General features: G+C 65.0%; 52 protein-coding genes and 3 rRNA genes (1 of these 55 running past the window's edge). 36 read left to right on the top strand and 19 right to left on the bottom strand.

Annotation, left to right across the window (positions count from 1 at the left end):
- From ASD15_RS08100 to rrf (ASD15_RS08110), 3 genes are all read left to right on the top strand, one after another.
- Window positions 1-94: ribosomal RNA gene (locus ASD15_RS08100) — 23S ribosomal RNA — on the top strand; the annotation flags it as partial.
- 137 nt (window positions 95-231) lie between these two features.
- A 5S ribosomal RNA gene (gene rrf / locus ASD15_RS08105) occupies window positions 232-322 on the top strand.
- An 11-nt stretch (window positions 323-333) separates the two neighbouring features.
- Window positions 334-446 (top strand): 5S ribosomal RNA (rrf, locus tag ASD15_RS08110).
- Window positions 447-496: 50 nt separating this feature from the next.
- Here rrf (ASD15_RS08110) and ASD15_RS08115 read toward each other — a convergent pair.
- The 4 genes from ASD15_RS08115 to ASD15_RS08130 all read right to left on the bottom strand — a co-directional run bounded on the left by ASD15_RS08115 (window position 497) and on the right by ASD15_RS08130 (window position 3,390).
- Window positions 497-844 (bottom strand): DUF1840 domain-containing protein, encoded by a 348-nt coding sequence (locus ASD15_RS08115; protein ID WP_057154338.1) that lies wholly within the window; start codon window positions 842-844, stop codon window positions 497-499.
- A 61-nt stretch (window positions 845-905) separates the two neighbouring features.
- Window positions 906-1,460, bottom strand: coding sequence for a hypothetical protein (locus tag ASD15_RS08120; RefSeq protein ID WP_057154339.1), 555 nt, complete (start codon window positions 1,458-1,460; stop codon window positions 906-908).
- Window positions 1,461-1,501: 41 nt separating this feature from the next.
- Complete coding sequence (locus ASD15_RS08125; protein ID WP_057154340.1) at window positions 1,502-3,037, bottom strand: YifB family Mg chelatase-like AAA ATPase; 1,536 nt, start codon at window positions 3,035-3,037, stop codon at window positions 1,502-1,504.
- 107 nt (window positions 3,038-3,144) lie between these two features.
- Window positions 3,145-3,390, bottom strand: a complete 246-nt coding sequence (locus ASD15_RS08130; protein WP_057154341.1) for an accessory factor UbiK family protein — start codon at window positions 3,388-3,390, stop codon at window positions 3,145-3,147.
- Between the two features lie 241 nt (window positions 3,391-3,631).
- On the opposite strand from ASD15_RS08130, the gene ASD15_RS08135 reads away from it, so the two are divergent.
- The 12 genes from ASD15_RS08135 to ASD15_RS08190 all read left to right on the top strand — a co-directional run bounded on the left by ASD15_RS08135 (window position 3,632) and on the right by ASD15_RS08190 (window position 15,003).
- Entirely contained in the window at window positions 3,632-4,390 is a 759-nt protein-coding gene (locus tag ASD15_RS08135) for a TorF family putative porin (protein WP_057154342.1), read from the top strand.
- A 12-nt stretch (window positions 4,391-4,402) separates the two neighbouring features.
- Window positions 4,403-4,741, top strand: coding sequence for a P-II family nitrogen regulator (locus ASD15_RS08140; protein ID WP_056398174.1), 339 nt, complete (start codon window positions 4,403-4,405; stop codon window positions 4,739-4,741).
- A gap of 20 nt (window positions 4,742-4,761) precedes the next feature.
- Window positions 4,762-6,315, top strand: a complete 1,554-nt coding sequence (locus ASD15_RS08145; protein WP_057154343.1) for an ammonium transporter — start codon at window positions 4,762-4,764, stop codon at window positions 6,313-6,315.
- 148 nt (window positions 6,316-6,463) lie between these two features.
- Window positions 6,464-7,765: a glutamate--cysteine ligase gene (gene gshA, locus ASD15_RS08150; RefSeq protein ID WP_057154344.1), complete on the top strand. Its 1,302-nt coding sequence runs from the start codon at window positions 6,464-6,466 to the stop codon at window positions 7,763-7,765.
- Window positions 7,766-7,846: 81 nt separating this feature from the next.
- Window positions 7,847-8,800 carry a glutathione synthase gene (gene gshB / locus ASD15_RS08155; protein WP_057154345.1) on the top strand — a complete coding sequence of 318 codons (954 nt, stop codon included), beginning with the start codon at window positions 7,847-7,849 and terminating at the stop codon, window positions 8,798-8,800.
- A gap of 10 nt (window positions 8,801-8,810) precedes the next feature.
- Window positions 8,811-9,212, top strand: a complete 402-nt coding sequence (locus ASD15_RS08160; protein WP_057154346.1) for a PTS sugar transporter subunit IIA — start codon at window positions 8,811-8,813, stop codon at window positions 9,210-9,212.
- 25 nt (window positions 9,213-9,237) lie between these two features.
- Window positions 9,238-9,507, top strand: a complete 270-nt coding sequence (locus tag ASD15_RS08165) for an HPr family phosphocarrier protein (protein WP_057154347.1) — start codon at window positions 9,238-9,240, stop codon at window positions 9,505-9,507.
- 45 nt (window positions 9,508-9,552) lie between these two features.
- Window positions 9,553-11,298 carry a phosphoenolpyruvate--protein phosphotransferase gene (ptsP, locus tag ASD15_RS08170; RefSeq protein ID WP_057154348.1) on the top strand — a complete coding sequence of 582 codons (1,746 nt, stop codon included), beginning with the start codon at window positions 9,553-9,555 and terminating at the stop codon, window positions 11,296-11,298.
- Window positions 11,299-11,434: 136 nt separating this feature from the next.
- A complete protein-coding gene (locus ASD15_RS08175; protein WP_057154349.1) occupies window positions 11,435-12,532 on the top strand; it encodes a homoserine O-acetyltransferase in 1,098 nt (365 codons plus the stop codon).
- Window positions 12,529-13,140: a methionine biosynthesis protein MetW gene (metW, locus tag ASD15_RS08180; RefSeq protein ID WP_057154350.1), complete on the top strand. Its 612-nt coding sequence runs from the start codon at window positions 12,529-12,531 to the stop codon at window positions 13,138-13,140. Before ASD15_RS08175 ends, metW begins: the two co-directional genes overlap by 4 nt.
- 62 nt (window positions 13,141-13,202) lie before the next feature.
- On the top strand, window positions 13,203-14,075 hold the full coding sequence (locus ASD15_RS08185; protein WP_057154351.1) for a M48 family metallopeptidase: 873 nt from the start codon (window positions 13,203-13,205) through the stop codon (window positions 14,073-14,075).
- Window position 14,076: 1 nt separating this feature from the next.
- Window positions 14,077-15,003, top strand: a complete 927-nt coding sequence (locus ASD15_RS08190; protein WP_057154352.1) for a pseudouridine synthase — start codon at window positions 14,077-14,079, stop codon at window positions 15,001-15,003.
- An 18-nt stretch (window positions 15,004-15,021) separates the two neighbouring features.
- On the opposite strand, the gene ASD15_RS08195 is transcribed toward ASD15_RS08190, so the two are convergent.
- Window positions 15,022-17,817 (bottom strand): Ig-like domain-containing protein, encoded by a 2,796-nt coding sequence (locus ASD15_RS08195; protein WP_057154353.1) that lies wholly within the window; start codon window positions 17,815-17,817, stop codon window positions 15,022-15,024.
- 92 nt (window positions 17,818-17,909) lie between these two features.
- On the bottom strand, window positions 17,910-18,683 hold the full coding sequence (locus ASD15_RS08200; RefSeq protein ID WP_057154354.1) for an exodeoxyribonuclease III: 774 nt from the start codon (window positions 18,681-18,683) through the stop codon (window positions 17,910-17,912).
- 47 nt (window positions 18,684-18,730) lie between these two features.
- Here ASD15_RS08200 and pyrE point away from each other — a divergent pair, with 47 nt between their 5' ends.
- The 3 genes from pyrE to ASD15_RS08215 all read left to right on the top strand — a co-directional run bounded on the left by pyrE (window position 18,731) and on the right by ASD15_RS08215 (window position 20,724).
- Window positions 18,731-19,396 carry an orotate phosphoribosyltransferase gene (gene pyrE / locus ASD15_RS08205; protein ID WP_057154355.1) on the top strand — a complete coding sequence of 222 codons (666 nt, stop codon included), beginning with the start codon at window positions 18,731-18,733 and terminating at the stop codon, window positions 19,394-19,396.
- Window positions 19,397-19,481: 85 nt separating this feature from the next.
- Entirely contained in the window at window positions 19,482-19,853 is a 372-nt protein-coding gene (locus ASD15_RS08210; protein WP_057154356.1) for a hypothetical protein, read from the top strand.
- 13 nt (window positions 19,854-19,866) lie between these two features.
- The gene (locus tag ASD15_RS08215) at window positions 19,867-20,724 is read left to right on the top strand and encodes an alpha/beta fold hydrolase (RefSeq protein WP_057154357.1); all 858 of its coding nucleotides are present in this window, start codon (window positions 19,867-19,869) and stop codon (window positions 20,722-20,724) included.
- Between the two features lie 172 nt (window positions 20,725-20,896).
- Here ASD15_RS08215 and gatB read toward each other — a convergent pair whose 3' ends face one another.
- Genes gatB through gatC form a run of 3 tightly spaced genes read right to left on the bottom strand, consistent with a single transcriptional unit; the run spans window position 20,897 to window position 24,178 of the window.
- Window positions 20,897-22,357 (bottom strand): Asp-tRNA(Asn)/Glu-tRNA(Gln) amidotransferase subunit GatB, encoded by a 1,461-nt coding sequence (gene gatB, locus ASD15_RS08220; RefSeq protein ID WP_057154358.1) that lies wholly within the window; start codon window positions 22,355-22,357, stop codon window positions 20,897-20,899.
- A 24-nt stretch (window positions 22,358-22,381) separates the two neighbouring features.
- Window positions 22,382-23,863, bottom strand: a complete 1,482-nt coding sequence (gatA, locus tag ASD15_RS08225; protein WP_057154359.1) for an Asp-tRNA(Asn)/Glu-tRNA(Gln) amidotransferase subunit GatA — start codon at window positions 23,861-23,863, stop codon at window positions 22,382-22,384.
- A 12-nt stretch (window positions 23,864-23,875) separates the two neighbouring features.
- Window positions 23,876-24,178, bottom strand: coding sequence for an Asp-tRNA(Asn)/Glu-tRNA(Gln) amidotransferase subunit GatC (gatC, locus tag ASD15_RS08230; RefSeq protein WP_057154360.1), 303 nt, complete (start codon window positions 24,176-24,178; stop codon window positions 23,876-23,878).
- A gap of 275 nt (window positions 24,179-24,453) precedes the next feature.
- On the opposite strand from gatC, the gene ASD15_RS08235 reads away from it, so the two are divergent.
- The 6 genes from ASD15_RS08235 (at window position 24,454) to ASD15_RS08260 (ending at window position 31,853) form a co-directional block, all read left to right on the top strand.
- Window positions 24,454-25,497: a rod shape-determining protein gene (locus ASD15_RS08235; RefSeq protein WP_056398240.1), complete on the top strand. Its 1,044-nt coding sequence runs from the start codon at window positions 24,454-24,456 to the stop codon at window positions 25,495-25,497.
- A 126-nt stretch (window positions 25,498-25,623) separates the two neighbouring features.
- Window positions 25,624-26,676: a rod shape-determining protein MreC gene (gene mreC / locus ASD15_RS08240; RefSeq protein ID WP_082551679.1), complete on the top strand. Its 1,053-nt coding sequence runs from the start codon at window positions 25,624-25,626 to the stop codon at window positions 26,674-26,676.
- Window positions 26,673-27,185, top strand: coding sequence for a rod shape-determining protein MreD (gene mreD, locus ASD15_RS08245; protein ID WP_057154362.1), 513 nt, complete (start codon window positions 26,673-26,675; stop codon window positions 27,183-27,185). Before mreC ends, mreD begins: the two co-directional genes overlap by 4 nt.
- Window positions 27,186-27,204: 19 nt before the next feature.
- Complete coding sequence (gene mrdA / locus ASD15_RS08250) at window positions 27,205-29,487, top strand: penicillin-binding protein 2 (protein ID WP_082551680.1); 2,283 nt, start codon at window positions 27,205-27,207, stop codon at window positions 29,485-29,487.
- Window positions 29,488-29,496: 9 nt separating this feature from the next.
- Window positions 29,497-30,612 (top strand): rod shape-determining protein RodA, encoded by a 1,116-nt coding sequence (rodA, locus tag ASD15_RS08255; protein WP_057154363.1) that lies wholly within the window; start codon window positions 29,497-29,499, stop codon window positions 30,610-30,612.
- The gene (locus ASD15_RS08260; protein ID WP_229418113.1) at window positions 30,609-31,853 is read left to right on the top strand and encodes a septal ring lytic transglycosylase RlpA family protein; all 1,245 of its coding nucleotides are present in this window, start codon (window positions 30,609-30,611) and stop codon (window positions 31,851-31,853) included. Before rodA ends, ASD15_RS08260 begins: the two co-directional genes overlap by 4 nt.
- Window positions 31,854-31,859: 6 nt before the next feature.
- Here the strand turns inward: ASD15_RS08260 and ASD15_RS08265 are convergent, their stop codons facing one another.
- From ASD15_RS08265 to argS, 7 genes are read right to left on the bottom strand one after another with little or no spacing between them, the layout of a single operon-like run.
- Window positions 31,860-32,546 (bottom strand): SPOR domain-containing protein, encoded by a 687-nt coding sequence (locus ASD15_RS08265; protein ID WP_057154364.1) that lies wholly within the window; start codon window positions 32,544-32,546, stop codon window positions 31,860-31,862.
- Between the two features lie 18 nt (window positions 32,547-32,564).
- Window positions 32,565-33,449 carry a type III pantothenate kinase gene (locus ASD15_RS08270; protein ID WP_057154365.1) on the bottom strand — a complete coding sequence of 295 codons (885 nt, stop codon included), beginning with the start codon at window positions 33,447-33,449 and terminating at the stop codon, window positions 32,565-32,567.
- Window positions 33,446-34,231, bottom strand: coding sequence for a biotin--[acetyl-CoA-carboxylase] ligase (locus ASD15_RS08275; protein WP_057154366.1), 786 nt, complete (start codon window positions 34,229-34,231; stop codon window positions 33,446-33,448). Before ASD15_RS08275 ends, ASD15_RS08270 begins: the two co-directional genes overlap by 4 nt.
- Window positions 34,228-35,016: an SDR family oxidoreductase gene (locus ASD15_RS08280; RefSeq protein ID WP_057154367.1), complete on the bottom strand. Its 789-nt coding sequence runs from the start codon at window positions 35,014-35,016 to the stop codon at window positions 34,228-34,230. Before ASD15_RS08280 ends, ASD15_RS08275 begins: the two co-directional genes overlap by 4 nt.
- A 13-nt stretch (window positions 35,017-35,029) precedes the next feature.
- Window positions 35,030-35,701, bottom strand: coding sequence for a thiol:disulfide interchange protein DsbA/DsbL (locus tag ASD15_RS08285; protein WP_057154368.1), 672 nt, complete (start codon window positions 35,699-35,701; stop codon window positions 35,030-35,032).
- Between the two features lie 21 nt (window positions 35,702-35,722).
- Window positions 35,723-36,427, bottom strand: coding sequence for an SPOR domain-containing protein (locus ASD15_RS08290; RefSeq protein ID WP_057154369.1), 705 nt, complete (start codon window positions 36,425-36,427; stop codon window positions 35,723-35,725).
- A 21-nt stretch (window positions 36,428-36,448) separates the two neighbouring features.
- Window positions 36,449-38,158 carry an arginine--tRNA ligase gene (gene argS / locus ASD15_RS08295; RefSeq protein ID WP_057154370.1) on the bottom strand — a complete coding sequence of 570 codons (1,710 nt, stop codon included), beginning with the start codon at window positions 38,156-38,158 and terminating at the stop codon, window positions 36,449-36,451.
- Window positions 38,159-38,613: 455 nt separating this feature from the next.
- On the opposite strand from argS, the gene rsmB reads away from it, so the two are divergent.
- The 10 genes from rsmB (at window position 38,614) to ASD15_RS08345 (ending at window position 49,351) form a co-directional block, all read left to right on the top strand.
- Window positions 38,614-40,272, top strand: a complete 1,659-nt coding sequence (gene rsmB / locus ASD15_RS08300; protein WP_082551681.1) for a 16S rRNA (cytosine(967)-C(5))-methyltransferase RsmB — start codon at window positions 38,614-38,616, stop codon at window positions 40,270-40,272.
- Between the two features lie 91 nt (window positions 40,273-40,363).
- A complete protein-coding gene (locus ASD15_RS08305; protein WP_229418114.1) occupies window positions 40,364-40,891 on the top strand; it encodes a DUF4390 domain-containing protein in 528 nt (175 codons plus the stop codon).
- 1 nt (window position 40,892) lies between these two features.
- A complete protein-coding gene (locus tag ASD15_RS08310) occupies window positions 40,893-43,196 on the top strand; it encodes an ATP-binding protein (RefSeq protein ID WP_057154372.1) in 2,304 nt (767 codons plus the stop codon).
- 82 nt (window positions 43,197-43,278) lie between these two features.
- On the top strand, window positions 43,279-43,998 hold the full coding sequence (locus ASD15_RS08315) for a response regulator (protein ID WP_057154373.1): 720 nt from the start codon (window positions 43,279-43,281) through the stop codon (window positions 43,996-43,998).
- Window positions 43,998-44,402 (top strand): hypothetical protein, encoded by a 405-nt coding sequence (locus ASD15_RS08320; protein WP_057154374.1) that lies wholly within the window; start codon window positions 43,998-44,000, stop codon window positions 44,400-44,402. Before ASD15_RS08315 ends, ASD15_RS08320 begins: the two co-directional genes overlap by 1 nt.
- A gap of 84 nt (window positions 44,403-44,486) precedes the next feature.
- Entirely contained in the window at window positions 44,487-44,744 is a 258-nt protein-coding gene (locus ASD15_RS08325; protein WP_056398284.1) for a DUF3567 domain-containing protein, read from the top strand.
- A 49-nt stretch (window positions 44,745-44,793) separates the two neighbouring features.
- The gene (locus ASD15_RS08330) at window positions 44,794-45,618 is read left to right on the top strand and encodes a class II glutamine amidotransferase (RefSeq protein WP_082551682.1); all 825 of its coding nucleotides are present in this window, start codon (window positions 44,794-44,796) and stop codon (window positions 45,616-45,618) included.
- A 59-nt stretch (window positions 45,619-45,677) separates the two neighbouring features.
- On the top strand, window positions 45,678-46,958 hold the full coding sequence (locus ASD15_RS08335; RefSeq protein WP_057154376.1) for an EAL and HDOD domain-containing protein: 1,281 nt from the start codon (window positions 45,678-45,680) through the stop codon (window positions 46,956-46,958).
- A 90-nt stretch (window positions 46,959-47,048) separates the two neighbouring features.
- Complete coding sequence (locus ASD15_RS33520; RefSeq protein WP_057154377.1) at window positions 47,049-48,065, top strand: ABC transporter ATP-binding protein; 1,017 nt, start codon at window positions 47,049-47,051, stop codon at window positions 48,063-48,065.
- Between the two features lie 2 nt (window positions 48,066-48,067).
- Window positions 48,068-49,351 carry an ABC transporter permease gene (locus tag ASD15_RS08345; RefSeq protein ID WP_057154378.1) on the top strand — a complete coding sequence of 428 codons (1,284 nt, stop codon included), beginning with the start codon at window positions 48,068-48,070 and terminating at the stop codon, window positions 49,349-49,351.
- A gap of 50 nt (window positions 49,352-49,401) precedes the next feature.
- On the opposite strand, the gene ASD15_RS08350 is transcribed toward ASD15_RS08345, so the two are convergent.
- Together ASD15_RS08350 and metH are read right to left on the bottom strand one after the other, a co-directional pair.
- A complete protein-coding gene (locus ASD15_RS08350) occupies window positions 49,402-49,788 on the bottom strand; it encodes an SPW repeat protein (protein ID WP_057154379.1) in 387 nt (128 codons plus the stop codon).
- Window positions 49,789-49,856: 68 nt separating this feature from the next.
- Window positions 49,857-53,654 (bottom strand): methionine synthase, encoded by a 3,798-nt coding sequence (metH, locus tag ASD15_RS08355; RefSeq protein WP_057154380.1) that lies wholly within the window; start codon window positions 53,652-53,654, stop codon window positions 49,857-49,859.
- A gap of 127 nt (window positions 53,655-53,781) precedes the next feature.
- Between metH and ASD15_RS08360 the strand changes: the two genes are divergently transcribed.
- Window positions 53,782-54,600 carry a glycosyltransferase gene (locus tag ASD15_RS08360; RefSeq protein WP_057154381.1) on the top strand — a complete coding sequence of 273 codons (819 nt, stop codon included), beginning with the start codon at window positions 53,782-53,784 and terminating at the stop codon, window positions 54,598-54,600.
- Window positions 54,601-54,735: 135 nt separating this feature from the next.
- On the top strand, window positions 54,736-55,158 hold the full coding sequence (locus tag ASD15_RS08365; RefSeq protein WP_057154382.1) for a 4-oxalocrotonate tautomerase: 423 nt from the start codon (window positions 54,736-54,738) through the stop codon (window positions 55,156-55,158).
- Window positions 55,159-55,264: 106 nt separating this feature from the next.
- On the opposite strand, the gene ASD15_RS08370 is transcribed toward ASD15_RS08365, so the two are convergent.
- On the bottom strand, window positions 55,265-55,709 hold the end of the coding sequence (locus ASD15_RS08370; protein ID WP_307188271.1) for a LysR family transcriptional regulator. It continues 488 nt past the right edge of the window; 445 of the gene's 933 nt are visible here — the last part of the coding sequence; its start codon lies off the right edge, out of view — the gene reads right to left on this strand; the stop codon is at window positions 55,265-55,267.

The following is a 55,709-nucleotide window of genomic DNA, read 5'->3' on the forward strand; positions in this document are numbered from 1 at the left end:
GGGTCGTTCGAGACCAGGACGTTGATAGGCTGGGTGTGGAAGTGCAGTAATGCATTAAGCTAACCAGTACTAATTGCCCGTAAGGCTTGTCCCTATAACATTGATAAGTTRTAGGCGAGAAGTGCGCATGTTGTGCGTAGTTGATACGCAATCGCTACATAATAAATCTGAATTCTTCCAAGTTTTAAAGCTGTTGCARCGCCAGAGCGCTGCAAAGCTTACAAGTCAAAGCCTGATGACCATAGCAAATCGGTCCCACCCCTTCCCATCCCGAACAGGACCGTGAAACGATTTTGCGCCGATGATAGTGCTGCAACCAGNTACAAGTCAAAGCCTGATGACCATAGCAAATCGGTCCCACCCCTTCCCATCCCGAACAGGACCGTGAAACGATTTTGCGCCGATGATAGTGCTGCAACCAGTGTGAAAGTAGGTTATCGTCAGGCTAGTTATATGAAAAAGCCCCGCCAGTGATCTGGTGGGGCTTTTTTGCTTTTCAGACGCCCCAAACGATGTCGTGGCCGTCTGTCACGGCCGCGCGCAACATTTCCAGCAGGGGATAGACGCGGGCCGCGAAGCCAATATGCTGCTTTTCCTGCAAGGCAGTGTCGTCTTCGAGCGCGGCGGTGGAATGGGTCTTGTCCTCGTGGTGCTCGATGTCCTGGTCCGGATGAAGCTTGCTGAGCTCCACTTCGTGCTCCAGCGCCGCCAGGGCGCCGGCCGCCTCGGCCGCCGTGATCACGCCTCGCGTGGGACTCTTGTTCAGCAGCTCAAGGATGCGTTCGGCATGCTCTTTGTACATCATGACCGCTGGAGAGGATTTGGATTTAAACGTGATCAACATGGCGTTTCCCCCACTCTTGTTGTGCGTGTTCAAACGATAACACGACTTCCATTCTTGCACATCAGTTCAGCTTGAACGAACGCATGAACGTATCGATCTCGTCGTTCACCATGTGCTTGTCCTTGCCTATCACGACCAGCTGATAGACCCGTTTGTCCCTGGCAATAAACCGTCCCACCAGGCGTAGCGCTTCGCCATTGCGCGCGCCTTTGGCTTCCACGTCGATGGACTGCTGCTGCTGGCTCACGCCGCCGCTGGACGCGGCCGCGCTGGCCTGCTTTTCCGCCGTGACGGTGCCGCCGATATTGGCCACCATCGTGTTTTTCATCGCAGTGATGGCGGCCTGGGCCTGGGCGGCATCGGCCATTTCGGCGGCCCCCACGGCAAAGGTGACGCCATCGACTTCGGCGGCGGCCATCTGCATCTTTACGGTTTCACCCCCCAGGCTGATGCTGCGCGTGTGCGTGGCCGGCTTGCCGGGGAATAGCACGGCGTAGGGCGCTTCCGCGCTGCGGAAGTCGCGCCAGTCGAACTTGGGGCTGCAGCCGCTCACTGCGGCGGCGGCAAGGGCGGCGCCGATGGCGGTACGGAACAGCGTGGTAATTTTAGTATGCATGATGTGATGGTAGCAGGCAGCAAGCGCCGGCGCTATCGCTGCTACAAATCGAGCAGGGCGCGGCGGAACTGGACCGCCTGGCTCACGTGCGGCTCGGCGATGGCAGCTGACTGCTGCAAGTCGGCAACGGTGCGCGCCACCCGCAAGATCCGGTGATAGGCCCGCGCGGACCAATGGAATTTCAGCATGCTCGCCCGCAGCACGGCTTTGCCTGCCCGGTCCAGCTTGCAATGCCGCTCAATCTCTCGCGTGCCCATCAGCTGGTTGCTCTTGCCCTGGCGCGCCTGCTGGATGGCCCAGGCCTGCTGCACGCGCGCCGCGATGGCGGACGAGCTTTCGCCGTCCGACGGCGCTTCCAGCTCTTCGGGCGAGAGCGGATTGACCGAGATCAGCAAATCCATCCGGTCCAGCAAGGGGCCGGAAATGCGGCCCTGGTAGCGCAGGATGGCGTCGGGCGGGCAGCGGCATTTGCCGCTGGCGTGACCATGGTAGCCGCAGGGGCAGCCGTTCATGGCCGCCAGCAGCTGGAAGCGGGCCGGAAAGTCTGCGCGGTGCGCGGCCCGCGAAATGGTGACCTTGCCGGATTCCATGGGCTCGCGCAGCACTTCCAGCACGCGCCGGTCGAATTCCGGCAGCTCGTCCAGGAATAGCACTCCCTGGTGCGCCATGGAGATTTCGCCCGGATGCGGTACGCTGCCGCCGCCCACCAAGGCGACGCCGGAAGACGTGTGATGCGGCGAACGAAACGGCCGCGCCTTCCAGGCGGCAGCGTTGAACTGCCCGCTGAGCGACTGTACGGCGGCAGCTTCCAGCGCTTCCTCGTCCGTCATGGCGGGCAGCAGGCCGGGGAAGCGCGCGGCGAGCATGCTCTTGCCGGTACCTGGCGGGCCCACCAGCAGGACGCTGTGGCGGCCAGCGGCGGCGACCTCGAGCGCCAGCTTGACCGTGGCCTGTCCTTTCACGTCCGAAAAATCCGGATAGTCCGGCGCCAGCGGGAGCGCTGCGGGCTGGTGGCGCAGCAGCGCTCCCGGAGCGGCTTCATCACTCCTGCAGGCGAAGTGGGCGCACACCTGCGTCAGCGACGTGGCGGGGTAGATCAGCGCGTCCCGCACCAGCGCCGCTTCGTCGGCATTGGCCTGCGGCAGGATGAAGGCGCGCCGGGCTTTGCCGGCGCCATGTGTGGCGCGGTGCATGGCATATGTCATGGCCAGCGCGCCGCGGATCGGCCGCAGTTCGCCGGACAGCGACAGCTCGCCGGCAAATTCATAGTCGCGCAAGGGGGAGGTGGGGATCTGGCCGGAGGCAGCCAGGATGCCAAGGGCAATCGGCAGGTCGAAACGGCCAGATTCCTTGGGCAGGTCGGCGGGCGCCAGGTTGACGGTGATGCGCTGGGCCGGCATCTCGTAACCGGCGTTCTGGATCGCCGCGCGCACCCGGTCACGTGCTTCTTTCACTTCCGTTTCCGGCAGCCCCACCATGGCGAAGGCCGGCAGGCCATTGGCCAGGTGCACTTCAACGCTAACTTCGGGCGCTTCCATGCCCGCCAGTGCGCGGCTTCTCAGAACGGCAAGGCTCATGGCGTCCCTCCTGCGGCAAAGCGCGATTGTCCATCTTAGCGCGCCGGCAGCAGGGCGTTTTGACGCCGCTCAAGCTGGCAGTGCCGGCGTCGGCACTGCCGGCAGGCCTATTTTGGTGCAGCGGCTTTCGCTTCCAGTTCGGCCAGGCGCGCTTCCAGGGCGTCCAGCTTGGCGCGGGTCTTGGCCAGCACCTGCGCCTGGATGTCGAACTCTTCGCGGGTAACCAGGTCCAGTTTGGCGAAACCCTGGGTCATCATCGATTTCACGTTTTTCTCGATGTCCTTGGCCGGCGAATTCTCGATTGCCTGGTTGATCTTGCCTTGCAAGTCGTTGAAGAAGTTATTCATGTCCATGGTATTTCCTAGGTTTTATGCCGGCCCGCACCATTTCGGTGCGATGCCTGCTAATTAAGCATTAATATGGTGCGGGATTGTGGCCGCGCCATGCCGCCATACCGGTAATTGCTGCTAACTATCTTGCAAGTTTGCAAGAAGTCAGCTGGCACGCATTCTGCTAAAGAAGTATTGAACGCTTAGGCTTAGCCTGGATTTTAAACCGCAACCGCTACAAAAGTTCAAACTAAAGGATATCGCCATGAAATACATGACCAAGCACCTGACTCTTGCAGCAGCAATCACACTCGCGATGGCTAGCCTGGGAGCTGGTGTGGCCCGCGCGGAAGACGCGCCAGCGGCGAAACCGGATAACGAAGTGTCGTTCAACGCGGCGCTGACCACCGACTACCGCTATCGCGGCATCTCGCAGACCCGCCTCAAGCCGGCATTGCAGGGCGGCGCCGACTGGGTGCACAATCCGAGCGGTTTCTACGCTGGTACCTGGCTGTCGACCATCAAGTGGATCGACGACGCAGGCGGCGACGCCAAGGTCGAGTGGGATGTATACGGCGGCAAGCGCGGTGATCTGGGCGGCGGTTTCAGCTACGACGTGGGCGGCCTGTACTACTTCTACCCGTCCAACGACCTGCATCCGAGCGCCAATACCTTCGAACTGTACGGCGCAGTCAGCTATGGTCCGGCCACGCTGAAGTATTCGCACTCGACCACCAACCTGTTCGGCTTTGCCGACAGCAAGAACAGCGGCTACTTCGACGCCTCGGTGAATCAGGAAATCCAGGACGGCTACATCCTGAACCTGCACGTGGGCCGCCAGAACGTCAAGAACAACAGCGCCGCCAGCTACACCGACTGGAAAGTGGGCGTAACCAAGGATTACGGCGTGGTCACCGTGTCGCTGGCCGCTGTCAAAGGCACCACCTCGGCTTATACCTCTCCGCAAAATGGCAAGGACCTGGCCAAACTGGGTGCCGTGCTGACCGTTTCCAAAATTTTCTAAGCGAGGCCTCCGATGAAACTGATTACCGCCATTATCAAGCCCTTCAAGCTGGATGAGGTCCGTGAGGCCTTGTCGGCGATTAACGTGCAGGGCATTACCGTGACCGAGGTCAAGGGCTTCGGGCGCCAGAAGGGCCATACCGAACTGTACCGTGGCGCCGAGTACGTGGTCGACTTCCTGCCCAAGACCAAGATCGAAGCGGCGGTGGATGATGCCGTGGTTGAACAGGCCATCGAAGCGATCGAGGGCGCGGCCCGCACCGGCAAGATCGGCGACGGCAAGATTTTTGTCTACAACCTGGAACAGGTTGTCCGCATCCGTACCGGCGAAACCGGCAACGACGCTCTCTAAGTCCAAGGGGAACTTTTAAAATGAAGAAAACCATAACAAAACTGCTGGCCGGGGCCGCTGTCCTGTTTGCCTTTAGCGCGGCCCTGCCGGGCTACGCGCAAGACGCCAAGCCAGCCGAGGCGCCAGCCGCCAGCGCGCCTGCCGCCGCCACCGCCGCTCCTGCCGACGCCGCTGCCGCGCCAGCCGCCGCGCCTGCTGCCGCCACGGCCGCCGCCGCGCCGGCCGAAGCGCCCGCCGCCCCAGCACCGGTGGCGAACAAGGGCGACACCGCCTGGATGTTCGTCGCCACGCTGCTGGTGATCCTGATGACCATTCCGGGCCTGGCCTTGTTCTACGGCGGTCTGGTGCGTTCGAAAAACATGCTGTCGGTCCTGCTGCAGGTGTTCATGGTGTTTGCCCTGGTCATCGTACTGTGGTGCATCTACGGCTACTCGCTGGCGTTCACCGAAGGCGGCGCTTTCTACGGCAAGTTCGACCGCCTGTTCCTGAACGGCATCTGGGATCCGGTCAAGGGCGCCTTCAGCGTCGCGGCCACCTTCAGCAAGGGCGTGGTGATTCCGGAGTTCATCTTCGTGGCCTTCCAGGGCACCTTCGCCGCCATCACCTGCGGCCTGATCGTCGGCGCCTTCGCCGAGCGCGTCAAGTTCAGCGCCGTGCTGGCCTTCATCGTGCTGTGGTTCACCTTCGCCTACCTGCCGGTAGCCCACATGGTCTGGTTCTGGACCGGTCCGGACGCCATCAAGGACGCCGCCACCGCCGCTTCCGAGGGCGCGAAAGCCGGCTTCATCTTCCAGAAAGGCGCGCTGGACTTCGCCGGCGGCACCGTAGTGCACATCAACGCCGCCGTGGCTGGCCTGGTTGGCGCCATCATGATCGGCAAGCGCGTCGGCTACGGCCGTGAATCCATGGCGCCGCATTCGCTGACCATGACCATGATTGGCGCGTCGCTGCTGTGGGTGGGCTGGTTCGGCTTCAACGCCGGCTCGGCACTGGAAGCGGGCGACATCGCCGCGCTGGCCTTCATCAACACCCTGCTGGCAACCGCTTGCGCCACCGTGTCGTGGGTCTTCGGCGAGTGGATCGCCAAGGGCAAGCCATCGATGCTGGGCGCGGCATCGGGCGCAGTGGCCGGCCTGGTGGCCATCACCCCGGCGGCCGGCTTTGTCGGCCCGATGGGGGCACTGGTGATCGGCCTGCTGGCCGGCATCGTCTGCCTGTGGGGCGTGAACGGCCTGAAACGCCTGATCGGCGCCGACGACTCGCTGGACGTGTTCGGCGTGCACGGCGTGGGCGGTATCCTGGGTGCGGTCCTGACCGGCGTGTTCGCTGCGCCGTCGCTGGGCGGCCAGGGCATCTTCGACTACGTGGCCAACAAAGCCTCGGCCGACTACTCGATCAGCGGCCAGGTGATTACCCAGCTGACCGCAGTCGGCATCACCATCGCCTGGTCGGCCATCGTGTCCGTCATCGCCTACAAGCTGGTGGACATCGCCATCGGCCTGCGCGTGCCGGAAGAGGAAGAGCGCGAAGGCCTGGACATCACCAGCCACGGCGAATCGGCTTACCACGCTTAATCGCTGTTTTTTCCGCAAAAATGCTGCAAAAGGCGCCCTTCGGGGCGCCTTTTTGCATTTTACGGCCTTTAAATTGGCGTTTTCGCCCCGATTTGGTGAGCTCGCACGGTAAGATTAGACAGTTTCCCCAGTTGTTAAGGATGTAGCCATGGTTCCCCACCTCGTCACGGCCCTGACCGGACCGCTGCTCGACCTCGAAGAAAAAATCCTGGCCGCCACGCCGGCCATTGAGCGCTGGTTCCGCCTCGAGTGGCAGGAGCATACGCCGCCGTTCTATTGCTCGGTGGACCTGCGCAACGCGGGCTACAAGCTGGCCCCGGTCGACACCAACCTGTTCCCGGGCGGCTTCAACCACCTGGCCAGCGAAATGCTGCCGCTGTCGGTGCAGGCCGCCATGGCCGCGATCGACAAGTACTGCCCGGACGCGCGCAACCTGCTGCTGATCCCGGAAGTGCACGACCGCCACCCGACCTACCTGGACAACGTGGCGCGCCTGATGCAGATCTTCCGCCAGACCGGCCTGCACGTGCGCCTGGGCTCGCTGAATCCCGAGATCACCCAGCCGACCCCGTTGGCGCTACCTGACGGCAACATGCTGGTGATCGAGCCGCTGGTGCGCTCGGCCAACGGGCGCCGCCTGGGCCTGAAGGATTTCGACCCCTGCACCATCCTGGTGAACAACGACCTGTCGGCCGGCATCCCGGACATCTTGCAGAACATCCACGAGCAGAGCCTGCTGCCGCCACTGCACGCCGGCTGGGCGCTGCGCCGCAAGAGCAACCATTTCACCGCCTACGACGAGGTGGTCAAGAAGTTCGGCAAGCTGATCGGAGTCGATCCGTGGATGCTCAACCCCTTCCACGCCAAGTGCGGCGAGGTGGATTTCCACAGCGGCGAGGGCCTGGACTGCCTGGCCACCAACGTCGACGCGGTGCTGGCCAAGATCCGCAAGAAATACAAGGAATACGGCATCAAGGACCAGAAGCCGTTCGTCATCATCAAGCCGGACGCGGGCACCTACGGCAAGGGCATCATCTCGATCCGCGACGCGGCCGAGCTGAAGGACCTGTCGGCGGCGCAGCGCGACAAGATGGCCGTCATCAAGGACGGGCGCGTGGTGTCGGACCTGAACATCCAGGAGGGGGTGCCGACCTTCGAGAGCATCAAGGACGCGGTGGCCGAGCCTGTGGTCTACATGATAGACCGCTACGTGGTGGGCGGTTACTACCGCGTGCACGCCGAGCGCGGCGTGGACCAGAACCTGAACGCGCCCGGTTCGCAGTACGTGCCGCTGGCGTTCGCGCAGCAGCACGCGGTGCCGGACCTGCGGGCCAAGCCGGGCACGGCGGCGCCGAACCGCTTCTACGTGTACGGCGTGGTGGCGCGCCTGGCGCTGCTGGCCGCCTCGCTGGAGATGGAGCGCACCGATCCGAATCCTGAGGTGTATTGAGGGCAGGGGCCGGACCCGCCGGGTCCGACCCCTGATGCCAAACTCGGCTAAAATCAGGCATTACCTCGACTGGACGCGCCCATGAAAATTGCATTCCTTGCCGATCCGCTGGCAGGCTTCAAGACCTACAAGGATTCGACTTACGCCATGATGGTGGAGGCGGCGCGCCGCGGCCACGCGGTGTATGCCTTTGAACAAAAGGACCTGGCGCTGACCGAAGGCAAGGTCACGGCCCTGGTGTCGCACATCGCCATGACCGGCGACGAGCACGACTGGTTCCGCGCCTCGCCGCAGGAAGAAACCGGCCTGGACGCCTTCGACGCCGTGATCCAGCGCAAGGACCCGCCGTTCGACATGGAGTACGTGTACGGCACCTATCTGCTGCAGCTGGCCGAGAAGCAGGGCGCGCGCGTGTTCAACCGCCCATCGGCCATCCGCGACCACAACGAAAAGCTGTCCATCGCCCAGTTCTCGCAGTTCACCGCGCCCACCCTGGTGGCCTCCAGTGAAGCGCGCCTGCGCGCCTTCCACAGCGAGCACCAGGACATCATCCTCAAGCCGCTGGACGGCATGGGCGGCACCGGTGTGTTCCGCATCAAGGCCGACGGCCTGAACCTGGGCGCCATCATCGAGACGCTGACCGACAACGGCAAGCGCACCATCATGGCCCAGCGCTACATCCCCCAGATCGCCAAGGGCGACAAGCGCATCCTGGTGATCGACGGCAAACCCGTGCCCTTTTCGCTGGCGCGCATCCCGCAGGCCGGCGAAGTGCGCGGCAACCTGGCCGCCGGCGGCACCGGCGTGGCGCAGCCCTTGACGGCGCGCGACCGGGAAATTGCCGAAACCCTGGGCCCGGTACTGGCGGCGCGTGGACTGTTGCTGGTAGGATTAGATGTCATTGGCGATAACCTGACCGAAGTGAACGTCACCAGCCCGACCTGCTTCCAGGAGATCACCCAGCAGACCGGTTTCCAGGTGGCGGCCATGTTTATCGACGCGGTCGAGGCCCACAGCCAGGCGGCACAGGTATAAGAAGGCGAATATGGTAGGCATACTGCTTATGACGCACGCGCCGCTGGGGCAGGCCTTCATCGCCGCCTGCAACCATGTGTTTCGCGGCGTGACGGAACGGCTGGAAGCGATCGACGTGGTGGCGGACCAGGACCTGGAGGAGGTGCAGCTGCTGGCCGCCGCGGCCATCAAGCGCCTGGACGAAGGCGACGGCGTGCTGGTGATTACGGACGTGAAAGGCGGCACGCCTGCCAATTGCTGCAACAAGCTGGCCGACGCGGGCCGGGTCGAGGTGATCGCGGGTATCAGCTTGCCGATGCTGCTGCGCGCCATCACGTACCGCCGCGACACGCTGGACGTGGTAGTTGAAATGGCCCTGGCCGGCGCGCAGAGCGGCGCCGTCAGGGTGGATAACCGGATCAGGGTGGTTTAGCCCTATTTTGAGACGACTATAAAAAATGATTCAACAAGAACTCGAAATTATCAACAAGCTCGGTCTGCATGCGCGCGCTTCCGCCAAATTCACCCAACTGGCAGCAAAGTACAAGAGCGATGTCTGGCTCACCCGTAACGCCCGCCGCATCAACGCCAAGTCCATCATGGGCGTGATGATGCTGGCCGCCGGCAAGGGCGCCAAGGTCACGCTGGAGGCCGACGGCGCCGACGAGGGCGATTGCATCGCCGCCCTGTCCGCGCTGGTCAACGACAAGTTCGGCGAAGGCGAGTAAATGCCGGATGACCGCAGCCATCTCCGCTCTCTGACAGGTCCGCCCATGGCATCGTTCACCCTTCACGGAATTCCTGTTTCGCGCGGCATCGCCATCGGCCGCGCACACCTGCTGGCGCCTGCGGCGCTGGACGTCAAGCATTACCTGGTGCAGGAAGAACATCTGGAGGCCGAGGTGCTGCGCCTGCAGCAGGCGCTGGCCGCCGTGCACCGCGAACTGCAGACGCTGTGGAACGAACTGCCGAAGGACGCGCCCACCGAACTGGGCGCCTTCATCGACGTGCACGCGCTGATCCTGTCCGACCCGCTGATCTCCGAGGCGCCGCTGGACATCATCCGCACCCGCCACTACAACGCCGAGTGGGCGCTGCTGACCCAGATCGACGAGCTGTCGGCGCAATTCGACGAAATCGAAGATCCCTATCTGCGCGAACGCAAGGCCGATATCCAGCAGGTGGCCGAGCGCGTGCTGAAGGTGCTGATGGGCAGCGAGCCGCTGCAGGCGCCGGCTGCGGCGGGCGACGACGATTTCCAGGCCCAGATGATCGTGGTGGCGCACGATATCTCGCCGGCCGACATGCTCAAGTTCCGCGACCGCTCCTTCATCGGCTTCGTCACCGACGTCGGCGGCCAGAACTCGCACACCGCCATCGTGGCGCGCAGCCTGGACATCCCGGCGGCGGTCGGCATGTCGCAGGCTTCCACCCTGATCGAGCAGGACGACTGGATCATCATCGACGGCGACGCCGGCGTGGTGATCGCCAATCCGAGCGCGCTGGTGCTGGAGCAGTACCGCGAGCGCCAGGCGACGCAGGCGCGCGCGCGCAAAAAGCTCAACAAGCTGAAGAAAACCGCCGCCGTCACCAAGGACGGCACCGCCATCACGCTGCTGGCCAATATCGAACTGCCCGAGGACACGGCCGCCGCCATGGAGGCCGGCGCCAACGGCGTGGGCCTGTTCCGTTCAGAATTCCTGTTCATGGGGCGCGACGCGCGCATCCCGTCCGAGGACGAGCAGTTCGAGCAGTACAAGAAAGCCGTGGTGGCCATGAAGGGCCGCCCGGTCACCATCCGCACGCTCGATATCGGCGCCGACAAGCCGCTGGACCAGGCCGAGCACACCGCGCTCAACCCGGCGCTGGGCTTGCGCGCCATCCGCTACTGCCTGGCCGAGCCGCAGATTTTCCTCAGCCAGCTGCGCGCCATCCTGCGCGCCTCGGCCTTCGGCAAGGTGCGCATCCTGATTCCGATGCTGGCGCACGCCTTCGAGATCGACCAGTCGCTGGCCATGATCGAGCAGGCCAAGGGCCAGCTGCGCGAGGCCGGCGTGAAATTCGACGCCAGCGTGGACGTGGGCGCCATGATCGAAATCCCGGCCGCCGCCCTGGCGCTGCCGATGTTCGTCAAGCGCATGGACTTCCTGTCCATCGGCACCAATGACCTGATCCAATACACACTAGCGATCGACCGGGTTGATTATGAGGTGGCGCACCTTTACAATCCCCTGCATCCGGCAGTGCTGCAGCTGATCGCCATGACCATCTCGGCCGGCCACAAGGCCGGCATCGACGTGGCCGTGTGCGGCGAGATGGCGGGCGACGTCAAGCTCACCCGGCTGCTGCTGGGCATGGGGCTGCGCGAGTTCTCCATGCATCCGGCGCAGCTGCTGTCGGTCAAGCAGGAGATCCTCAACAGCGACCTCGGCCTGATCGTGCCGCAAACCCGCAAGGTGCTGCGCGCGATGGAGCCGGGCGCCATCGCCGACGCCGTGGCCGCACTGCAGGCGATGTAAAAAACCAAGCGTCTAACGCAAAAGCAAGCCTGCGGAACCCATCCTCGCGGTTCCGCATTGATTATTGGCCCGTGGGGCCGCGCAGTATTTATTCTGACCACCCATGCCTTCCATAGGAATCGTCTCGCCGAAAACCATGCATTTCGCGGAGCCGCTGCAGCTGCAAAGCGGCGCACAGCTGCGCGACTACATGCTCATGTATGAAACCTACGGCACCCTGAACGCGGACAAATCGAACGCGGTCCTGGTGTGCCACGCACTGAACGCTTCCCACCACGTGGCCGGCGTGTATGCCGACCAGCCCAAGAACGTGGGCTGGTGGGACAATATGGTCGGTCCGGGCAAGCCGCTCGACACCGACCGCTTCTTCGTCATCGGCGTCAACAACCTGGGCTCCTGCTTCGGCTCGACCGGGCCGATGCACAACAACCCGGCCACCGGCAAGCCGTACGGCGCCGCCTTCCCGGTCGTCACCGTGGAGGACTGGGTGGCCGCGCAGGCGCGCCTGGCCGACCAGCTGGGCGTCGCGCAGTTCGCCGCCGTCATGGGCGGCTCGCTGGGCGGCATGCAGGCGCTGGCCTGGTCCATCATGCATCCGGAGCGGCTGCGCCACTGCGTGGTGATCGCTTCCACGCCCAAGCTGTCGGCGCAGAACATCGCCTTCAACGACGTGGCCCGCACCGCCATCCTGACCGACCCGGACTACCGTGGCGGCGATTTCTACGAGCACGGCGTGGTGCCGAAGAACGGGCTGAAAGTGGCGCGCATGATAGGCCACATCACCTATCTGTCGGACGACGACATGGCCGAGAAATTCGGCCGCAAGCTGCGCGGCGTGGAGGAATATAAATTCGGCTTCGGCATCGACTTCGAGATCGAATCCTACCTGCGCTACCAGGGCGACAAGTTCTCCGAGTACTTCGACGCCAACACCTACCTGCTGATTACCAAGGCGCTGGACTACTTCGATCCGGCGCGCCGCCACGGCGGCGACCTGGCCAAGACCCTGGCCGGCACCAAGGCCAAGTTCTTCCTGGCTTCCTTCACCACCGACTGGCGTTTTTCGCCGGAACGCAGCCGCGAAATCGTGCAGGCGCTGATCAGCAACCGGCGCGAAGTGACCTACGCCGAGATCGACGCGCCGCACGGCCACGACGCCTTCCTGCTGGAGGACGAGCGCTACATGAACATGGTGCGCGCCTATTACGAACGGGTTTGGAAGGAACTGGCATGACTTTTAACGATTTGAGCAGTGCCCGCCCGGACCTGGCCTTCATCGCGCACTGGGTGGCGCAGGGCTCGCATGTGCTGGACGTGGGCTGTGGCGACGGCGTGATGATGGACTACCTGCAAAGCGACAAGCGCTGCAGCGGCTACGGCATCGAGATTGCCGACGACAAGGTGCTCGAGAGCACCAGGCGCGGCGTACAGGTGGTGCAGCACGACATGGAAAACGGCCTCGGCCTGTTTGGCGACAATTCCTTCGACACCGTGCTGTGCCTGTCCTCGCTGCAGATGATGAAGCACGTCGAACCGCTGCTGCGCGACATCGTGCGGGTTGGCAAGGAGGCCATCGTGTCCTTCCCCAATTTCGCCTACTGGCCGCACCGCGTGGCGCTGCTGAAAGGCCGCATGCCGGTGTCCGAATCGCTGCCCTACGAGTGGTACGACACGCCCAATGTGCGCTGCGCCACCATCAGCGACTTCCGCGAACTGGCCGAGGAGCTGGGCCTGGAGGTGATGGAATGCGTGGCGCTGGCCGAAGGCAAGATCGTCACGGTGCTGCCCAACCTGCGCGGCGAGCTGGCGGTGTTCCGCCTGCGCAAGAAGGTCGCGCACTAAGGGCGCTTTATTGTATGCTATTGCCGATAGTTCCCTGTGAACGTTTCCTAAAATAGCACATCATGAAACACCTGAATCTTAAAGCCATTGCGCTGGCGCTGGCAGTCTGCAGCGCCGGCCTGCCTGCGGCCGCGCAGGACGGCATTCCCGTCGAAAGCATGTCGAGGATGCGCGGCCTGGCCAGCGCGGAGGAATTCGACGCCCAGTCCAAGCAGCAGTACTTGCAGCTGATGAGCGAGGCCCAAAAGAAAGGTGCGCTGCTGCCGGACAACGATCCGCAAGTGGTGCGCCTGCGCGCCATCGCGCGCCGTATCGTGCCGTTCGCCACGCGCTGGAACCCGGACGCGGCCAGCTGGAAATGGCAAGTCAACCTGCTGGACGCGCCCACCGTCAATGCCTTCTGCATGCCGGGCGGACGCATCGCCTTCTACAGCGGCATCCTCACCAAGCTCAACCTGACCGACGATGAAGTGGCCATGGTGATGGGCCACGAAATCGCCCACGCGCTGCGCGAGCATGCGCGCGCGCAGGCCGGCAAGAACACCGCCACCTCGGTGTTCTCGCGCCTGGTGGGGGCCGGCGCCGCGGCTTATTTCGGCGTCGATCCGCGCCTGGGCGAAGTGGGCAGCGACCTGTTTACCAAGGGCATGTCGCTCAAGTATTCGCGTGACGACGAGCGCGAGGCCGACCTGGTCGGCATGGACCTGGCGGCGCGCGCCGGCTACGATCCGCGCGCCGGCGAAGTGCTGTGGCAGAAGATGGGCAAGCAGAGTTCCGGCGCGCCGCCGGTGTTCATGTCGACCCACCCGGCCGGCAAGGAGCGCATCCAGCGCATGAACGAATCGCTGCCGCTGGTGATGCCGGTGTACGCGCGCGCCAAGGGCGTGCAGCAGGCGTCGCTGCCGCCGTACCGCACCACGCCCGCGCCGAACTGACATGCCGTCGCGCGACCAGGGGCAGCTCCAGGCCGCGCCGCCGTTGCCGATCCGGGACGGGGTGGCGCCGAGCTACCTGTGGCTGCCGGAGGGGGACTGGCCGGACATGCTGTCCTTCCTGCTGGCGCGCTATCCCGCCGTGACCGAGGCCGCATGGCGCGACCGCATGGCGCGCGGCGACGTGGTGGACGGCGAAGGCCGCCCGCTGCAGCCTGCCAGCCGCTACCGGCGCGGCATGCGCATTTTCTATTACCGCGAGCTGGAGCAGGCCGAAACGCCGATTCCGTTCCAGGAAGAGATCCTGTTCCAGGACGAGCACCTGCTGGTGGTGGACAAGCCGCACTTCCTGCCGATGACGCCGGGCGGCCGCTTCCTGCAGGAGACGCTGCTGGTGCGCCTGAAGAAGCGCACCGGCCTGCAGGACCTTACGCCCATCCACCGCCTGGACCGCGAAACGGCCGGCGTGGTGGTGTTCTCGTCCAATATCGCCAGCCGGGGCGCGTTCCAGTCGCTGTTCCAGAAGCGCGAAGTGCAGAAGGAGTACGAGGCGCTGGCGCCGCGTCTGGACGGGCGCGCGTTTCCCTTCACCTACCGCAGCCGCATGGTCGATGGCGAGAAGTTCTTTGTCATGCAGGAAGAGGCGGGCGAGCCCAATTCGGAAACCGTGATCGACGTGATCGAGCATGGCTATGCGGGCGGCGAGCACACCTTGTACCGGCTGTGGCCGCACACCGGGCGCAAGCACCAGCTGCGCCTGCACCTGGCCTCGCTCGGCATCCCCATCGTGAACGACGCCTTCTATCCGGTGGCCCTGCCGTGCAAGCAGGATGACGTGTCCCAGCCGTTGAAGCTGCTGGCGCGTTCGATTACCTTCCCCGACCCGGTGGGCGGCGGCATCCGCCATTACGAAAGCCGCCGCAGCCTGTAGCGGCAAAGCCGCCCCGGCTCAGAGCAGGGCGGCGATGTCGACGCTGGGCGCGCCGACCAGCACGATCAGGTGCGCATCCTGGTTCACGTAGATGTCGTGTCCGCCCAGCAGGTCGCTGATGGCGTTAAATCCCAGCAAGGCCACGTTGATCAGCGTGAGTTCATGCCAGCCTGCCGCGCCGGCCAGTTCGACGCGGCTGCTGGCCGCGCCCTCCACCGCCAGCAGGCCGTAGCCGGGAATGATGGACGTTGGCAGCTGCAGCGCGCCCAGCCCCGACAGGTTGCCCAGGCTGAAGGTGACGTTGCCGCCCAGCGTGATGGACTCGAAATTCTTGATGGTGCCGGTCAGATCGTTCAGGTTCAGCGAGTTCGACAGCACCAGCGTGTCGATCCCGGCGCCGCCGTCCAGCATGGCGGCGTCGGCGCCGGTCAGCGTCACGGTGTCGTTGCCGGCGCCCGCCAGCAGCACGGTTTCCGCGCCGGCGCTGAGCGTATCGTTGCCGCTGCTGCCGAACAGCGTCGGGCTCTTGCCGGCACCATACGGGTTGTCTGCGATATTGCCGGCGCGGTCGATCACCCGCAGATCGATGGTGCCGTGCGACTGGAGCGCCACGCCGGTGGCGTTCCAGCTGCCGTTGCTGGCCGCAGCCTGGACCCAGCTGCTGCCGTCGAGCGAATACTCGATGGATTCGTCTTCCTGCAGCGTACCCTCGTAGGTGCCGCTGATGGCGGTGTCGTTGCGGCTGAAGTTGTCGACGCTGGCGATGGCCGCCTGCGGCGCGCTGCGGTCCAGCGTCAGGTCGAAGCCGAGCGCGCCCGGCGCACTTTCCTGGCCTGCAACGTGATACTGCTTGACCAGGATCTTGCCCGCCAGGTAGGCGCCATCGTTCGGCACGCTGAAGCTGACGGTGCCGCCGTCGGCGCGCTGCTCGGCTGAGTAGCTTGCGCCGCCGTCGAGCGAGTATTTCCAGTAGCTGGCCGTGATGCCGCTGACTATGATGGCGGCAGCGCTGGTGACGCCGTCCCCGGCCGCGCCGGTATCGGAAATGGACAGCGTGGGCGGCAGCGGAATGACCTGGCTGTCGCCGTTGACCAGGAAGCCCAGCAGGTTGTCGCTGCCGGTGTAAGTGTTGTGCGCCAGGTCCTTGATCTCGCCGATGCTGCGCACGGTGTAGCTCTTGCCAGCGGCCAGCGGATTGAGCAGATTGATGGTCAGCACGCGCGTTTCGCTGTCGTAGGACAGATAGCTGTAGTCCGGTGCTTGCCCGTCGGCTGGGGGCGGCGTTTCAAAGCTAAGTTCCAGTACGCTGTCGTCGTTGCCGACGATGGCGATGCCGTTGCTGGCGATCCAGGCGATGTCTTCGCTGAAGGTGAGCGTGATGGTCTTCAGGCCGGGATCGACCGCCGGGCCGTTGTTGACCGGGGCGGTGTGGATGATTTCCGGGCCGCTGGTATCGATCACGATGTCGAGCGCGGTGCCGGTGCCGGCGCCCCGCGTGCCGAGCGCGTCGCTGGCGTAGGCCACCAGGTGGTGCGCGCCTTCGGCCAGCGTGTCGACGTCGATGTCGATGGCGCCGCCGTAAGCGCCCAAATCGTACGCCGTCAGCGTGTGGACGCCCACCACCTTGTCGCTGGCTTCATCGTAGATCTTGATGGTGTCGCCCGCCACCAGGCCGGCCAGGCCACGGATGTTGAGGTGCACTTCCGGCGTGGTGTCGCTGGTCAGGCCGTCGTTCGCATGCTGGCCGCTGTCGCTGCCGGCATCCAGCGTGACGCTGCGCTCGGCCAGCGAACCGGGCTTGCGCCCGTAGCTCACCGTGTTCCAGCCGCCGCTGCCGAAGTTGCCGGCGCCGTCCCTGACGGCGGCCGGATTCAGCGCCACGTCGCCGCCCGGCAGGCCTTCATTGCCCATGGTGACGATGGCGGTCCAGGTCTTGCCGTCGGCCGATGCCTGCAGACTGCTCAGCGTGCTGTTGTGCTTGCCGAACGCGTCCAGCGTCAGGCCGCTCACTTTTTCGGAGAACACCACGGTCAGCCGGGCCGACTCGCCGGCGCTGAGCGTTTTCTGGTCCAGCGAAATGCTGGAGATGACGGGCCCGGTGGTGTCGTAGGTGTATGCCTGGCTCAGCGCTTCGGTGCTGGCTCCGGCGCTGTTGCTGACGCGGGCGCGCAGCGTGCCGCTGGCGGCGATGGTGGCCTCATAGCTCCAGTTGTTGCCGCTGACGGTGGCCGTATGCCAGGTCTGGCCGTCGATCGATACTTCCACCTTTTCGCCGCTGCGCAGTGCGCCCTGGAAGGTGCCGCTGAAGTGCTGGTCGGCGATATTGGTGAGGAAGGGGCTGACGCTGCCCCAGCTGACCATCGACAGCGTGCTCACCACCGCCGTGGGCAGGGGCACCGCGGCTGCGCCGACGGTGAAGTTCAGTTTGCTGGCGTCGGCCAGTCCGGCGTAGGCCTGGCCGGTTTCGCCCAGCAGCACGCCACTGCCCATCTGCACGCTGTAGCTGAGGCCGGCCTTCAGGTCGGCGCTCGGGTTGATGGTGACCTGGTTGCCGTTGATCGTCACCTGGCTGGCGTCGGCGATGCTGATGGTGCGGGTGTCGGTGGCGCCGACCAGGCGCGTGTGCAGCAGTCCGTCGCGGCCCATATAGGTCTGGGTGGCGCCGTCGCTGATGGTGATATAGCCGCTGCCCGCGCGCATGGCTGCGCTGAAATTCAGGACGATGTTGGCCCCGGCATGGACGGAGCCGGTATTGTCGGCGGGCGTGGCGGAAGTCAGGACGGGCGTGGCGGCCGTGGGCGTGGCGATGGGCATGGAATTGGAAAAGGCAGGGGCAGGGGCAGGAGTGCTACCGTATGGTATCAATAAAGTAGCCCCGCAGCATCAAATTTTACATATGAGTAATATCAATGCGGATGGTAGTCGATGATGAGCGGCGCATGGTCCGAGAAGCGCTCATCCTTGTAGATCGCCACCTGGTGCGCCTTGCTGGCGATGCCCTTGGTTGCCACGTGGTAGTCGATGCGCCAGCCGACGTTCTTTGCGTACGCCTGGCCGCGGTTGCTCCACCAGGTGTATTGTTCTTCGCGCTGGTCCAGGCCGCGGTGCACATCGACAAACCCCACCTCGTCGAACACGCGGGTCAGCCAGGCGCGCTCCTCGGGCAGGAAGCCGGAATTCTTTTTGTTGCCCTTCCAGTTCTTCAGGTCGATCTCGTGGTGGGCGATATTCCAGTCGCCGCAGATCACCACTTCGCGGCCTTCCGCGTGCAGGTTCTTGAGGTGCTCGATAAAGGAATCCATGAAGCGGAACTTGGCTTCCTGGCGCTCCGGGCCGGACGAGCCGGACGGGCAGTACACCGAAATCACGGTCAGGGTGCCGAAATCGCAGCGCACGTAACGGCCTTCCGCGTCGAACTCCGGATTGCCGAAGCCGATCATCACCGCATCCGGCGCGATCTTGCTGTAAATGCCGGTGCCGGAATAGCCTTTCTTTTCCGCGTAGTGGAAGTGGCCGTGATAGCCGCCGGGGTTCAGGAACTCGGGCGTCATGTCGGTGGCGACCGCTTTTAGCTCCTGTACGCAGACGAAGTCGGCATCTTGTTTCGCCATCCAGTTGAAGAAGCCTTTGGTGGCGGCGGAACGGATACCGTTCAGATTTGCTGAAATGATTTTTGGCATAGGGGCACAGGGATTAAAATACAGGCACTTACTACTTACGAGGCAATATGAAAAATTTACGGCAAGAGTTTATCGCGTTTTCCGTGGCAACGGGAGTTTTGCGCTTTGGCGAGTTCACCACCAAGGCGGGGCGCCAGTCGCCGTACTTCTTCAACGCCGGCCTGTTCCATGAGGGCGCCACGCTGGCCCAGCTGGCCCAGTTCTACGCGCAGACCCTGCTGGACTCCGGCGTCGAGTTCGACATGCTGTTCGGCCCGGCCTACAAGGGCATCACGCTGGCTTCCGCCACGGCGGTGGCGCTGGCCGGCAAGGGCCGCAACACCTCTTTCGCTTTCAACCGCAAGGAAGCCAAGGACCACGGCGAAGGCGGCACCATCGTCGGCGCCAAGCTGCAGGGCAAGGTTGTCATTATCGACGATGTGATCTCGGCCGGCACTTCGGTGCGCGAATCGGTGGCCATGATACGTGCCGCCGGCGCCGAACCGGCCGCCGTGCTGATCGCGCTGGACCGCATGGAGCGCGGCGCCAAGGATGGCGTGATGTCCGAACTGTCGGCCGTGCAGGAAGTGGCGCAGACCTATGGCATCCCGGTCATTTCCATCGGCAACCTGGATGACCTGTTTACCTACCTGTCCGGCGCGGCGGCCGATCCGGCCCTGCAGCAATATAAGGACGCGGTGGCGGCATACCGGGCCCAGTACGGCGTAGCCTGAGCAGCACGAACGCGCGGCGCTGTACTCTCGGCAAGCCTATGCTAGACTGTATTTTCTTTGCTGTAACATTGACGCTGGAGCAACAATGAACATCGCAACACTGAAGGTATATGGCGACGCCGATGCACTGGCCGACGTTCGCGACGGTTTGCCTGCCGAGCCGGACAGCGACTGGAAGAAGGGCGACGCGCGTCCGGACGGCCGGGTGCGCATCGATTCCGGTTTTTACGTCAACCTGGCCACCGACAAGAACCCCATGGTCCTGCTCAAGCAAGTGCACGGTTTCCTGGTGGAGTGCCAGGCGCGCGGCGTGTCGTTCGACGCGCCGAATATCGAGGCCGAACTGCGCATCGCGTATGTCGGCGATCCCGCTCCGGGCTCGCCGACCCTGGATTTCTCATTAGCGGAATTGACGCTGCTGACGGAAATGGGCATTACCCTCAGCATTACTTCTTAAAGCATACTTCTTCATGCGCTTCTCTGAAGACAGGCTGGCCCGTTTCAAAGGACGGGACGGAGTCGAGCGCACCATTCATATTTGGGAACCTTCCCAGCCGCGCGCGGTCATCATGGCGCTGCATGGTGCGTTGGCGCATGCCGGTGATTATGTCACCCCGGCTTTGTACTTCCGCAGCCACGGCATTGCCACCGCCAGTTTCGATATGTGCGGACACGACGGCAAGCGCCGCGCGGATATTCCCGATTTCGATATTTTCATCGATGAGGCGGAATTATTCCTGCAGTGGGTGAAAAAGCACTATCCGGATTTACCGGTATTTATCATGGGCCATTCCATGGGGGCGTTAATCGCCACCAGGGTCGGCCTGGAGCGTTTGCGCCGCAATGACGATGTGCAGGGATTTATTCTATCGTCGCCGTATTATGTAAATGCGGTAAAGATATCTCCGCTGCTGCAGAAAATGTCCGGCTTGCTGGCGCGGCTGGTTCCGACCATGAAAGTGCCGCTGGCTTCCTTTACCGATGTGCTGACGCACGATCCCGCTATTACTGCGCGCCATCACGCCGATGAAAGCGATGCCCTCCGGGCCACGGAACTGACCGTGCGTTTCGGCCATGCCTTGAGTGAAGCGCAAAAAGGACTGGCCGAAAAAATGCAGGGATGGCGCTATCCGGTTTTTGCCGTGGTGGCCGGTGACGACAAGCTCGCCGACGCCAAGGCGGCCGAAGCCATGCTGACTTCAATAGACAGTAGCCTGCTGCGTTATAGCTTCCAGCTGAAGAATTACCACGAGAATTTCAACGAAACGAATCGCGAAGAAATCTTCGCCGATATACTCGGCTGGATGCAGCCCCGCATCGGTTCCTGAATCGCCACGCCTGCCCTTAGCCCCGACCGCCGCATTACAGGCTGTTTTTGGCCAGACTTATGCCAGATTCTGGCGTGATCGTGCTCAAAACTGGCCGGATCGGCGCGCGGACTGCGGCGCTGGCAATAAAAAAAGGCGCCCGAAGGCGCCTTTGCGTTTGCCACCGAATAGATCAGCCGGCCAACTTCTTTTTCAGCAGTTCGGTCAGCTGGGCAGGATTGGCCTTGCCTTTGGAGGCTTTCATCGCTTGGCCGATCAGGGAATTGATGGCTGCTTCCTTGCCGGCGCGGTATTGCTCAACCGATTTCTCGTTTGCCGCCAGCACATCATTAACGATGGCTTCCAGCGCGCCGGTATCCGAAATCTGCTTCAAGCCTTTGGCATCGATAATGGCGTCCACCAGGTTTTCATCCGCCGAATTGGCTTCCCACATGGCGCTGAAGATTTCCTTGGCGATCTTGTTGGAAATGGTGCCGTCGGCAATACGCTTCAGCATGGCCGCCAATTGCTCCGGTTTCACCGGCGCTGCGCCGATATCGGTATTCTCGCGGTTCAGCGTGGAGGACACATCGCCCATTAGCCAGTTGGCTGCGGCTTTGGCATTTTCCTTGCCGGCCCTGGCAACGACGGCTTCGAAATAAACCGCCATGGCTTTGGACGAGGTCAGTATCAGCGCATCATATTCCGGCAGCGCGTATTCTTCGATAAAGCGCGTGCGCATTACGCCCGGCAATTCCGGCATATCGGCCTTGACACGCGAAATCCAGTCTTCGGAAATAGCCAGCGGCGGCAAATCCGGGTCAGGGAAATAACGGTAATCTTGCGCGTCTTCCTTGCTGCGCATCTGACGCGTTTCTTTTTTATCCGGATCGTATAAGCGGGTCGCTTGCACCACGCTGCCGCCGTCTTCGATCAATTCAATCTGGCGGCGCACTTCAACGTGGACGGCTTCTTCGATAAAGCGGAAGGAGTTCAGGTTTTTAATTTCGCAGCGGGTGCCGAATTCGGTCGCGCCTTTCGGGCGCACGGACACGTTAATATCGCAGCGGAAAGAACCTTCCTGCATATTGCCGTCGCAAACGCCCAGCCACATGACCAGGCCGTGCAGCGCCTTGCAGTAAGCCACGGCTTCGGCCGCGCTGCGGATTTCCGGCTCGGACACGATCTCCAGCAGCGGCGTGCCGGCGCGGTTCAGGTCGATGCCCGACATGCCGTGGTAGTCCTCGTGCAGCGATTTGCCGGCGTCTTCTTCCAGGTGGGCACGGGTCAGGTTGACGGTCTTGGTGACGAACTTGCCGTCCTTCTCGTAGCCGAAGGTCAGCGCGCCACCCTGGACCACCGGGTCTTCGAACTGGCTGATCTGATAGCCTTTTGGCAAGTCCGGGTAGAAGTAGTTCTTGCGCGCGAAGATGGACTGCGGCGCGATCTTGCCGCCCACGGCCAGGCCGAAGCGGATGGCGCGGTCCACCGCCATCTTGTTCATCACCGGCAGTACGCCCGGCAGCGCCAGGTCGACCGGGCTGGCCTGCGTGTTCGGCTCGGCGCCGAACTTGATCGGCGAGCCGCTGAAGATTTTCGATTCGGTAGTGAGCTGCACGTGGTTCTCAATACCGATGACGACTTCCCATTCCATGTTTCTGTTCTCTCTAGTAAGGGATTAGATGCCGCTCGGGGCCTGCTTGTGCCACTCAGTTGCTTGCTGGAACTGGTGCGCCACGTTCAGCAGCTTGGCTTCGGCAAAGTAGTTGCCGATGATCTGCAGGCCGACCGGGCGCTGGCCGTTCTTGTCGCCCTGGCCGAAGCCGCAAGGGATGGACATGCCGGGCAGGCCGGCCAGGCTGGTGGACAGGGTATAGATGTCGGCCAGGTAGTTGGCCACCGGGTCGGACTTGGAACCCAGGTCCCAGGCCACGGTCGGGGCCACCGGGCCCATGATGACGTCGCATACCGCGTTCGGGCCGTTCAGCACGGCTTCGAAGTCCTGCGCGATCAGGCGGCGGATGCGTTGCGCCTTCAGGTAGTAGGCGTCGTAGTAGCCGTGGCACAGCACATAGGTGCCGACCATGATGCGGCGCTGCACTTCCGGGCCGAAACCTTCGGCGCGGGTCTTCTTGTACATGTCCTGCAGGTCCTTGTAGCCGTCGGCGCGGTGGCCGAAGCGCACGCCGTCGAAGCGCGACAGGTTGGACGAGGCTTCCGCCGGGGCGATCATGTAGTAGGCGGGGATGGACAGCGCGGTGTTCGGCAGCGAAATGTCGACCAGGATCGCGCCCAGTTCCACGTACTGCGCCAGCGCGGCGCGCACCGCCGCTTCCACGTCGGCTGCCAGGCCTTCGCCGAAGTACTCTTTCGGCACGCCGATGCGCAGGCCGGCCAGCGGCTTATCCAGGTCGCGCGCGAAGTCTTCCTCAATACCGCCTTGTTCCGGCGTCAGGCTGGTCGAATCGCGCTCGTCGAAGCCGGCCATCGCGTTCAGCAGCAGGGCGCAGTCTTCGGCGGTCCGGGCCATCGGGCCGCCCTGGTCCAGCGAGGACGCGAAGGCGATCATGCCGAAGCGCGAGACGCGGCCGTAGGTCGGCTTGATGCCGGTGATGCCGCAGAAGGCGGCCGGCTGGCGGATCGAGCCGCCGGTGTCGGTGCCGGTCACGCCCGGCGCCAGGCGCGCGGCCACGGCGGCGGCCGAGCCGCCCGAGGAGCCGCCCGGCACGGCCGCGTGGTCCCACGGGTTTTTCACGGGGCCGAAGGCCGAGTTTTCATTGGCCGAGCCCATCGCGAATTCGTCGCAATTGAGCTTGCCCAGGGTGACCATGCCGGCCGCGTTGAACTTCTGCACCACGGTGGCGTCGAACGGGCTGACGTAGTTGGCCAGCATTTTCGAGCCGGCGGTCGAGCGCCAGCCCTGGGTCACGAAGATGTCCTTGTGGGCGATCGGCACGCCGGTCAGCGCGGTGGCGGTGCCGGCGGCGATGCGCGCGTCCGCGTCGGCCGCTTGCGCCAGGGTCAGCGCGCGGTCCACGTGCAGGAATGCGTTCAGCTCGCTTTTCTCGATGCGGTCCAGGAAATGCGTCGCCAATTCGGTGGCGGAAATTTCTTTGTTTTGCAGGAGCGTGGACAGCTCTTTAATGGTTTTGGTATGCATGGATATTATTTCTTAATCAATCACTTTTGGTACCAGATACAAGCCGTCTTCGGTTTTCGGCGCGACCGTTTGATAATGTTCGCGGCGATTCGGCTCGGTGGCCACGTCCTCGCGCAGGCGCAGGGCGATGTTGTTCATGTGGGCCGCCAGCGGGTGGCTCAGAGGGGCAACGCCGGCGGTGTCCACGGCCTGCATCTGCTCGGCCAGCGCGAAAATGCCGTTCAGCTGATCCAGGGCGGTTCCCGCCTGGGTTTCGCTCATTTCCAGTTGTGCCAGGTTGGCGATGCGTTTTACGTCGGATAGTGTCAGGGACATGGCGAGAAGCGCGGCGGAGCGCGCGGTTGTAGTATTGATAAAGAACTTGTAAATCCGGCTATTTGACCTTGAAAATCCTGCAATTGCCGCGTAATTTACGCGTTGCAGCGTCGCACTTTAGAGCCGATTAATGGTAAATAACATTCGAATTATAAGGTAGAATGGCGGGTTGATGCGTAGCTGGCGCCGTGCACCTTGTCGCACCGGCCGCCGCCGCCTCCACGGATACTCCCTATAACTGCCCGCGCGTGCGGGCAACGCGCCACAGGATACTCATGTTTGGTTTTTTACGCAGGTATATTTCCACCGATCTGGCCATTGACTTGGGCACGGCCAACACCCTGATTTATGTACGCGGTTCCGGCATTGTGCTGGACGAACCGTCGGTCGTAGCGATCCGCCAGGAAGGCGGCCCCAACGGTAAGAAGACAATCCAGGCAGTCGGCAAGGAAGCCAAGCAGATGCTGGGTAAAGTACCCGGCAACATCGAGGCGATCCGCCCGATGAAGGACGGCGTGATTGCCGATTTCACCGTCACCGAGCAGATGCTCAAGCAGTTCATCCGCATGGTGCACGACTCCAAATTCTTCCGCCCGTCGCCGCGCATCATCATTTGCGTGCCGTGCGGCTCGACCCAGGTGGAGCGCCGCGCGATCCGCGAATCGGCGCTGGGCGCCGGCGCCTCGCAGGTGTACCTGATCGAAGAACCGATGGCCGCCGCGATCGGCGCCGGCCTGCCGGTGTCGGACGCCACCGGCTCGATGGTGGTCGACATCGGCGGCGGCACCACCGAGGTGGGCATCATCTCGCTGGGCGGCATGGTATACAAGGGTTCGGTGCGCGTGGGCGGCGACAAGTTCGACGAAGCCATTGTCAACTACATCCGCCGCAACTACGGCATGCTGATCGGCGAGCAGACCGCCGAGGCGATCAAGAAGGCCATCGGTTCGGCCTTCCCGGGTTCGGAAGTGAAAGAGATGGAAGTCAAGGGCCGCAACCTGTCCGAAGGCATCCCGCGCTCGTTCACGATCTCGTCCAACGAGATCCTGGAAGCGCTGACCGACCCGCTGAACAACATCGTCTCGGCCGTCAAGAACGCGCTGGAACAGACGCCGCCGGAACTGGGCGCGGACATCGCCGAAAAAGGCATGATGCTGACCGGCGGCGGCGCGCTGCTGCGCGACCTGGACCGCCTGCTGATGGAGGAGACCGGCCTGCCGGTGCTGGTGGCCGAAGACCCGCTCACCTGCGTGGTGCGCGGCTCCGGCATGGCGCTGGAGCGGATGGACCAGCTGGGTTCCATCTTCTCCTACGAATGATCTGAGTAAGCGGGGCGGCCAGGAGCCGCCCCGCTGCTTTTTAAGCTGGTTTTTTTAGCTAAGGCCGTTAGGTGGCGCGCGAGCGCCGGATTTCGGTGGCGCGTGAGCGCCGGATTATTGGAAGTCATGGAATACAGTCCTCCGCCACTCTTCAAACAAGGCGCGCCGGCGCGCGTCAAGATGACGCTGTTCGCCTGCATTTCGATTGCTCTGTTGTTGGCCGATTCGCGCATGCACGCGCTGACGACAGTGCGGCAGGTGGTCGGCACCGTGCTCTACCCCCTGCAAATGGCGGCGCTCATGCCGCGCGACGCGCTCTACGGCGTGGGCGACTACTTCTCGTCGCTGTCGTCGCTGGAAAAGCAGGTGCGCGATTTGCGCCAGCAGCAGATCGTGACCGCGCAGGCTTTGCAGCAGGCGCAGCTCCACAGTACTGAAAACGCCCAGCTGCGCAAGCTGCTGGACGCGCGCAACCACGTGCCCGGCAAATCGATGCTGGCCGAAATCCTGTACGACGCGCGCGACAGCGCCAGCCGCAAGGTGGTGCTGGACCGTGGCGCGCAGGCCGGCGTGCAACTGGGCCTGCCGGTGATCGACAACCAGGGCGTGGTGGGGCAGGTGACGCGGGTGTTCCCGTTCACCTCCGAAGTCACGCTGCTGACGGACAAGGAGCAGGCCATCCCGGTGCAACTGCTGCGCAACGGCTTGCGCAGCGTGGCCTATGGACGCGGCCAGTCCGGCCAGCTGGACTTGCGCTTCATGGCGCCCAACGCGGACGTGCAGGTGGGCGATATCCTGATCACCTCCGGCATCGACGGCGTGTATCCGGCCGGGCTGGCCGTGGCGCGCGTGTCGCAGGTCGAGAGCAACGGCAACGGCGCCTTCGGGCGCGTGGTGTGCCAGCCGCTGGCCGGCATCCAGAATCACCGCCAACTGCTGATATTGATGTCGCCGCCGGACCTGCCGCCACGGCCGCCGGAAGAAGAACCGCTCAAGCCGGGCAAGAAGGGCAAGCCGGCCAAGGACGCCGTAGCGGCGCCGGCCCCGGCGGTTGCGCCGGCAGCCACCCCGGCGGCGGCACAGGGGGCAACGCCGCCCGCTGCACCGCCAGCAGCGCCGGCGGCCCGCGCTGCCGCGCCTGCCGCCGCTCCCGCCGAACCGAAGAAAGAAACGCGATGAATCGCCCCCATTACATCCTGCTGCCGGTCAGCCCGCTGTTCATCGCATTCAGCCTGCTGTGCGCTTTCCTGCTCAACCTGCTGCCCTGGGGCCACTTCGTCGGCGCGCCCGACTTTGTGGCGCTGACGCTGGTGTTCTGGGGCATCCACCAGCCGCGCAAGGTCGGCATCGGCACCGCCTTCTTCCTCGGCCTGCTGATGGACGTGCACGACGCCACCCTGCTGGGCGAAAACGCGCTGGCCTACACGCTGCTGTCCTACTTCGCCATCATGATGCACCGCCGCGTGCTGTGGTTCCCGATGATGACGCAAGCCATCCACGTGTTCCCGCTGCTGCTGATGGCGCAGCTGGTGCAGCTGATGGTGCGCTTCTTCGTGTCCGGAAAATTCCCCAGTTTCTGGTACTTCATCGAGAGCGCGGTGGCGGTGGCGCTGTGGCCGGTGATCTCCATGCTGCTGCTGGCGCCGCAGCGCCGCGCGGTGGACAAAGACCACACGCGCCCGATCTAGGGCCTGGATTTACCCTGCAATGACTGAACTCAAGAATACCGAACGCGAACTGCACCTGTTCCGCCTGCGCCTGTCGGCGCTCGGCCTGATGGTGTTTGTCTGCTTTGCGTTGCTGCTGGCGCGCTTCGTCTGGCTGCAAGTGCTGCACCACGACCACTACATGACGCAGGCGGAGGAAAACCGCATCGCCTTCGTGCCGGTGGTGCCCAACCGCGGGCTGATCGTGGACCGCAACGGCGTGGTCCTGGCCAGCAATTACTCGGCCTACACGCTGGAAATCACGCCGTCCAAGCTGCGCGTGCCGCTCGAGCAGGTGATCGACGAGCTGTCCAAGCTGGTTTCGGTGGAGGCCAAGGACCGCAAGCGCTTCCGGCGCCTGCTGGAAGAAACCAAGAGCTTCGAGGGCGTGCCGCTGCGCACCCGCCTGACCGACGAGGAAGTGGCGCGTTTCACGGCGCAACGCTTCCGCTTCCCCGGCGTGGAGATCCAGGCGCGCCTGTTCCGCCAGTATCCGCTGGGCGAGACGGCTTCGCACGTGCTGGGCTACATCGGCCGCATCAACCAGAACGAAGCCAAGGTGATCGAGGCGGGCGACGACGCGCGCAACTACAAGGGCACCGAGCATATCGGCAAGGAAGGCCTGGAGAAGAGCTACGAGAAGCAGCTGCACGGCATCACCGGCTACGAGGAAGTGGAAGTGTCGGCCGGCGGACGCGCCGTGCGCACCTTGTCGCGCACGCCCGCCACGCCGGGCAACAACCTGATCCTGTCGATCGACATCAAGCTGCAGAAGATCGTCGAGGAAGCCTTCGGCGAATGGCGCGGTGCGCTGGTGGCCATCGAGCCCGAGACCGGGGACATCCTGGCCTACGTTTCGCGCCCCGGCTACGATCCCAACCTGTTCGTGGACGGCATCGACAGCCAAAGCTGGAACGAACTGAATACCTCGCTCGACCGGCCCATGGTGAACCGGCCGCTGTCGGGCACCTATGCACCCGGCTCCACCTTCAAGCCCTTCATGGCGCTGGCCGCGCTGGAGCTGGGCAAGCGCACGCCGAGCCAGGCCATCGGCGATCCGGGCTACTTCTACCTCGGTGCGCACAAGTTCCGCGACGACGTGGTGGGCGGGCACGGTACGGTGGACTTGCGCAAGTCCATCGTGGTCTCCTGCAACACCTATTACTATGTCCTCGGCCGCGACATGGGCATCGACATGATCCACGACTTCATGAAACCGTTCGGCTTCGGCCAGCCGACCGGCATCGACCTGGAGAATGAAAAGACCGGCATCCTGCCGTCGCAGGCGTGGAAGCGCAACCGCTTCAAGAAAAATCCGCAGGCCGGCAAGTGGGTGGGCGGCGACACCATCTCCATCGCCAACGGTTCCGGCTACAACTCGTACACCCCGCTGCAGATCGCGCAGGCGGTGTCCATCCTGGCCAACAACGGCGTGGTGATGAAGCCGCACCTGGTGAAAATCGTGGAAGACGGCGCCACCCGCGCGCGCACGCTGACGGTACCCAAGGAGAGCTACCGCATCCCGCTCAAGCAGGAAAACATCGACCTGATCAAGGACGCCATGGTGGGCGTGACCAGCGAACCGGGCGGCACGGCTTACCGCGCCTTCACCAACGCCGGCTACACCGTGGGCGGCAAGACCGGCACCGCGCAGGTGGTGGCGATCAAGGCCAACGAGAAGTACAACGCGGCCACGCTGAACGAGCGCCTGCGCGACAACGCGCTGTTTACCGCCTTTGCGCCGGCCGACAAGCCGCGCATCGCGCTGGCCATGGTGGTGGAGAACGCGGGCTTCGGCGGTGCGGCCGCCGCGCCCATCGCGCGCAAGGTGCTCGACTACTACCTGCTGGGCAAGCTGCCGGCGAAGGACACCACCAAGGTGCCGAAGGAGGATGCGGAAGCCTTCGAACAGGTACTCGATCCGGTGGACGAGGAAGCCGCCGCCGAGATCAACGAGCAGCGCCGCGCCGCTGCCGCTCCCGCTCCCGGTGTCGCTGCGCCCGCGGCCCCCGCAGTCCCAGCGGCGGGTGTGGCTGGGACGGCGGGCAAGCCGGCCGCGGCACCCAAACCGCAGCCGGCGCAAAACCCGCCGCTGATCCAGACGCCGCCGCAGCAGCCACCGGCGGCGCCGCGCAAGCACGCCACCGTGGTGCCGCCGGCCGTCAAGCCTGCCGTGCAGCCGAACGCGCAGCCGCATGCGCAAGTGCCTGCGCAGCAGCCGGCCGCAGCGCCGCCGGCCGTCGTGCCGCCTGCGCCGCCCGCGCAGCCGCGCAAGAAAGAATAAGGAACGCCTATGCGTATTAACGAAAGGCGTTCGCTGTGGCGCCGCATGAAACCCTACCTGGCCGTGTTCGACGGTCCGCTGCTGCTGATCATTACCTTGCTGCTGGCCACCAGCCTGGTCACCCTGGTATCGGCCAGCATCGGCATTCCGGGCAAGATGGAAGACCAGGTGCGCAATATCTGCATGTCCTTCCTGATGATGTGGATGGTGGCCAACGTGTCGCCGCAGATGATGATGCGCATCGCGCTGCCGGCCTACGTGATCACGGTGGCGCTGCTGCTGGCGGTGGCGCTGTTCGGCACCATCAAGCTCGGTGCGCGGCGCTGGCTGCACATCGGCGTGGTCGATATCCAGCCGTCCGAATTCGCCAAGATCGCCGTGCCGCTGATGCTGGCCTGGTTCTTCCAGCAGCGCCAGGGCACGCTGCGCTGGCACTCGTACGCCATCGCGGCGGTGCTGCTGGTGATACCGGTGTTCCTGATCGCGCGCCAGCCCGACCTGGGCACCTCGCTGCTGGTGGTGATGGCCGGTTTCTGCGTGATCTTCCTGGCCGGCCTGTCCTGGAAGGCGTTGCTGGCGCTGGCACTGGCCGCCGGCGCCAGCTTGCCGGTGGCCTGGTCCATGATGCACGACTATCAGCGCGAGCGCATCATGACGCTGATCGACCCCACCACGGACCCGCTGGGCAAGGGTTTCCACATCATCCAGTCCACCATCGCCATCGGTTCCGGCGGCTTGACGGGCAAGGGCTGGAAAGAGGGCACCCAGGCCCACCTGGAGTTCATCCCCGAGCGCACCACCGACTTCATTTTCTCGGTCTATTCCGAAGAATTTGGCCTGGTGGGCAATATGTTCCTGATGCTGCTGTATCTGTTGCTGATCGGGCGAGGCCTGATGATCGCAGGGAACGCGCCCAACTTCTTCACACGCCTGCTGGCGGGAGCGGTCACCATGATTTTCTTCACCTACGCATTCGTCAACATGGGCATGGTCAGCGGCATCCTGCCGGTGGTCGGCGTGCCGCTGCCTTTCATGAGTTACGGCGGCACCGCGCTGCTGACGCTGGGCCTCGCATCGGGCATCCTGATGAGCATCCAGCGCCACCGCAAGCTGGTGCAGACATGATGCGCCGCCTGAACCCGGGCCTGGCTCGCAACGTCGGCCCGTGCGCCGTGCTGGCCGCGCTGCTGGCGCTGGCCGGCTGCGGCAGCGCGCCGCAGCAGCCGGCTCCCGCCGCCCGTCCGCCCGCCGCCAAGGCGCCGCCCAAGCCGCAGGAAGCGGGCGTGCCGGTGCTGCCGCCGGCGAATTCCGGCCGTGGCGGCTACTACCAGGACGACGGTCCGGGCGAAAACCCGCCGTCGAACCTGATGGCGACGCCGGACGCGGAAGTGCGCAACGAGCCGCCCAATCCGCGCAACAGCAAGCCCTATGTCGTGTTCGGCAAGACCTACACGCCCATCACGGACCTGAACAAGCCTTTCGTTCAGCGCGGCCTGGGCACCTGGTACGGCAAGAAATTCCATGGCCAGCGCACCTCGTCCGGCGAGATTTACGACATGTACAAGATGTCGGCGGCCCATCCGACGCTGCCGATTCCATCCTACGCCAAGGTGACCAACCTGGACAACGGCAACCAGGTGGTGGTGCGTGTGAACGACCGTGGACCGTTTCATTCGACGCGCGTGATCGATGTGTCCTACACGGCCGCGCTGAAGTTGGGCTTGCTGGGCAAGGGCAGCCACCAGCTGGAAGTGGAGCGCATACTGCCGGCGGAAGTGGAGCGCATCAATTCGGCGCGCGGTAAGGACAGTGGCAAGGACAAGGCCGCCGTAGTGGCCGCGCCGGCGCAGATGCCGCCGCCCAAGCCGCGCGCGCCGGTGGAGACGGCCGCGATACTGTATCCGGCGCCGCCGTCCGGCGTTGCGGCGGCCCCGGCCGCCGGCGCATCGGCTGCTGGCGCGGTAGCGGCCGATGCCGCTTCGGCCTTGCAGCCCCTGCAGGCGATGCCGCGCGCGGCGCCGTTGATACTGACGCCGGTGAGCGGCGCCGAAGCCGGCGTGTCCGCAGCGGCGTTGACGCTGCCGGCCGGCGGCGGCGCGCCGGCCGCCGCAACGCCCGCCGCCGCCGTCCCCGCTGCGGCCGGCGGCTTCTATCTTCAACTGGGTGCGTATGGCCGCAAGGAGAACGCCGAAGCGGTGCGCGCCAAGCTGGCCATGGACGGCGCCTTGAATGGCCTGGAGATCGTGCCGTCCGGTGAAGTGCACCGCCTGTACGCTGGGCCGTATGCCAGCCGCCAGGACGCCGCGCAGGCCATCCCCGGCCTGCCGTCCTCGATGGGGCTGAAGCCCCTGATTATCCAGCGCTAGCCGAAGTTACTTGCAGCTGCGGCCTTCCTGGTTCGGAAAGGCTTTCAGCTTCTCGTCCAGCTGCGCCTTGACGTCGGCGCCGATGTCGCGGAACTGGAAGGCCAGCAGCTTGCTGCCGCCCATGCGCGGCGCCACGCGGGCGCTGTGCACCCCTTGCTTTTGCAGCATGGCCAGCTGGCTTTGCGCCGCCGCTTCCGTCTTGAACACGCCCAGCGAAACGGCCCAGCGCATGGCCGAGCTGTCGGACATGACGAAGTAGTTGGTGATCCCCAGCGCGCGCAGCTCGGCGGTTTTCCTGTCGGCCGCTTCCTTGCTGCCTTGCGAAGGGATGTGCACGATGTAGCTGGAGATCTCGGTGCCCGGCATGTTGCGGCGGGCCTGGCGGTCGCCCAGCTCCAGCGGCGCCACGGCCGCCTCGAAGCGGCGCGCATCGGCCAGCGCGAAGTTGCCCACCTCGTAGCAAGCCACCGCTTCGGCATTCTTTTGCGGCGGCGCCGCGGCGGCCGTCACCGGTGCGGCCACGGCGGCGGTTGCCCTGGCCGCCGGGATCACCACCAGCTTGTCCGCGTTCTGCTGGTTCTTCAGGCGCGCCGGTTCGCGCTCGTTGCCGCTGAAGTGGCCGAGATAGCCCTGCCCGTAGGCGTACAGCACGCCGTTCACAGCAAGTAGCAACCAGAAGATAAGTTTCAGCACGGGCGTTCCTGCACGAGATTAAGGCCGGGCGCTGCCGGCGGCAGCCTGCAATCCGATCAGCACGATGTTGTCCACCAGGCGGTGCGGGATTTGCGCCGGCAACGCGGGCGCGATGTAGGCCGCCGCGCCGCCCGAAATCAGGCAGGCTTCGGCCTGGTGCAGCGCGCACGCATGTTCGATGGCGCCCGCCTGCGCGGCCAGCAGCCCGCTCAGGATGGCGTCGTCGGTGTTGTCGGCGAATCCAGAGGGCAGCTTACCGCCTTGCGCTATCTGCGGCAACTGCGCCGTGTTGCGCGCCAGCGAAGTGGCCATCAGGCCGAGGCCGGGCAAGATCATCCCGCCCAGGAAAATGCCGTCGGCCGTGACCGCGTCGATGGTGGTGGCGGTGCCGCAGTTGGCCACGATGACGGCCTGGCCGGGCGCCAGCGCATGCGCGCCGATGGCGGCGGCAAAGCGGTCGCAACCCAGCTGGGCAGGATTGCGGTAGCCGTTCTTCACGCCCGCGCGCTCGGCCACGGAGGCGAACCATTCGATGGCATCGGGTGTGCTCAGCAGGGCGCCGGCGGGCGGCTGCGCTGCGCCGGCAAGGCCGGGTGCAGCCGCGGCGCCGGATAAGGCGGACGGCGCTGCGTCAGGCGCGGAAACGGCATCGGCGCCGGTGGTGAGCATGTGCGTCAGGCGGTCGCGCAGCGCGGCGCCGGCGACGTTGGCGGCCAGCACACCGGTGGCCGGCGCATGGCCGGCCGCCACCAGGGCGGCGTGGGCGGCGAGCCAGGCGGCGGGCAGCTGGGCGGCGTCGGCGTGCATCACGGCGCCGTAGTCCAGCCAGGTGCCGGGGGCGGCGTCCGGCTCGGCCAGCGCCCACTTGATGCGGGTATTGCCCGCGTCGATCAGCAGTATCATGGCGCCAGCCTCAGCGACACGTCGCCCGACAGCACGGCCACGCGGCCTTGCGCGGTGTCCAGCAGCAGGCGCCCGGAGCCGTCCACGCCGGCGCTCAGGCCCTCGTGCAGCGTATCGCCGTGGTCGAGGATGCGCACGCCCTGGCCGCGCCACGCCTGCAGCCGGTTCCAGCGCTCGGTGAAGGCCGGGAAGCCGGTGTCGTCGAACTCGGCCAGCACCGAGGCCAGGCGGTTCAGCAGTGCGGCCATCAGTTCATTGCGGTCCATCTGCGCCAGCCAGGGCGCCGAGGCCACCTCGCGCCCGATGTCCGCTTCCAGCTGGTCCGGCATCAGCAGGTTGATGCCGGCGCCGATCACGGCCCAGACAGCGCCGTCCTGCGCGGCCTGCGTTTCAACCAGGATGCCGGCCAGCTTGGCGCCATCCTTGAGCAGGTCGTTCGGCCACTTCAGCTGCACCGGCACGCCCAGCACATTCATGGCCTCGGCCAGCGCCACACCCACCGCCAGCGGCAGGCCGACCAGGTTGTGCAGCGGACCCTTGAAGCGCCAGGCCAGCGAGAAGGTGAGCGTGGAACCAGGCTGCGACAGCCATGGGCGTCCGGCGCGGCCACGGCCGGCGGTCTGGCGTTCGGCGATCAGCAGCACCGGGCCGCTCAAGGCGTTGACGCGCTGCAGCAGGTCGAGATTGGTGGAGCCGGTTTCGGCCACCACTTCGAGCGCCACGTGGCTGGCGCACTCGGCGCAGTGGCGCGCAATCGCGGCGGGAGTAAGTTGCATGCTCATGGTGTTTTGCTGTCAGGTGCGCCCAGGCGGGCCTTGCGCGGCGCGCCGGCGAACGCCAGGTCGTAGAGCGCGTTGGGCAACAGGCGCAGCAGCTTGGCCACCACGCCCATTTGCCAGGGGATGACGGTGTAACTGTTGCCGCTCTCGATGGCGCGCATCGCCGCCGCCGCGAACTTTTCCGGCGCCATCAGGAAGGGCATGGGATAGGCGTTACGCTGCGTCATCGGCGTGTCGATATAGCCGGGCGAGATGGTCACCACGCCGATGCCGTGCGGCTGCATCTCCAGCCGCAGCGATTCGCAGTAGCTGATCACGGCCGCTTTCGAGGCGCTGTAGGCGGCCGCGCCGGGCAGGCCGCGTATGCCGGCCACGCTGCCGATACCCACCAGCCGCGCGGGCGTCTTCTGCTGCTTCATGGCGGCGATAAAGGGTGCAAACGTGGCCACCGTGGCGTTCAGGTTGGTGGCGACGATGGCCTCGAACACCGGCATGTCTTCCGCGTATTCGGTCAGGGTGCCGTGCGAGATGCCGGCGTTGGCAATCACGATGTCGGCGCCGCCGGTGTGTTCGATGAAGTCCATGGCGGCCGCGCGGATGGCGGCATGGTCGCGCACGTCCACCGCGTAGGCGCGGTGCTTTTCAGGGAAGGGCAGGGTGGCGATCAGCGCTTGCAGCGATTCCCCGCGCCGGGCCAGCAGGCCGAGGGTGGCGCCGTGCTGCGCATAGCGCAGCGCCAGGGCCGCGCCTATGCCGCTGGACGCGCCCGTGATGAATACGCGTTTCAACGGCCGCCCATGCTTATTTCTTTTCCGATTTCGCCTTGGCGACCAGGAAGTCCATCACCTGCAGTGCGGCGGTTTGCAGCTCGGCTTCGGTTGGATTGCCTTGTATGCCGTTGGCGGCCAGGTGCGGCGAGGCCTGGAAGCGGCCGTCCACGATCAGCGTCGGCCAGGAGTCGATCTTGTAGGAGTCCATCATGCCGGCGGCGCGCTTGACCTTGGCCTGCACGCCGAAGGAGCGGTAGGTATCGATGAATTTCTGGCGCTCGATGCCGTTGGCGGCGGCCCACTCGAATACCTGCTCGTCGCGGTTCAGGCGGTTGCGCTCCACGTGCATCGCGTCGAACACTTTTTTATGGAACTGCGGCAGCAGGCCCATGGCCTCCAGCGTGTAGAACAGCTTCTGCTGCGGCAGCACGCTGTCGTCGCGCGGCACGTGCACGCGCTTGAAGACGATGTTGTCGCCTTGCTTCTTGACCCAGGCTTCCAGCATCGGCTCGAGGTTGTTGCAGTGCGGGCAGTAGTAAGCGAAGAACTCGATGACTTCGATCTTCTTGCCGGTGTCGGTCGGCTGCGCGGTTGCCAGCGTCTGGTACTCCACGCCGCTGATCGGCGCTGCGGGGGAGGCGGTGGCGGCAAAAGCCACGCTGCACAGTGCGACCACGCTCAGGAACTGCTTCAGGATACGCATGCGGTTTTCCTTATTCTCTGCTTACTTTTGATTGCGCACCACTGCCACGTCGATGCCGTTCTCGGACAGCTTGCTGCGCACCTTGTTCATCGTTTCCACCTGGTTGTATGGGCCCATGCGCACGCGGTGCAGCACGCCGGTATCGGTGGTGCGGTCGGACACGGTCGCCTCGAAGCCCAGCAGGGCCAGCTTGGCGCGCGTGTTCTCGGCGTCCGCCACTTCGCGGAAAGCGCCTGCCTGCAGATAATATACAAACTTGTCGTCGCCCGCTGCGGCCGGGGCTGCGGCCGGGCCGGTTGGCGTCGGCTGCACATTGGTGGCGCCGGGCTTGGCCTTGCTGGCCGCTTCGATCTTGTCCACCACCTGCTGCAGTTCGTCCACCGCCGGTTTGGAGGGCGCGGCTGGCGCCGCAGGAGCCGCCGGGGCGGGGGGCGCGGCCGGTGCCGCGGGGGCCGTCGCCGAATCGCGCGACAAATCGCGCGCCGCTTCGCGTGCGGCTTCCTTGTTGCCATACATGGGCTTGTTGGGGTCCGACACCTGTCCCGCCGTCGGCTCCGCCGACTTGCCGACCTTGCCGGACTTGTCGGTGAACGGCGTGGCGCCCTTGGTGATCACCAGTGCCACGATGACCGCGATAACCAGGCCGATGACCAGGCCGATGATGATGCCCACCAGCGTGTTGCCTTGCTGGCGGTCCAAAGAGATGGGGCGGGAACGGAAACTCATTGTGCGGGATACCCTAAGCGATTACATTTTGTTTGGAGCGGAAACGCCGATCAGCGCCAGGCCGTTGCGCAGCACCTGGCGGGTTGCCACCATCAAGGCCAGGCGCGCCAGCTTGGTCGCCTCGTCTTCCACCAGTACTTTTTCGGCGAAGTAGAAGCTGTGCAGCGCGGCGGCCAGGTCGCGCAGGTAGAACGCCACCTGGTGCGGGCCCAGTTCGGCCTGGGCCCGCGCCAGCGCTTCAGGGTAGGCCGCCAGCGCGGCCAGCAGCGTCGCTTCGGACGGTGCGGTCAACGGCGCCAGGTCGACGCCGGCCAGCGACGCTTCGTCGCCGTTCCACAGCTCCAGCATGCGGCAGATGCGCGCGTGGGCGTACTGCACGTAATACACCGGATTCTCGTCCGAGGTCTTCAGCGCCACATCGACGTCGAACACGAATTCGGTGTCGGCCTTGCGCGAGATGAGGAAGAAGCGCACCGCGTCGCGGCCTTTGGTGATGTCGCCGCCGCCGGACCATTCGATCAGGTCGCGCACGGTCACGTAGGAACCGGCGCGCTTGGAGATTTTCACCTCGGCGCCGTCCTTCATCACGGTGACCATCTTGTGCAGCACGTAGTCGGGGTAGCCCTGCGGGATGCCCAGGTTTACTGCCTGCAGGCCGGCGCGCACGCGCGCGATGGTGCCGTGGTGGTCCGAACCCTGGATGTTGATGGCCTGGTCGTAGCCGCGCTGGAACTTGACGATGTGATAAGCCACGTCCGGCACGAAGTAGGTGTAGCTGCCGTCGCTCTTGCGCATCACGCGGTCTTTGTCGTCGCCGTAGTCGGTGGTTTTCAGCCACAGCGCGCCTTCCTGTTCGTAGGTGACGCCGGCCTTGACCAGCGCTTCCACGGCGGCGTTCACCTTGCCGTCCTTGTACAGCGACGATTCCAGGTAGTAGTTGTCGAACTTCACGCCGAAGGCCTGCAGGTCGATGTCCTGCTCGTTGCGCAGATAGGTCACGGCGAAGGCGCGGATCGATTCGATGTCGTCCACATCGCCGGAGGCGGTGGCCGGCGCGCCGTCGGAGGCGGACACGGTCTTCCTGGCCAGGAAATCGTCGGCGATGTCCTGGATGTAATCGCCGTTGTAGGCCGATTCAGGCCATTCGGCGTCGCCCGGCTTGAAGCCGCGCGCGCGCGCCTGCACCGACGTGGCCAGGGTCTGGATCTGCACGCCGGCGTCGTTGTAGTAGAACTCGCGGGTGACCTGGTAGCCCTGCGAGCCGAACAGCGACGACAGCGCGTCGCCCAGCGCCGCCTGGCGGCCGTGGCCCACATGCAGCGGGCCGGTCGGGTTGGCGGACACGAATTCGATGATCACTTGCTTGCCCGAGCCGGCGTCGCTGCTGCCGAACTTTGCGCCTTGCGCCAGCACGGACTTGACCACGGCCTGCTTGGCCGCGTCGGTCACGCGCAGGTTGATGAAGCCGGGGCCGGCGATCTCGGCGGCAGCGACGATGTGCTTGCCGGCCGGGTTTTCCAGCAGCGCGGCGACCAGCTTGGTGGCCAGTTCGCGCGGATTCATCTTCAGCTGCTTGGCCAGCTGCATGGCGATATTGCAGGCGACGTCGCCGTGCGAGGCGTCGCGCGGGCGTTCCAGCACGACGTTGGCGTTGACCCCGGAACCGTCGAGGATGGGCGCCAGGGCGGCGTGGAACAGGGCGGTGATCTCTTGTTTCTGATGGGCGAGCATGTGCGTTGGTGGCGGCCGGGCCGCGCTAAATTATCTGGTGAAAGCGCTTCTGAAAGCGAAACGGCCGGCAGCTTTGCCCCGGCCAAACAGCGGTAATTATACTGGTTTGCAAGAGTGATGAAACGTTTGCCCGGTGCACGCGCGGGGACAGGCGGTGATCCATCTTTGGATCGACACTGGCTAAATCGCTACGATGGCGCGATGGCACCCTGCATCGTCACGGCCTGTCTCGACTGAGGCGCCCTCCAGGGCGCAGGGCAAACTGGATTGCCATCCCTCTTTGCTTTTCAAGCACGCAAAGTTGGGTATAGGCGCACGCAGGTCTCGGCCCGTTAGCCTGAGTTGTCCACAACCCGGTTACAATCTCACCTTTATAGAATTTCCGCGATTTTTGCGGCCCGGCGGGCCGCTCGGCCCTGCCATGGGCGGACGCGAGCCATTACGGATATAACAAGATGACCAAAGAGCGCCCTGTCCTGAAACTGAAAACCCCTGCCGCGCCGGCCAAAACCGCCGCCGGCAAGGCGCCTTACAAGGGCGCTGCGGGCAAGGCGCCGTACCAGGGGGCGGCAGGCAAGCCGGCGTACGCCAAGCCGGCCGCTGCCCCGGACGCTGACCCGGCGGCGGCCAAGCCGCGCCCGGCGCAGCAGCGCCGCCCTGTCACCGAGGATGCGGACAGCGCGGCGGCCGTGTGGGCCAAGGCGGCCCCGAAACAGCGCAAAGCGCCCCAACCCAAGTTCGCCGCGCCGCGCCCGAAGCCCGAATTCCGCGAAAGCCACCACCGCGACCTGAAGCCGGCGCTGCAAGTGGGCTTCAAGACCGACCTGCCGCCCGATTCGCTGGCCTTTTCGCTGCTGGGCGCGGCGCTCGCCGTGGCCCAGGTGCGCACCGGCACGGCCCTGCCGCAGGCGCTGGCCGGCGTGTTCGCCAGCACCAACGCGCTGCCGCAGGCGCGCGGCGCAATGCAGGACATCGCCTACCGCGCCATGCGCGCCCTCGGCCACAGCGACGCGCTGATCGCCATGATGGCGCCCAAGGCGCCCGATCCGCTGGTCGCGGCCTTGCTGGCCTGCGCGCTGCCGCTGATGCAGCCGGACGCCGACGGCAGCCTGGCCTATGAACAGTTCACCCTGGTCGACCAGACCGTGTGGGCGGCCTGGGCCCATCCGGACACCGAACGCGCCAAGCCGATGGTCAACGCGGTGCTGCGCCGTTTCCAGCGCGAGCGCCAGCAGCTGCTGGCGGCCGCCGCGCTGCAGCCGGTGGCCAAGTGGAATTACCCGCAATGGTGGATCGACGCCGTGCGCGCCGCCTACCCGGACCACTGGCAGGCCGTGCTGAGCACGGGCAACCAGCCGCCGCCGCTGACCCTGCGCGTGAATGCGCGCCGCAGTTCGGTGGCCGATTACCTGGCAACGCTGGAACATGCCGGCATCGCCGCCACCCAGGTCGGCCCGCAAGCGGTGCGCCTGGCCAAGCCGGTCGGCGTGCACCTGATCCCCGGTTTCGACGACGGCGTGGTGTCGGTGCAGGACGCGGCGGCCCAGCTGGCCGCGCAGCTGCTCGATGTCCAGGACGGCATGCGCGTGCTGGACGCCTGCGCTGCGCCGGGTGGTAAAACATGCAACATCCTGGAGCTGGCCGACGCCGACGTGACCGCGCTGGACGCGGACGCCAAGCGCCTGGCGCGGGTGGGCGAGAACCTGGACCGCCTGGGCCTGAAAGCCAGCATGAAAGCGGCCGACGCGCAGCACCCTGACTGGTGGGACGGCCAGGCCTACGACCGTATCCTGGCCGACGTGCCGTGCACCGCGTCCGGCATCGTGCGCCGCCACCCGGATATCCGCTGGCTGCGCCGCAAGGGCGACACGCTCCAACTTGCAACACTTTCGGGCAAAATACTCGACAACCTTTGGCAGATGCTCGCCCCCAATGGTAAATTGCTGTTCGTGACATGTTCGTTGTGGCCGCAAGAATCCGAGGCGCAGGCGGCCGCTTTCGCGGTGCGCCATGGCGCCACCCGTCTCGATGCGCCCGGTCAGTTGCTGCCCACCGGCAGTGCCGAACAGGATCACGATGGATTGTTTTACGCGTTATTCCAGAAAAATGCGTAATCGATGTGTGAAAACCCTATGCGCGCAAACTAGTACCGGCCCACTCGTGACGCTACGTTTTTTTCGACTCCTCGCCTGTCAGTTGCTGCTGATGTTCGCGTGCGTGCTGCCGCCTGCGCACGCCTCGGACGAGATCGTTGAAATCACCCGCGCCACCATCGAAGCGGCCGAAGAGGGCTACCGCCTGTCGGCCGCCTATTCCTTCGAGTTGAACCACGGCCTGGAAGACGCGCTGCAGTTCGGCGTGACGCTGTATTTCACCACCGAAGTCGAATTCACCCGTCCGCGCTGGTACTGGATGGACGAGAAGGCCGTCAAGGTCAAGCGCACCTTCAGCATCAATTACAACGTGCTCACGCGGCAGTACCACGTGGGCCCGGTCAGCGGCGTGCGCCAGAGTTTCTCCACGCTGGAGGACGCGCTGTTCCTGCTGCGCCGCCCCAGCCGCTGGGTGGTGGCGCCGCGCGGCGCGCTGAAGGTCGGCGAGGTCTACAACGTCACGCTGCGCATGGGCATGGACCGCGACTACCTGCCCAAGCCGATCCAGGTCAACGCCTTCAACAACAGCGAATGGCGCCTGGCGTCGAACAAGAAAACCTTCCTGTACAGGGCCGAATAAAGTGACGCCGGCCTTGCGGTACCTGTTTGTCGTCGCCGGCGCCACGGTCAGCATCCTGCTGTTCCTGCTCGCGTCCGCTTCCGACAATTCCGGCCTGTTCGACCGCTATTACGGCTGGCTGCTGGGCCTGAACGCGGCGGTGGCGCTGGCGCTGCTGATCCTGGTGGGCGTGTCGCTGTTCCGCCTGTATTCGCGCTACCGGGCCGGCAAGTTCGGCTCCAAGCTGATGACGCGGCTGGTGCTGCTGTTTGCCGCCATCGGCGTGCTGCCAGGGCTGGTGATCTTCCTGGTCTCGGTGCAGTTCGTGTCCCATTCGATCGATTCGTGGTTCAACGTGCGCATCGAGGAAGCGCTGGACGCCGGCCTGAACCTGGGGCGCGACGCGCTCGACAAGGCGGTGGCCGACCTCAACGCGCAAACCAAGAAAACCTCCAACCTGCTGGCCGAGGAACAGTTCTACGCCGCGCCGGCCATCCTGGCGCGCTTCGTCAAGACCCATCCCGGCACGCAAAGCGCCATCATTGTCGATGCCGAAGGCGGGCTGATCGTCTCGGCCACCGGGCCGCAGCGCATCAACCTGTCGGCCGACCTGCCCAATGCGCCCATGCTGGCGGTGGCCAAGAGCGAGGAATCGTACGCCCAGGCCGAGGGCGGCAGCGAGCTGCGCGACGACCGCGTGGGCGCGCCGCCGCCGCCGCTGCCGGACGCCTCCAACGTGCTGCGGGTGCGCGTGCTGATGGCCATCCCGGACCCGGTGCAGCCCAACGGCGCCCACCTGGCGCCGCGCTTCCTGCAGATCATCCAGGCGGTGCCGCCCAAGCTGGCCGCCAACGGCGAGATGCTGCGCACCGCCTACAGCGAATACAAGGAGCGCTTCGTGGCCCGCGTCGGCCTGCGCAAGATGTATATCGAAACGCTGACCTTGACCCTGCTGCTGGCTGTGTTCGGCGCCATCGCGGCCGCCTTCCTGATCGCCAACGACCTGGCCCAGCCGCTGCTGCTGCTGGCCGAGGGCACGCGCGCGGTGGCCGGCGGCGACTTGTCGCCGCGCCCCATCGTGGCCAGTTCGGACGAGCTGGGCACCCTGACGCAATCCTTCAACACCATGACACGCCAGCTGTCGGACGCGCGCATCGCGGTCGACAAGAACCGCGCCGCGCTGCAGAACGCCAAGGCCCACCTGGAGTCGGTGCTGGCCAATATGTCGGCCGGCGTGATGGTGCTGGACGGCGAGTTCCGCCTGGTCAGCTGCAACGATTCGGTCGAGCGCATCCTGCAGCACGCCGGCGTGACCATGATAGGCCAGCAGCTCACCGAGATCGACGGCCTGCAGGAATTCGCCAACGCCATCGTGGCCGCGTTCTCGGCGCAAAGCGCGCACTCGGCCGCCGGCCGCAACGTGCAGCGCCTGCACTGGCAGCGCCAGATCGAGATTCCGCGCCCGGCCAACAGCGCCAATCCGGACGAGCACGACCTGACCCTGCTCACGCGCGGTTCGCGCCTGCCGGTGGAAAGCGGCAGCGGCTACATCGTGGTGTTCGATGACATCACCGACGTGATCTCGGCCCAGCGCTCGATCGCCTGGGGCGAGGTGGCGCGCCGCCTGGCGCACGAAATCAAGAACCCGCTGACGCCGATCCAGCTGTCGGCCGAGCGGCTGCAGATGAAGCTGGAATCCAGGCTGGAACAGCAGAACGACGTGGACTTGCTGAACAAGGCCACCACCACCATCGTCAACCAGGTCGCGGCCATGAAGCGCATGGTGGACGATTTCCGCGACTACGCCCGCACCCCGCCTGCCGTGCTCGAGCCGCTGGACGTGAATGCGCTGGTGGAGGAAATCCTGAACCTGTACCTGTCCGGCGAGGGCAGCGACATCATCCACCTGGCGCTGGCGCCGCAGCTGCCGCTGGTGATGGGCGACGCCACCCAGCTGCGCCAGGTGATCCACAATTTGCTGCAGAATGCGCAGGATGCGCTGCTGGACCAGCCGCCGGCCGGCGCCGCGCCGCGCATCGACGTGGTCACCGAGGCGATTCATTACCAGAGCGCAGACGGCGGCACCCGCGTTGCCGTGCGCCTGGCGATCTCGGACAATGGCCCGGGCTTCGCCCCCAAAATCCTGGCGCGCGCCTTCGAACCGTACGTGACGTCGAAGGCGCGCGGCACCGGTCTGGGGCTGGCGATGGTGAAAAAAATTATCGACGAACATGGGGGCCGGATCGATATCCAGAACCATGTCGATAGAAGTGGCGCTTCGGTACTGATTTTGCTGTTAAAGTTGGCACCGGTGCAGTTGGCATAATATTGGAAGACTAATAAAATTATTGCTAGCATGCAGGCTTACAATGCAGGCATGACCGGCAGATGAAAAAAGGCAGGGATAGATGGCAAACATTCTGGTAGTGGATGATGAGATGGGTATCCGCGAGTTGCTCTCGGAAATTTTGAGCGACGAGGGACACGCAATACAGCTTGCCGAAAACGCGCAGCAGGCGCGCGAGGCGCGTGCACAAGGCGCGCCGGATCTGGTCCTGCTCGACATTTGGATGCCGGACACGGACGGCGTCACGCTGCTGAAGGAATGGCAGCGCGACGGCTTGCTGACCATGCCCGTCATCATGATGTCCGGCCACGCCACCATCGACACGGCGGTGGAGGCCACGCGCATCGGCGCGCTGAACTTCCTGGAGAAGCCTATTGCCATGCAGAAACTGCTGAAGGCAGTGCAAGCAGGCCTGACGCGCGCCCAGGAAACCGTGCGTTCGCCGGCACTGGCCCCGCGCCCGGCCGTGGCGCCGCCGCCCGAAGACGGCGCGGTGGCCGCCGGCGCCCCGTTCAGCCCGGCCATGCCGCAAGCGCACGCATCGGTGCGCGGCGCCGGCGCCACGGCGGGCGAAGGGCATGGCTTCAACCTGTCGTTCGACCTGCCGCTGCGCGAAGCGCGCGACGCCTTCGAGCGCATGTACTTCGAACACCACCTGGGCCGCGAAGGCGGCAGCATGACGCGGGTGGCCGAGAAGACCGGCCTGGAACGCACCCACTTGTACCGCAAGCTCAAGCAGCTGGGCGTGGAGCCGGGCAAGCTGGCCAAGAAGAACCAATAATGGCCGGCGCTGCGGGGGGCGCTCCGCCCACCCGCACCACGCTGGTCACCGGCGCGCGCGCGGCCGTGCGCGAAGCGGCCATTGCCGCCGCGCTGGCGCACGCCGGCACGCCGCCATCCCCCTTGCCGTCCGCCGCCGTCATCCTCGAAGGCCTGGCGGACGCCAATTCCCCCCTTGTACACGCGCCCGAAACCGGCCTGCAAGTCCTGCGGATTGCCCCCGGTTGCCTGTGCTGCGCAGGAAATCTCGTTTTGCGGGTAACATTGAACCGTCTGCTGCGCCGTCCGCCAGCGCAGCTGTTCATCAGCCTGGCAAACGCGGAGCACGTGGACCAGTTGCGCAGCATGCTGCTCGCGGCTCCGTATGGCGACTTGCTGGACCTGGCTGCCGATTTGCAAGCCTAGGCTTGAAAAGCGGCGTCCGGTCCCCACTTCAATATGGACCGGCGGAACAATCCCAGCTTCCGCCCCAAGCGTGAAGGAAGCAAAATGAACCTTATCTACAACAGCGAGCAGTACAGCGTGGTTGAATTCGGTGCGGACCGCGACCTGGAAGCCCTGCGCTTTGGCGGCTATGAAATTGTCGATAAAGGCTGCAAGCGCGAGATCTTCATCGCGGGCGTGCTGGCGCAAAGCTTCCGGCGCGACGTCAACCAGCTGATCGCCAGCGAGCCCACCATGGAGGAAATCGATGAATTCCTCGGCAGCTACGAGTCCCTGATGAGCCAGCCCGTGCTGCTGCATTAAAGGCTGCAGGCATGGTAAGGTGGGAGTCTGTCGCAGATTTCCCCTTACTATGTGCCAATTACTAGCCATGAACTGCAATGTCCCGACCGACATTGTGTTCAGCTTCACCGGCTTCGCCATGCGCGGCGGCCGCACCGATACCCACCATGACGGCTGGGGCATCGCCTTTTTCGAGGGCGCCGGCGTGCGCCTCTTCGTCGACCACCAGGCCGCCATCGCATCCCCGATCGCCGAGCTGATCAAGCGTTATCCGATCAAGTCGCGCAACGTCATCGCCCACATCCGCAAGGCCACGCAAGGCCAGGTGGCGCTGGAAAACTGCCATCCCTTCGTGCGCGAGCTGTGGGGCCGCTACTGGGTGTTCGCGCACAACGGCGACCTGAAGCAATTCCATCCGGTGCTGGACGGCGCCTTTCGCCCGGTCGGCAACACCGACAGCGAGCGCGCCTTCTGCTACATCCTGCAAACCCTGCGGGCCCGCTTCGGCGACGTCCAGCCCGGGCGCGACGCCTTGCGCGCCGTGCTGCAGGAACTGGTACAGGAAATCGCCGCGCACGGCACCTTCAATATGATGCTCTCCAGCGGCAACGAACTGTATGCGCATTGCTCCACCCAGCTGTACTACCTGGTGCGCCAGTATCCCTTCGTGACCGCCGAATTGTCCGACGAGGACGTCAGCGTGGACTTTTCCGAGGTCACCACGCCAGACGACCGGGTTGCCATCATCGTCACCCAGCCGCTCACCACCAATGAGCAGTGGACCGCCTTTGCTCCCGGTGAACTCAAAGTATTTCTGGATGGCATACCTGATGCCCAGGGTTCACTAAAATTGTCCGAGACAAGCTGTGCAAATGATGCCAAAATATCAGGATAAACCGCGTGAAACAGCGGGTTAGTTGCCTTTTGGGCACCACCGAACAGAGATGACCCTCCATGATCGACCTTTCGACCAACGATACAACTTCCAAGAGCCTGCGCGTGCGCGAGTTCTACCTTGGCCGTCAGCCGATGCTGGACCGCAACCAGGCACTGTTCGGCTATGAACTGCTGTTCCGCAACGCGCCCGTGGGGCCGGCCAACATCACCAGCGACATCGGCGCCACCGCCACCGTCATCGCCCACGCTTCCCAGCTGGGCATGGAAAAGGTGATAGGCGATGCGCTCGGGTTCGTCAACGTCGATGCCGACGTCATCATGAGCGACATCTTCGGCTTCCTGCCGCGCGAGAAAGTGGTGCTGGAAATCGTCGAAACCATGGAAGCGACGCCGCCGGTGCTGAGCCGCATGGCCGAGCTGGTGAGCCATGGCTTCAGCTTCGCGCTGGACGACGTCACGGCCGAAACCGGCAACGTGCAGACCCTGCTGCCGATGATCGAGTACGTGAAGATGAGCATGCGCAGCACGCCGCTGCCCACCTTGATGAAGCTGGCGCCGCGCTTCAAGCAGGACGGCAAGAAGCTGGTGGCCGAGAAGGTCGAAACGCGCGAGGAATTCAAGAACTGCCTGGACCTGGGCTTCGACTATTTCCAGGGCTATTATTTCGCCAAGCCGGTCATCATGAGCGGCAAGAAGCTGTCGCCGTCGCAACTGGCCGTGATGGAGCTGATGACGCTGGTCACCTCCGAGGCCGACAATCTGGAAATCGAACGCGCCATCAAGCGCGACGTGTCGCTGGCGCTGAACCTGCTGCGCCTGGTGAACACGCCGGCCGTGGGCGCGCGCCAGCGCATCGATTCGCTGAGCCAGGCCGTCACCATCCTGGGCCGCCGCCAGTTGCAGCGCTGGCTGCAGATCATGCTGTACGCCGAGCCAAGCAAGCGCGGCCACAGCATGACGCCATTGCTGATGCTGGCCACCACGCGCGGCAGGCTGCTGGAACTGCTGGCGCACAAGCTGCGTCCCAGCCAGCGCCACGCGGCCGACATCGCCTTCACGGTCGGCATCATGTCGCTGATGGACACCTTGTTCGGCATTCCGATGTCCGACATCCTGGCGCAGATCCCCGTCAGCGACGAAGTGCAGGATGCGCTGATGTTCCGCGGCGGCTTCTTCGGCGACCTGCTCAAGCTGGCCGAATGCATCGAACAGATCGAAGACATGGAACACAAGATCGTGCCCACGCTGCGCGACCTGGCCGTGTCCACGGACGAACTGGTGGAGCTGGAAATGGCCGCCTTCGAATGGAGCGACAACGTGGTGCGCTACGCGCTGTGATATGTCACGGCAAGTCATGACACTTGTCACTTGCTAGAGGGATAAGAGACGGGATACGCTTGCGATTCTTTCAACGGATCGCAATGCGCCATGTCCACCGTCCTGCTCCGCGTCAATCAACTCAGCAAATCCTACGGCGGCCGCCTGGCGGTCGACGGCGTCTCTTTCCAGGTGAAGCACGGCCAGGCCGTGGGGCTGATCGGTCCCAATGGCGCCGGCAAATCGAGCACGGTCAGCATGATCTGCGGCCTGCTACGCAGCGACGGCGGCAGTGTCGACCTGGAAGGGCAGCCCATGGCCCAGGGCCAGAACGGCGCCAAGCTCACGCTCGGCCTGGTGCCGCAGGACCTGGCCTTGTACGAAGACTTGTCCGCCATCGAGAACCTCAAGCTGTTCGGCGCGCTGTACGGCCTGAAGGGCGCGCTGCTCCAGGCGCGCTGCGCGCAGGCACTGGACTTGGTACGCCTGGCCGACCGCGCCAAGGACAAGCCCGCGACCTTCTCCGGCGGCATGAAGCGCCGCCTGAACATCGCCGCCGCGCTGCTGCACCAGCCTAAACTGCTGATCCTGGACGAGCCCACCGTCGGCGTCGACCCGCAGAGCCGGAACGCCATCTTCGACACGCTGGAAGCGCTCAAGGCCGGGGGCATGGCGCTGATCTACACCAGCCACTACATGGAAGAAGTGGAACGGCTGGCGGACCACATCGTGATCATCGACCACGGCAGGGTGCTGGCCGACGAAAGCCCGGCCGACCTGTACCGCCGCCTGCCCGCGCAAGCCGCGCTGCGCGCCGAGCTGGCGCGGCCGTTGCCGCCGGCCCGCATGGCCGAACTGCTGGCCGGCCTGCGCGGCCTGCCCGGCGTGGGCGCAGTGCGCGAGCCGGGCCGCGCGGCCGGCGCCGACGCGAACGCCAACCCCGCCGGCGCCAGCGGCCCATCTGGCGCCGGGCCGGTGCTGGAAATCGGCCTCGCCGCCACGTCGCACGCCGCTTCAGTGCTGGCCTGGCTGGACGCGCAAGGCTGCGCGCTGCAGCACTTCGCCACCGCCAAGACCAATCTTGAAGACATCTTCCTCAACCTCACCGGCCGCAGCCTGCGCGACTAACCATGACAGCCTTCCTCGCACTGGTCCGCAAAGACCTCCTCCTTTACCTCGGCGACAAGCGGGCGCTGTTGATCAACCTGATGCTGCCCATTGTGCTGGCCGCCTTCTTCGGCTCGCTGTTCGGCGGCGGCGGCGATGCCAACACCGGCAAGATCGACGTCGGCCTGGTGCTGCAGGACGGCAGCGCGATAGGCGCCAAGATTGCCGGCGGCCTGAAGGCGGATGCAGCGCTGCGCATCATCGAATTGCCGCTGGAAGAGGCGCAAGCGCGGGTCCGCTCGGGCAAGCTGACGGTGGCCGTGTTGATCCCGCCGGGCTTCGGCGACGCCGCCGGCCAGGCCTTGTTCAACGTGGCAGGCAAGCCGGAGATTCCGGTATTCTACGACCCGTCGCAATCGACTGCGCTGGCCATGGTGAAGGGCATGCTGACGCAGCAGGTCATGCAGGTCGTCAGCGCCGAGATGTTCGGCGGCCAGAGCGGCGAGAAACTCATGGACACCAGCCTGAAACAGCTGGAGCAGGAGGCCGCGCAAGGCCAGGACCGCGCCGCGCTGCGCGACATGCTGGCCAGCGTGCGCAAGTTTCAGCAGGCCGGGCCGGTGCCAGCCAGCGCCAACGGCGAGCAGGCCAAAGCCGGCCTCAGCATGCCCTATGCCACCAGGGACCAGGCCCTCAGCTCCGGCCCCAAATACAATGGCTACGCGCACTCCTTCGCCGGCATGAGCGTGCAATTCATCCTGTTCATGGGCTTGGACATGGGCATCGGCATCCTGCTGGCGCGCCGCATGGGCATCTGGAACCGCCTGCTGGCCGCGCCCGTATCGCTGACGTCGGTGCTCTTGGCGCGCGCGGTCTCGGCCGCCCTGATCGCCAGCGGCCTGCTGGCGGCGATCTTCTTGTGCGCCATGCTGATCTTCAAGGTGCAGATCGCCAATCCACTGGGTTTCATCGGCGTGGGCCTGTGCTTCGCGCTGATGACGGCCGGCTTCGGCCTGCTGATTGCCGCCTTCGGCAAAACGCCGGAAGCGGCGCGCGGCATCGCCGTGTTCGCCACACTGATCCTGGTCATGCTGGGCGGCGCCTGGGTGCCGTCTTTCGTGTTCCCGGCGTGGATGCAGCAGCTGACGTTCGCCATCCCCACCCGCTGGGCGGTGGATGGCTTTGACGCGGTGACGTGGCGCGGCCTGGGCATGGAAGGCGCGCTCGGGCCGATGGCGGTTCAGCTTGCCTTTGCCGCTGTGTTTGCCGGCCTCGCTATCTGGAAATTCCGCCGCGACCCGCATTAAGGGCCGGCGGGTTGCGCGCTCACGCGCTCACCCGCCAAGCCCGGCCAGCGTCATGGATGCGCCGCGCCCGGCCAGTGCGTGCGCAGCTCCGGATCGGTGCGCATTTCCCACAGCGCCAGCACGGCAACCGCCAGGCCGACGCTGAGGTTGTTCCACATCGCCGTCTGCGGCACGGCGACTTGCTCGGCGCGCGCCAGCACCCAGGGCGACACGGCCACCCAGATGCCGACCAGCAGGTTCAGCACCACGGCCCAGAAATACGTCTTGTACAGGTCAAACGCCGCCAGCACCGCCATCACGGCCCCGGTGATGAAGGCATTCCACGCCAGCCGGGACGGGATGCCGTAGTCAAACACCCAGGGCGTTATGAACTGCCACAAGCCGAGCAGCAGGATCAGCTGATCCTGCCAGCGCTTGATTGCAACCTTGTTTTCCATATGGCCTCCATTGAAGTGGTTAGCTCCATGCTTAGGCCATCGCAGCGGTCAAAAGGTTCCCGGTTTTTTTACAGGTTGGGCGCCAGGTAGCGTTCCAGTTCCGCCTTGTCGATCTTGCGGCGGGCCGCCATGTCTTCGAACTGGTCGCTGCCGATCTTGCCGACGGTGAAGTACTTCGACTGCGGATGCGCGAAGTAGAAGCCGGACACGGCCGCGCCGGGGAACATGGCGAAGGACTCGGTCAGCTCCATGCCGATCTCTTCGGCCTGCAGCACCTTGAACATGTCGGCCTTGACCGTGTGCTCCGGGCAGGCCGGATAGCCTGGCGCGGGACGGATGCCGGCGTATTCTTCGGCGATCATCTGCTCGTTGCTCAGCGTTTCGGCGGCGGCGTAGCCCCACAGGTCCTTGCGCACGCGCTCGTGCATGTATTCGGCGAACGCCTCGGCCAGGCGGTCGGCCAGGGCTTTCAGCATGATGGACGAGTAGTCGTCGTGCGCGTCTTCAAAGCGCTGCTCGTACTTCTCGATGCCCAGGCCGGAGGTCACGGCGAACATGCCGATGTAGTCCTTGACGCCGGAAGGTTTGCCATCAATGAGCTTGGGCGCGATGAAGTCGGCCAGGCACTGGTTGGGGCGCTGCACGCCGTCGATGATCGGCTTGACGCCCTGCTGGCGCAGGCCGTAGTAGGTGAACGCCACGGTGTTGCGCTCGTCGTCGGTGTAGACCTCGATGTCGTCGTCGTTCACGCTGTTGGCAGGCAGCAGCGAGACCACGCCGTTGGCGGTGAGCCAGCGGCCGTCGATCAGTTTCTTCAGCAGCGCCTGGCCTTCCTCGAACACCTTGCTGGCCGCTTCGCCCACCACCTCGTCGGTGAGGATGGCGGGGAAGGGGCCGGCCAGGTCCCAGGTCTGGAAGAACGGGCCCCAGTCGATATAGTTGGCCAGCAGCGCCAGGTCGACGTTCTTGAACACGCGGCGGCCGATGAACTTCGGCTTCACGGGCGCGAATTCCAGCTTGGCCTTGTTGGCGCGCGCGGCGGCCAGCGACACGGTCGGCAGCGCCTTCTTGTTGGCGTGCTGTTCGCGGATGCGCACGTAGTCCTGCTCGATCTCGGCGATGTACTGGTCGCGGCTTTCCGGCGTCAGCAGCGACTGCGCCACCGACACGGAACGCGACGCGTCCGGCACGTACACCACCGGGCCTTCGTAGTTGTGCGAAATCTTCACCGCCGTGTGGGCGCGGCTGGTGGTGGCGCCGCCGATCAGCAGCGGGATCTTCATCATGCGGAAGTGCTCGTCGCGCTGCATTTCCTTGGCCACGTGGGCCATTTCTTCCAGCGACGGCGTGATCAGGCCGGACAGGCCGATGATGTCGGCGTTCTCCAGCTTGGCGCGCGCCAGGATCTCGGAGCAGGGCACCATCACGCCCATGTTCACCACTTCGAAGTTGTTGCACTGCAGGACCACCGAGACGATGTTCTTGCCGATGTCGTGCACGTCGCCCTTGACGGTGGCGATGACGATCTTGCCCTTCGGCTTGGCGACGATGCCGGTGCGCTTTTCCTCGGCCAGCTTTTCCTCTTCGATGTAGGGAATCAGGTGGGCCACGGCCTGCTTCATCACGCGCGCCGATTTCACCACCTGCGGCAGGAACATCTTGCCCTGGCCGAACAGGTCGCCGACGATGTTCATGCCGTCCATCAGCGGGCCTTCGATCACGTGGATCGGGCGGCCGCCGGAGGCCAGCACCTGCTGGCGCATCTCTTCGGTGTCGTCGGTGATGAACTGGGTGATGCCGTGCACCAGCGCGTGCGCCAGGCGCTTCTCGACGATGGCGTTGCGCCATTCCAGGTTTTGCTCCTGCGCCTTGCCGCCGGCCTTCAGCGTGCCGGCGATTTCGATCATGCGCTCGGTGGCGTCTTCGCGGCGGTTCAGCACCACGTCTTCCACGCGCTCGCGCAGCTCGGCCGGCAGGTCGTCGTACACGCCCACCATGCCGGCGTTGACGATGCCCATGGTCATGCCGGCCTTGATGGCGTGGTACAGGAACACGGTGTGGATCGCTTCGCGCGCCGGGTCGTTGCCGCGGAAGGAGAACGACACGTTGGACACGCCGCCGGAGATCTTCGCGTGCGGCAGGTTGTCCTTGATCCAGCGCGTGGCGTTGATGAAGTCCACCGCGTAGTTGTTGTGCTCCTCGATGCCGGTGGCGATGGCGAAGATGTTCGGATCGAAGATGATGTCTTCCGGCGGGAAGCCCACCTGCTCGGTCAGCACCTTGTAGGCCCGTTCGCAGATCTCGATCTTGCGCTCGAAGGTGTCGGCCTGGCCCTTCTCGTCGAAGGCCATGACGATCACGGCGGCGCCGTAGCGGCGGCACAGCTTGGCCTGGCGGATGAACTCCTCCAGGCCTTCCTTCATCGAGATGGAGTTGACGATGGACTTGCCCTGCACGCACTTCAGGCCCGCCTCGATCACGTCCCACTTGGAGGAGTCGATCATGATGGGCACGCGCGAGATGTCCGGTTCGGAAGCGATCAGGTTCAGGAAGCGCGTCATGGCGGCCAGCGAGTCCAGCATCGCCTCGTCCATGTTGATGTCGATCACCTGGGCGCCGTTTTCCACCTGCTGGCGCGCCACCGACAGCGCCTCGTCGTACTGCTCGTTCAGGATCATGCGCGCGAACGCTTTCGAACCGGTGACGTTGGTGCGCTCGCCCACGTTGACGAACAGCGAGTCGTCGTCGATGGTGAACGGCTCCAGGCCGGACAGGCGCTGCGCCACTTTCACTTCCGGCAGCGCGCGCGGCTTGGTGTCCTTGAGCAGCGCGGCGATGGCGGCGATGTGGTCCGGCGTGGTGCCGCAGCAGCCGCCGGCCACGTTGATGAAGCCGGCGTCGGCGAATTCGCGCAGCAGGGCCGAGGTGTCGGCCGGCAGTTCGTCGAAGCCGGTGTCGCTCATCGGGTTGGGCAGGCCGGCGTTCGGGTAGATGCAGACGAAGGTGTCGGCGATCTGCGACAGCTCTTCGGCGTAGGGGCGCATCAGGGCCGCGCCCAGCGCGCAGTTCAGGCCGATGGTCAGCGGGCGCGCGTGGCGCACCGAATTCCAGAAGGCCGGCACGGTCTGGCCGGACAGGATGCGGCCGGAGGCATCGGTCACGGTGCCCGAGATCATCAGCGGCAGGCGTTCCTGCTCCGGGCGCTCTTCGAAGTACTGGTCGATGGCGAACAGCGCCGCCTTGCAGTTCAGCGTGTCGAAGATCGTTTCCACCAGCAGCACGTCGGAGCCGCCGTCCACCAGGCCGCGCACCTGCTCGTAGTAGGCGGCCACCAGCTGGTCGAAGGTCACGTTGCGGGCGGCGGGGTCGTTCACGTCCGGCGAGATGGAGGCGGTCTTCGGGGTCGGGCCGAGGGCGCCGGCCACGAAGCGCGGCTTGTCGGCGCTGCTGTACTTGGCGGTGGCGGCTTTCGCCAGCTTGGCCGCTTCCACGTTCATCTCGTAGGCCAGGTGGCCCATGTGGTAGTCGTCCTGCGCGATGGAGGTGGCGCCGAAGGTGTTGGTTTCGATCAGGTCGGCGCCGGCGGCCAGGTAGCGTTCGTGGATTTCCTGGATCACCTGCGGCTGCGTCAGCGTCAGCAGCTCGTTGTTCCCCTTGACGAACAGCTCGCGCGCACCGCTGTCGGCGGGCGCAGCGAAGTCGGCGAAGCGGCCGGAAGGGCCGCCGCGGTAAGCCATTTCATCCAGCTTGTACTGCTGGATGATGGTGCCCATCGCGCCGTCCAGGAACATGATGCGCTTGGCGAGCATGTCGCGCAATTGGGCTTCGGTCTTGGAATAGCGTGGCTGGCTGGCTTTGTTGTTCATTTCGTACTTTCGCGACGTGGCTGGAGGGATGCTGTGCATGCAATACCGGGTCTAAAATTATACGGCATTGCAGCAACGGCGGTATAAGCCGCAGCAATATGGCCGTTGTTCCGGTACCATTGCGTGCATGAAGATCACCGTTATCATCTCCGCGCACAAAAAGCGCCGTGAAATGGAGTTTGTCCTGACCGGCTACGCCGCCCAGACCCGCATGCCGGACGAAATCATCGTTTCGCAGGACGGCGAGTTCCCCGAGATCGCCGAGGCGGTGGCCAATTGCCGCCACCTGGACCTGCCGCTGCTGCACCTGACCCAGGAGCACCGGGGCTTCGGCAAGTGCCGTGCCCTGAACCAGGCCATCCTCAAGGCCGGCGGCGACCTGCTGCTGTTCACCGACGGCGACTGCGTTCCGCGCGACGATTTTGTCGAGACTTATCTTCGCCTGAGCCGTCCGGGCGCCTTCCTGGCGGGCGGCAGCCATATCAGCGTGCCGGAGGCGTATCATTTGAATAACGACCTGCGGCCGGCGATCCTGGACCAGCGCCTGTTCGACTACGACTTCCTGAGCGCCATCCCGGGCTTCGACAAGAGCCGCAACCGCCTGCTGCGCAATCCGCGCCTGCAGCGCTTCTACGATTTCCTGTCGCCGCGCAACGCCTTCAGTGGCGCCAACAGCTGCGCCTTCCGGCACGACGTGCTGGAAGTGGGCGGCTTCGACGAAAGCATGGCCTACGGCGGTGAAGACCTGAACATGGGCCTGCGGCTGAACAACATCGGCGTGCGCGGCGTGCGCGCGCGGCACTCCATCGTCAGCCTGCACCTGGACCATGGGCGCGGCTACTACGACGCGGCGCTGCACCGGGCCAACCAGGACTGGAACAGGGAAGTGCGCAGCCAGCGCCACGTCTTCCCCCGCGTCTCCCCCATCCGCCAGCTCAAACCGTAGGGCGGCCTGGCGCCTCGCGCGTAAGCCGCCTATGTGCGCCGCACGCACAAATCATGTGCGCCCGCGCGGCTGGTGCGGTTGGAGAAGGACGCCTACGATGGCTACACCTTAACCCGATCCTAAAGGAGTAGCACCATGCCCATCCTGAACCTCACCCTGTCCACGCCGGCCAACAACGCCAGCGCCGAACAATCGCAGCGCGCCGCCGCCATCCTGCTGCGCCTGACCAACGACATCCTGCACAAGGCGCAGCCGCTGACCTCCATCGCCATCTCGCATGTGCCGCCGCAGCACTGGTACATTGGCGAGCAGTCGCTGGCGCAGCAGGAGAAGGCCAGCTTCTTCCTCGACATCAAAATCACCGACGAGACCAACACGGCGATTGAGAAGGCGGCCTACATCAAGGCGGTATTCGAAGAAATGGCCGGCCTGCTCGGCCCGCTGCACGACGTGAGCTACGTCCACATCGACGACGCCCGCCCCGCCGCCTGGGGCTACGGCGGCCTCACCCAGCAGTACCGCGCGGTGAAGAAGGCCATGGAGTCGCCCCCCGCTTGATTGTTCGCATGGTTGCAACCTAAGGCCCGGATGGTTTGCAGCGCATGAAGCAACTGCTGCGTGCGCCATATGCGCGCGCATCACGCCATAACGCCGATGGCGGCGTTCAAGCCCAGCCGCGTTCGCGGTAGCGGGCGGCCGCGAAGTCGATGAAGGCGCGCACTTTCGGCGACAGGTGGCGGCTCTGCGGGTAGAGCGCGTACAGTTCCCGGGGGCGCTGCGGGTAGTCCGGCAGCAGCGCGGTCAAGGCGCCGCGCTGCACGTCCTCGTGCACAATGAAGGCCGCGGCGTTGATGATGCCCAGGCCTGCCAGCGCGGCCGCGCGCAGGGCAACGCTGGTGTTGGCTTGCAGCTTGCCTTGCACGCTCACGGTCTCCTCGCCGCCGCTGCGGCTGCTGAAAGTCCAGACGCGCGGCTGTTGCGCCTGGGTGTAGGCCAGGCAGTTGTGCCGCGCCAGCTCGGCGGGCGTGCGCGGCGTGCCGTGCTGTTTCAGGTAGGCGGGACTGGCGACCAGCAGCAGCGGGCTGTCGGCCAGTTTTTTTGCCACCAGC

It is taken from the genome of Massilia sp. Root351 (genome assembly GCF_001425045.1).
GTDB lineage: Bacteria > Pseudomonadota > Gammaproteobacteria > Burkholderiales > Burkholderiaceae_D > Rugamonas.

What these genes read in the sequence shown, in the direction of transcription:
- ASD15_RS08115 (WP_057154338.1), bottom strand. Translation starts at nt 844, where the DNA reads ATGTTGATCACGTTTAAATCCAAATCCTCTCCAGCGGTCATGATGTAC.
- ASD15_RS08120 (WP_057154339.1), bottom strand. Translation starts at nt 1,460, where the DNA reads ATGCATACTAAAATTACCACGCTGTTCCGTACCGCCATCGGCGCCGCC.
- ASD15_RS08125 (WP_057154340.1), bottom strand. Translation starts at nt 3,037, where the DNA reads ATGAGCCTTGCCGTTCTGAGAAGCCGCGCACTGGCGGGCATGGAAGCG.
- ASD15_RS08130 (WP_057154341.1), bottom strand. Translation starts at nt 3,390, where the DNA reads ATGGACATGAATAACTTCTTCAACGACTTGCAAGGCAAGATCAACCAG.
- ASD15_RS08135 (WP_057154342.1), top strand. Translation starts at nt 3,632, where the DNA reads ATGAAATACATGACCAAGCACCTGACTCTTGCAGCAGCAATCACACTC.
- ASD15_RS08140 (WP_056398174.1), top strand. Translation starts at nt 4,403, where the DNA reads ATGAAACTGATTACCGCCATTATCAAGCCCTTCAAGCTGGATGAGGTC.
- ASD15_RS08145 (WP_057154343.1), top strand. Translation starts at nt 4,762, where the DNA reads ATGAAGAAAACCATAACAAAACTGCTGGCCGGGGCCGCTGTCCTGTTT.
- gshA (WP_057154344.1), top strand. Translation starts at nt 6,464, where the DNA reads ATGGTTCCCCACCTCGTCACGGCCCTGACCGGACCGCTGCTCGACCTC.
- gshB (WP_057154345.1), top strand. Translation starts at nt 7,847, where the DNA reads ATGAAAATTGCATTCCTTGCCGATCCGCTGGCAGGCTTCAAGACCTAC.
- ASD15_RS08160 (WP_057154346.1), top strand. Translation starts at nt 8,811, where the DNA reads ATGGTAGGCATACTGCTTATGACGCACGCGCCGCTGGGGCAGGCCTTC.
- ASD15_RS08165 (WP_057154347.1), top strand. Translation starts at nt 9,238, where the DNA reads ATGATTCAACAAGAACTCGAAATTATCAACAAGCTCGGTCTGCATGCG.
- ptsP (WP_057154348.1), top strand. Translation starts at nt 9,553, where the DNA reads ATGGCATCGTTCACCCTTCACGGAATTCCTGTTTCGCGCGGCATCGCC.
- ASD15_RS08175 (WP_057154349.1), top strand. Translation starts at nt 11,435, where the DNA reads ATGCATTTCGCGGAGCCGCTGCAGCTGCAAAGCGGCGCACAGCTGCGC.
- metW (WP_057154350.1), top strand. Translation starts at nt 12,529, where the DNA reads ATGACTTTTAACGATTTGAGCAGTGCCCGCCCGGACCTGGCCTTCATC.
- ASD15_RS08185 (WP_057154351.1), top strand. Translation starts at nt 13,203, where the DNA reads ATGAAACACCTGAATCTTAAAGCCATTGCGCTGGCGCTGGCAGTCTGC.
- ASD15_RS08190 (WP_057154352.1), top strand. Translation starts at nt 14,077, where the DNA reads ATGCCGTCGCGCGACCAGGGGCAGCTCCAGGCCGCGCCGCCGTTGCCG.
- ASD15_RS08195 (WP_057154353.1), bottom strand. Translation starts at nt 17,817, where the DNA reads ATGCCCATCGCCACGCCCACGGCCGCCACGCCCGTCCTGACTTCCGCC.
- ASD15_RS08200 (WP_057154354.1), bottom strand. Translation starts at nt 18,683, where the DNA reads ATGCCAAAAATCATTTCAGCAAATCTGAACGGTATCCGTTCCGCCGCC.
- pyrE (WP_057154355.1), top strand. Translation starts at nt 18,731, where the DNA reads ATGAAAAATTTACGGCAAGAGTTTATCGCGTTTTCCGTGGCAACGGGA.
- ASD15_RS08210 (WP_057154356.1), top strand. Translation starts at nt 19,482, where the DNA reads ATGAACATCGCAACACTGAAGGTATATGGCGACGCCGATGCACTGGCC.
- ASD15_RS08215 (WP_057154357.1), top strand. Translation starts at nt 19,867, where the DNA reads ATGCGCTTCTCTGAAGACAGGCTGGCCCGTTTCAAAGGACGGGACGGA.
- gatB (WP_057154358.1), bottom strand. Translation starts at nt 22,357, where the DNA reads ATGGAATGGGAAGTCGTCATCGGTATTGAGAACCACGTGCAGCTCACT.
- gatA (WP_057154359.1), bottom strand. Translation starts at nt 23,863, where the DNA reads ATGCATACCAAAACCATTAAAGAGCTGTCCACGCTCCTGCAAAACAAA.
- gatC (WP_057154360.1), bottom strand. Translation starts at nt 24,178, where the DNA reads ATGTCCCTGACACTATCCGACGTAAAACGCATCGCCAACCTGGCACAA.
- ASD15_RS08235 (WP_056398240.1), top strand. Translation starts at nt 24,454, where the DNA reads ATGTTTGGTTTTTTACGCAGGTATATTTCCACCGATCTGGCCATTGAC.
- mreC (WP_082551679.1), top strand. Translation starts at nt 25,624, where the DNA reads ATGGAATACAGTCCTCCGCCACTCTTCAAACAAGGCGCGCCGGCGCGC.
- mreD (WP_057154362.1), top strand. Translation starts at nt 26,673, where the DNA reads ATGAATCGCCCCCATTACATCCTGCTGCCGGTCAGCCCGCTGTTCATC.
- mrdA (WP_082551680.1), top strand. Translation starts at nt 27,205, where the DNA reads ATGACTGAACTCAAGAATACCGAACGCGAACTGCACCTGTTCCGCCTG.
- rodA (WP_057154363.1), top strand. Translation starts at nt 29,497, where the DNA reads ATGCGTATTAACGAAAGGCGTTCGCTGTGGCGCCGCATGAAACCCTAC.
- ASD15_RS08260 (WP_229418113.1), top strand. Translation starts at nt 30,609, where the DNA reads ATGATGCGCCGCCTGAACCCGGGCCTGGCTCGCAACGTCGGCCCGTGC.
- ASD15_RS08270 (WP_057154365.1), bottom strand. Translation starts at nt 33,449, where the DNA reads ATGATACTGCTGATCGACGCGGGCAATACCCGCATCAAGTGGGCGCTG.
- ASD15_RS08275 (WP_057154366.1), bottom strand. Translation starts at nt 34,231, where the DNA reads ATGAGCATGCAACTTACTCCCGCCGCGATTGCGCGCCACTGCGCCGAG.
- ASD15_RS08285 (WP_057154368.1), bottom strand. Translation starts at nt 35,701, where the DNA reads ATGCGTATCCTGAAGCAGTTCCTGAGCGTGGTCGCACTGTGCAGCGTG.
- ASD15_RS08290 (WP_057154369.1), bottom strand. Translation starts at nt 36,427, where the DNA reads ATGAGTTTCCGTTCCCGCCCCATCTCTTTGGACCGCCAGCAAGGCAAC.
- argS (WP_057154370.1), bottom strand. Translation starts at nt 38,158, where the DNA reads ATGCTCGCCCATCAGAAACAAGAGATCACCGCCCTGTTCCACGCCGCC.
- rsmB (WP_082551681.1), top strand. Translation starts at nt 38,614, where the DNA reads ATGACCAAAGAGCGCCCTGTCCTGAAACTGAAAACCCCTGCCGCGCCG.
- ASD15_RS08305 (WP_229418114.1), top strand. Translation starts at nt 40,364, where the DNA reads ATGTTCGCGTGCGTGCTGCCGCCTGCGCACGCCTCGGACGAGATCGTT.
- ASD15_RS08315 (WP_057154373.1), top strand. Translation starts at nt 43,279, where the DNA reads ATGGCAAACATTCTGGTAGTGGATGATGAGATGGGTATCCGCGAGTTG.
- ASD15_RS08320 (WP_057154374.1), top strand. Translation starts at nt 43,998, where the DNA reads ATGGCCGGCGCTGCGGGGGGCGCTCCGCCCACCCGCACCACGCTGGTC.
- ASD15_RS08325 (WP_056398284.1), top strand. Translation starts at nt 44,487, where the DNA reads ATGAACCTTATCTACAACAGCGAGCAGTACAGCGTGGTTGAATTCGGT.
- ASD15_RS08330 (WP_082551682.1), top strand. Translation starts at nt 44,794, where the DNA reads ATGTGCCAATTACTAGCCATGAACTGCAATGTCCCGACCGACATTGTG.
- ASD15_RS08335 (WP_057154376.1), top strand. Translation starts at nt 45,678, where the DNA reads ATGATCGACCTTTCGACCAACGATACAACTTCCAAGAGCCTGCGCGTG.
- ASD15_RS33520 (WP_057154377.1), top strand. Translation starts at nt 47,049, where the DNA reads ATGTCCACCGTCCTGCTCCGCGTCAATCAACTCAGCAAATCCTACGGC.
- ASD15_RS08345 (WP_057154378.1), top strand. Translation starts at nt 48,068, where the DNA reads ATGACAGCCTTCCTCGCACTGGTCCGCAAAGACCTCCTCCTTTACCTC.
- ASD15_RS08350 (WP_057154379.1), bottom strand. Translation starts at nt 49,788, where the DNA reads ATGGAAAACAAGGTTGCAATCAAGCGCTGGCAGGATCAGCTGATCCTG.
- metH (WP_057154380.1), bottom strand. Translation starts at nt 53,654, where the DNA reads ATGAACAACAAAGCCAGCCAGCCACGCTATTCCAAGACCGAAGCCCAA.
- ASD15_RS08360 (WP_057154381.1), top strand. Translation starts at nt 53,782, where the DNA reads ATGAAGATCACCGTTATCATCTCCGCGCACAAAAAGCGCCGTGAAATG.
- ASD15_RS08365 (WP_057154382.1), top strand. Translation starts at nt 54,736, where the DNA reads ATGCCCATCCTGAACCTCACCCTGTCCACGCCGGCCAACAACGCCAGC.